General features: G+C 39.8%; 38 protein-coding genes (1 of these 38 running past the window's edge). 23 read left to right on the forward strand and 15 right to left on the reverse strand.

Annotated elements, in window-relative coordinates; translation table 11 throughout:
- Positions 1-46 precede the first annotated feature (46 nt).
- The 5 genes from ispG to DRW42_RS13820 all read right to left on the reverse strand — a co-directional run bounded on the left by ispG (position 47) and on the right by DRW42_RS13820 (position 5,418).
- On the reverse strand, positions 47-2,026 hold the full coding sequence (gene ispG, locus DRW42_RS13800; RefSeq protein WP_113949417.1) for a (E)-4-hydroxy-3-methylbut-2-enyl-diphosphate synthase: 1,980 nt from the start codon (positions 2,024-2,026) through the stop codon (positions 47-49).
- Positions 2,027-2,304: 278 nt separating this feature from the next.
- Positions 2,305-2,916, reverse strand: a complete 612-nt coding sequence (locus tag DRW42_RS13805) for an RDD family protein (protein ID WP_113949418.1) — start codon at positions 2,914-2,916, stop codon at positions 2,305-2,307.
- A gap of 93 nt (positions 2,917-3,009) precedes the next feature.
- Positions 3,010-4,005, reverse strand: a complete 996-nt coding sequence (locus DRW42_RS13810; RefSeq protein WP_113949419.1) for a LiaF transmembrane domain-containing protein — start codon at positions 4,003-4,005, stop codon at positions 3,010-3,012.
- A gap of 5 nt (positions 4,006-4,010) precedes the next feature.
- The gene (locus DRW42_RS13815) at positions 4,011-4,709 is read right to left on the reverse strand and encodes a PspC domain-containing protein (protein ID WP_158544348.1); all 699 of its coding nucleotides are present in this window, start codon (positions 4,707-4,709) and stop codon (positions 4,011-4,013) included.
- A 19-nt stretch (positions 4,710-4,728) separates the two neighbouring features.
- A complete protein-coding gene (locus DRW42_RS13820; RefSeq protein ID WP_113949421.1) occupies positions 4,729-5,418 on the reverse strand; it encodes an SDR family NAD(P)-dependent oxidoreductase in 690 nt (229 codons plus the stop codon).
- Between the two features lie 147 nt (positions 5,419-5,565).
- Between DRW42_RS13820 and DRW42_RS13825 the strand changes: the two genes are divergently transcribed.
- The 7 genes from DRW42_RS13825 (at position 5,566) to msrA (ending at position 11,677) form a co-directional block, all read left to right on the forward strand.
- The gene (locus tag DRW42_RS13825) at positions 5,566-6,300 is read left to right on the forward strand and encodes an MlaE family ABC transporter permease (RefSeq protein ID WP_113949422.1); all 735 of its coding nucleotides are present in this window, start codon (positions 5,566-5,568) and stop codon (positions 6,298-6,300) included.
- Positions 6,300-7,052: an ABC transporter ATP-binding protein gene (locus DRW42_RS13830; RefSeq protein ID WP_113949423.1), complete on the forward strand. Its 753-nt coding sequence runs from the start codon at positions 6,300-6,302 to the stop codon at positions 7,050-7,052. The genes DRW42_RS13825 and DRW42_RS13830 overlap by 1 nt, the downstream gene beginning before the upstream one ends.
- Positions 7,053-7,106: 54 nt before the next feature.
- Positions 7,107-7,304 (forward strand): DUF2281 domain-containing protein, encoded by a 198-nt coding sequence (locus DRW42_RS13835; RefSeq protein WP_208643567.1) that lies wholly within the window; start codon positions 7,107-7,109, stop codon positions 7,302-7,304.
- A 98-nt stretch (positions 7,305-7,402) separates the two neighbouring features.
- On the forward strand, positions 7,403-8,284 hold the full coding sequence (locus DRW42_RS13840; protein ID WP_113949425.1) for an RsmD family RNA methyltransferase: 882 nt from the start codon (positions 7,403-7,405) through the stop codon (positions 8,282-8,284).
- 89 nt (positions 8,285-8,373) lie between these two features.
- Entirely contained in the window at positions 8,374-9,423 is a 1,050-nt protein-coding gene (locus DRW42_RS13845) for a hypothetical protein (protein ID WP_113949426.1), read from the forward strand.
- 66 nt (positions 9,424-9,489) lie between these two features.
- Positions 9,490-10,902 carry a hypothetical protein gene (locus DRW42_RS13850; RefSeq protein ID WP_113949427.1) on the forward strand — a complete coding sequence of 471 codons (1,413 nt, stop codon included), beginning with the start codon at positions 9,490-9,492 and terminating at the stop codon, positions 10,900-10,902.
- 232 nt (positions 10,903-11,134) lie between these two features.
- Entirely contained in the window at positions 11,135-11,677 is a 543-nt protein-coding gene (msrA, locus tag DRW42_RS13855; RefSeq protein ID WP_113949428.1) for a peptide-methionine (S)-S-oxide reductase MsrA, read from the forward strand.
- On the opposite strand, the gene DRW42_RS13860 is transcribed toward msrA, so the two are convergent.
- Both DRW42_RS13860 and pnuC read right to left on the reverse strand, forming a co-directional pair.
- Entirely contained in the window at positions 11,678-12,781 is a 1,104-nt protein-coding gene (locus tag DRW42_RS13860) for an acyl-CoA dehydrogenase family protein (RefSeq protein WP_244215279.1), read from the reverse strand.
- Positions 12,781-13,407 (reverse strand): nicotinamide riboside transporter PnuC, encoded by a 627-nt coding sequence (pnuC, locus tag DRW42_RS13865; protein ID WP_113949429.1) that lies wholly within the window; start codon positions 13,405-13,407, stop codon positions 12,781-12,783. Before pnuC ends, DRW42_RS13860 begins: the two co-directional genes overlap by 1 nt.
- 458 nt (positions 13,408-13,865) lie before the next feature.
- Between pnuC and DRW42_RS13870 the strand changes: the two genes are divergently transcribed.
- The 7 genes from DRW42_RS13870 (at position 13,866) to DRW42_RS13910 (ending at position 25,418) form a co-directional block, all read left to right on the forward strand.
- On the forward strand, positions 13,866-16,844 hold the full coding sequence (locus tag DRW42_RS13870; protein ID WP_158544349.1) for a sensor histidine kinase: 2,979 nt from the start codon (positions 13,866-13,868) through the stop codon (positions 16,842-16,844).
- Positions 16,837-17,484, forward strand: a complete 648-nt coding sequence (locus DRW42_RS13875) for a response regulator (RefSeq protein ID WP_113949431.1) — start codon at positions 16,837-16,839, stop codon at positions 17,482-17,484. The genes DRW42_RS13870 and DRW42_RS13875 overlap by 8 nt, the downstream gene beginning before the upstream one ends.
- 191 nt (positions 17,485-17,675) lie before the next feature.
- Positions 17,676-18,167 (forward strand): T9SS type A sorting domain-containing protein, encoded by a 492-nt coding sequence (locus DRW42_RS13880; RefSeq protein ID WP_113949432.1) that lies wholly within the window; start codon positions 17,676-17,678, stop codon positions 18,165-18,167.
- A gap of 28 nt (positions 18,168-18,195) precedes the next feature.
- Positions 18,196-19,338, forward strand: coding sequence for a type IX secretion system outer membrane channel protein PorV (gene porV, locus DRW42_RS13885; RefSeq protein ID WP_113949433.1), 1,143 nt, complete (start codon positions 18,196-18,198; stop codon positions 19,336-19,338).
- A gap of 31 nt (positions 19,339-19,369) precedes the next feature.
- On the forward strand, positions 19,370-19,717 hold the full coding sequence (locus tag DRW42_RS13890) for a hypothetical protein (RefSeq protein WP_113949434.1): 348 nt from the start codon (positions 19,370-19,372) through the stop codon (positions 19,715-19,717).
- 38 nt (positions 19,718-19,755) lie between these two features.
- Positions 19,756-22,992 carry a collagen-like protein gene (locus tag DRW42_RS29390; RefSeq protein WP_279634136.1) on the forward strand — a complete coding sequence of 1,079 codons (3,237 nt, stop codon included), beginning with the start codon at positions 19,756-19,758 and terminating at the stop codon, positions 22,990-22,992.
- A 1,139-nt stretch (positions 22,993-24,131) separates the two neighbouring features.
- Positions 24,132-25,418, forward strand: coding sequence for a hypothetical protein (locus tag DRW42_RS13910; RefSeq protein ID WP_113949436.1), 1,287 nt, complete (start codon positions 24,132-24,134; stop codon positions 25,416-25,418).
- 341 nt (positions 25,419-25,759) lie between these two features.
- Here the strand turns inward: DRW42_RS13910 and DRW42_RS13915 are convergent, their stop codons facing one another.
- From DRW42_RS13915 to DRW42_RS13925, 3 genes are all read right to left on the reverse strand, one after another.
- Positions 25,760-28,663, reverse strand: coding sequence for a DNA gyrase/topoisomerase IV subunit A (locus tag DRW42_RS13915; protein WP_113949437.1), 2,904 nt, complete (start codon positions 28,661-28,663; stop codon positions 25,760-25,762).
- A 411-nt stretch (positions 28,664-29,074) separates the two neighbouring features.
- Positions 29,075-30,757 carry a PNGase F N-terminal domain-containing protein gene (locus tag DRW42_RS13920; protein ID WP_113949438.1) on the reverse strand — a complete coding sequence of 561 codons (1,683 nt, stop codon included), beginning with the start codon at positions 30,755-30,757 and terminating at the stop codon, positions 29,075-29,077.
- Positions 30,758-31,057: 300 nt separating this feature from the next.
- Positions 31,058-31,546 (reverse strand): cytidine deaminase, encoded by a 489-nt coding sequence (locus DRW42_RS13925; RefSeq protein ID WP_113949439.1) that lies wholly within the window; start codon positions 31,544-31,546, stop codon positions 31,058-31,060.
- A gap of 151 nt (positions 31,547-31,697) precedes the next feature.
- Here DRW42_RS13925 and DRW42_RS13930 point away from each other — a divergent pair, with 151 nt between their 5' ends.
- Genes DRW42_RS13930 through DRW42_RS13940 form a run of 3 tightly spaced genes read left to right on the forward strand, consistent with a single transcriptional unit; the run spans position 31,698 to position 40,012 of the window.
- The gene (locus DRW42_RS13930; RefSeq protein ID WP_113949440.1) at positions 31,698-36,686 is read left to right on the forward strand and encodes a translocation/assembly module TamB domain-containing protein; all 4,989 of its coding nucleotides are present in this window, start codon (positions 31,698-31,700) and stop codon (positions 36,684-36,686) included.
- Positions 36,670-38,982, forward strand: coding sequence for a translocation and assembly module lipoprotein TamL (gene tamL / locus DRW42_RS13935; RefSeq protein WP_113949572.1), 2,313 nt, complete (start codon positions 36,670-36,672; stop codon positions 38,980-38,982). The genes DRW42_RS13930 and tamL overlap by 17 nt, the downstream gene beginning before the upstream one ends.
- Before the next feature lie 7 nt (positions 38,983-38,989).
- Positions 38,990-40,012, forward strand: a complete 1,023-nt coding sequence (locus tag DRW42_RS13940; protein ID WP_113949441.1) for a YihY/virulence factor BrkB family protein — start codon at positions 38,990-38,992, stop codon at positions 40,010-40,012.
- A 521-nt stretch (positions 40,013-40,533) separates the two neighbouring features.
- Here DRW42_RS13940 and DRW42_RS13945 read toward each other — a convergent pair.
- A complete protein-coding gene (locus DRW42_RS13945; RefSeq protein WP_113949573.1) occupies positions 40,534-42,405 on the reverse strand; it encodes a DNA topoisomerase IV subunit B in 1,872 nt (623 codons plus the stop codon).
- Positions 42,406-42,871: 466 nt separating this feature from the next.
- Between DRW42_RS13945 and DRW42_RS13950 the strand changes: the two genes are divergently transcribed.
- From DRW42_RS13950 to DRW42_RS13960, 3 genes are all read left to right on the forward strand, one after another.
- Positions 42,872-44,209 (forward strand): APC family permease, encoded by a 1,338-nt coding sequence (locus DRW42_RS13950; RefSeq protein WP_113949442.1) that lies wholly within the window; start codon positions 42,872-42,874, stop codon positions 44,207-44,209.
- Between the two features lie 193 nt (positions 44,210-44,402).
- Complete coding sequence (locus DRW42_RS13955; RefSeq protein ID WP_113949443.1) at positions 44,403-45,737, forward strand: MFS transporter; 1,335 nt, start codon at positions 44,403-44,405, stop codon at positions 45,735-45,737.
- A gap of 46 nt (positions 45,738-45,783) precedes the next feature.
- A complete protein-coding gene (locus DRW42_RS13960) occupies positions 45,784-46,404 on the forward strand; it encodes a hypothetical protein (protein ID WP_113949444.1) in 621 nt (206 codons plus the stop codon).
- A 103-nt stretch (positions 46,405-46,507) separates the two neighbouring features.
- On the opposite strand, the gene DRW42_RS13965 is transcribed toward DRW42_RS13960, so the two are convergent.
- Positions 46,508-48,220, reverse strand: a complete 1,713-nt coding sequence (locus DRW42_RS13965; protein WP_113949445.1) for a RagB/SusD family nutrient uptake outer membrane protein — start codon at positions 48,218-48,220, stop codon at positions 46,508-46,510.
- 15 nt (positions 48,221-48,235) lie between these two features.
- Positions 48,236-51,466, reverse strand: a complete 3,231-nt coding sequence (locus DRW42_RS13970) for a SusC/RagA family TonB-linked outer membrane protein (RefSeq protein WP_113949446.1) — start codon at positions 51,464-51,466, stop codon at positions 48,236-48,238.
- Positions 51,467-52,013: 547 nt separating this feature from the next.
- On the opposite strand from DRW42_RS13970, the gene DRW42_RS13980 reads away from it, so the two are divergent.
- Positions 52,014-53,312 carry a DEAD/DEAH box helicase gene (locus tag DRW42_RS13980; protein ID WP_113949448.1) on the forward strand — a complete coding sequence of 433 codons (1,299 nt, stop codon included), beginning with the start codon at positions 52,014-52,016 and terminating at the stop codon, positions 53,310-53,312.
- Positions 53,313-53,673: 361 nt separating this feature from the next.
- Here DRW42_RS13980 and leuS read toward each other — a convergent pair whose 3' ends face one another.
- A complete protein-coding gene (leuS, locus tag DRW42_RS13985; RefSeq protein WP_113949449.1) occupies positions 53,674-56,460 on the reverse strand; it encodes a leucine--tRNA ligase in 2,787 nt (928 codons plus the stop codon).
- Between the two features lie 266 nt (positions 56,461-56,726).
- Between leuS and DRW42_RS28800 the strand changes: the two genes are divergently transcribed.
- Together DRW42_RS28800 and DRW42_RS13990 are read left to right on the forward strand one after the other, a co-directional pair.
- Entirely contained in the window at positions 56,727-56,897 is a 171-nt protein-coding gene (locus DRW42_RS28800; protein WP_158544350.1) for a hypothetical protein, read from the forward strand.
- Positions 56,879-57,178, forward strand: coding sequence for a type II toxin-antitoxin system RelE/ParE family toxin (locus tag DRW42_RS13990; protein WP_113949450.1), 300 nt, complete (start codon positions 56,879-56,881; stop codon positions 57,176-57,178). The genes DRW42_RS28800 and DRW42_RS13990 overlap by 19 nt, the downstream gene beginning before the upstream one ends.
- A gap of 121 nt (positions 57,179-57,299) precedes the next feature.
- Here DRW42_RS13990 and DRW42_RS13995 read toward each other — a convergent pair whose 3' ends face one another.
- Positions 57,300-57,671 carry the 3' portion of a hypothetical protein gene (locus DRW42_RS13995; protein WP_147243748.1) on the reverse strand. It continues 57 nt past the right edge of the window, so only the last 372 of its 429 coding nucleotides appear in the window; its start codon lies beyond the right edge, outside the window; its stop codon occupies positions 57,300-57,302.

Here is a 57,671-nt window from a genome sequence, read left to right on the forward strand (position 1 = left end):
ACACTAAGTTAATAGCATTGGTGGAGACACAGACCATGGCGAATGATTAAATCTTTTCCACCCAATTGCCGTCGCCTTTGATGATATCAATCAGTTCATCCAAAGCATAAGCGGTAGTTACATTTTTCTTTACCACTTCCTTACCTCGGTATAAAGTAATTTTATCAGGTCCGGTACCCACATAACCGTAATCGGCATCGGCCATTTCGCCTGGGCCGTTAACAATACAGCCCATGATACCGATTTTGATGCCTTTTAAATGGTCGGTGCGCGAGCGGATCAGTTGGGTGGTTTCCTGTAAATCGAAAAGGGTACGGCCACAGCTTGGGCACGAAATATATTCCGTTTTACTGATTCGGGTGCGTGTAGCCTGCAAAATCCCAAAACTGGTAGAATTAATCAACGAAAGATTTTGACCTTCAGCATCAATCCATACGCCATCACCAAAACCATCGGTAAGTAAGGCACCCAGATCGGTAGCCGCATAAAGCATTAAATGATCGGCATCCGCATGCTGGTATGTTCTTTTAATAATTACCGGAATTTGGATGTTTTTCTCCTGCAACGAAACAAAAAACGCTCTTTGCTCCGCCATTCCGTGGATTGAAGATGTTTTTAAGATTAAAACACTCGTATCATCCAATTGCTCAATTGCTGAATTGTTCAATTGTTCTGAGTCAATCTCAACAAAGTTTAAAAATTCGTCTTTAATATCAGCTTTGATAAGGTCTTCCAGCGAAAATAAAGGGTGACAGTTATTTTTATCTTTAAGTTTTAGCCAGGTTTGATAGTTGTACACCTGTTTTAAATTTCCGGGGAAAGAAAAAGAAGGCAAATTATCGCCCAGATAAGCTAAATCGCAGGCCTGATCGGCCAGGTTATATTTATCTAAACCCGCGCTGTAGTTATAACCAACCGAACTTAAAAAGTAAGGATCTTTTAAATTTTCTTTCGAAACATCAATCATCACTACCGGATGGTGATGCCCGCCGATATGTTGTACAGGGGTGGTAATGCGGCGGTTGTATTCGTAAGGACTGTAAGTTGGGCGATAAGCGCTGAGCGAAGAGCGTTGAGTTATTGACTCCGGACCTCCGGCTTCAGACATCGGACTCCTTAAAGCATATCGATCTGCCAAAGCCTTAGCTACGGGTGCTTCAAATTCGGGATCTTCGGTTAACGAAACGCGGATGGTATCGCCTAACCCATCTTCCAGCAAAGTACCAATACCAACAGCCGATTTAATACGGCCGTCTTCGCCGTCGCCAGCTTCGGTAACCCCCAAATGTAAAGGATAATTCATACCTTCTTTAGCCATGGTTTCTACCAGCAAACGGTAGGCTTGCACCATTACCTGGGTATTACTGGCTTTCATCGAGATGACCAGGTTATAATAGTTCTGGTCTTCGCACATACGGATAAACTCCATTGCCGATTCTACCATTCCGCGGGGGGTATCGCCATAATGGCTCATAATCCTGTCGGAAAGCGAACCATGGTTGGTACCGATACGCATGGCTGTGCCATACTCTTTACAAATTTTAACCAATGGGATAAACTTTTTGTAAATCCGGCTTAGCTCTGCATTGTAGGCATCCTGAGTATATTCTATATTTTCGAATTTCTTTTTATCAGCATAGTTGCCGGGATTTACGCGTACTTTTTCTACAATCCTCGCGGCCATTTCGGCAGCATTGGGTGTAAAATGGATATCAGCAATTAACGGAACATGATAACCACGGTAACGCAGTTCTTTTTTAATATTGGCAAGGTTTTCGGCTTCTTTAATGCTGGGTGCGGTAATACGTACATATTCGCAACCCGATTCTACCATCCGGATAGTCTGCTCCACTGTACCCAGGGTATCCATGGTATCGGTAGTGGTCATCGATTGGATCCGGATCGGGTTATGCCCTCCCAGTGCAATATCGCCGATGTTAACTTCACGTGTTAAATACCTAGAATAAGCGGTTAAACTGTTGCAATATCCGCCAGCCAGATCATGTTTTGCCAATATATTTTCCATCTGTTTGCAAAGATAAGGATTGTTGGAATTTTTGATGTTGTAATGTTGTAATTAAATCAACCGTTAGATAAATGGAAAAGCAACGTATATAATTCCCCATCTGGTTAACGTTATTTCGAAGAATAATTTATTGATAAGAATCAATATTATTGACAGAGACATTAACGCAAATAACTCCTAGAAGTCTCCGTCATTTCGAGCGAAGCCGAGAAATCTAGCTCGAGATAGATCTCTCCGCTCCACTGCGTTGCGGTCGAGATGACGATCATTTATACTACTTAAATCAATCTGTCTTTTATTACCAGCGTATTGGCCGCTATATCGTGCCAACATTGGTTTTTCTTGTTCAAGAAACTATACAGATACCCAAAAAAGACAGGAATTACCGATAATATTTTAGAAAAATTCCGGACCAAAGAAATACCAAGAGAAAGCCTGCTCCCTTCTAAATCGGTTACTTTAATGTTGAGCAGTTTTTTGCCTATTGTTGCCTGGCTCTTTGATGCTTCGGCAATACTTCCATAAATCAGTTTAACAATAAATATCGATGGAAAAGGAACCATAAAAGCCATTATCCGCTGGTCTTTCCCTTCGATAAAGATGTAACTGATTAAAATAATGATGGTGTAAAACCCAAAAATGATAAAATGATCGATTACCGAAGCGAGTAAACGCTGATCAAAAGCAGCAAAATACTGGGGAGCGGTTTTTTGATAGCTAAAACCCAAAAGCTCACGCAATTCGGGCATTGCGTGAGCTTCTTTATAATCGTCCATTCCGGGTTTGCGTATAAAAGTATTCGCACTGATGTTTAAATCCTTTAGTTCGGCTAAACTATACGGTCCCTGCGGCTTACCATTAATTACGACTACATATTGATCAGGATTCATAAGATTGTTGGATTACAGGATCAAAGTTTGATAAAAAGTTTCATCGAGCAAAACTTTAGCCTTACACCCTCCACCTTAAAACCTTCAACCTTTCTAGTATCTGCTTACCTCAAAGTTACTCAATCCGCCGTCTAAACTGATAAAGATTTTTTTGGTTGATGTTTTGTAGTTCGAAGTTTCGTAAACACCATCGCTTAATTTTTCAAATCCGTCAAAATCTTTTGCCGATAAACCTGTTTTGGTTTTAATCCGGCAACCTGCCCCATTAGGTACTTTAATTTTAACATCGGCTACTCCCGATTTTACAACTACATCCGTAATCGGCAGCAAGTCGCCAATTTTAATATCCAGCGCAGCAGCGCCACCATCAAAGCGGAAAGTGCGTACTTTGTAAGGAGAAAAATCGAAATTGGCCTCTCCGGCACCTAGTTTCATCAGTACATCCCAGGTAGCTTCTTTGTTTAATTTAAAGTTTACATCATTGCCGTTATCACCAAAATTCCATTTACCTTTTTTATCATCCATACTAAAGGTAAGTACAGTTGCAGAATCGCTAACTACTTTTTTCAACGAGAAATTGCCGCGTCTTTTTTTGATATCCGCATCAATTAATGAAGAAGTTTCGCCATCAAGGTTAAATGAAATACCGCCGCCAGAAATGTTTAATATTGTTCTTTTGGCATTGTCGGCAGCCACAAAAGGCTCTGTTAATTTTAACTGGTGATAAGAAGAATCTCTGTTGTTATCATCGTCGTCGTTATCATGGTCATCATCACCATCGTTGTGGTCGATATTAACATCGATGTCTTTTTTGAAATGATTTCCCCACCAATAGCTGTGCTCGGGCACCTGCTGACCTCTGTAAAAAAGAAAGGATAGGGCTACCACCAAAACACCAATAGAAATGATGCTGCCTGTTTGCGAATTGTTCCTGTTAAAAAGGATATTTAAACCTGCTATAATCAGGAATACAGGCCAAAAGCTCCAAACGTTGCGCCAATAAAAATCGATTACGCCAAAATTTTCGAGTAGAAGTACACCGCCGATAAAAAGCAGGATGATACCCCATATTAATCTATCTAGTTTCATGTTATTTATACTTGAGGGTTAGGGGATGTTGATTGATCGTCTTTATTAGTGGGTGCTACAGGCTCATTTTCTACCACAGTTTCAGAAAAATCGGCAGTTTTTTGTTGTTCTGCCTCCTGTTGCTGGTGCTGAAAAGCTGCCCAGTCGTTTTTTCTTTTTGATTTGGCGATAATACTGATACCTAAAGCAATAAATATCAATGGCCACATGTACCTGAATAAATTGCGGAAGCTAAACCAGTAAGGAATAAAATCCAGTTCGCGCATCAGGAAAAAACATCCTACCACCAGTAGCACTAAACCACCTATGGTGCGACCGGTATCGTTCGGTTTATTGAATTTACCAAAATCGGCCTGTGTTTCGAAAGGTGTTTTTTGAGTATTATCAACAGGCTGTGTCCAGTTTGGAGTTCCGGCTCCGGCATTTGCTGCAAACGGATCAGGATTTCCAAAGGGGTTTGCGCCAGGATTATTCTTATTAAAATAATCGTTAAATTTCGAGAACCTTGCAGCCGGATCATTATTAACCGGAACAATAATCCACATGATAATATAGGCAATTAAGCCACCTCCAGCCATAAAAATGGCCGATAATGCAAACAATAATCTGATTATGGTAACTTCAACCTGCATGTAATCTGCAAGTCCCGAAGCTACACCGGCAATCATCTTATCGTGTTCGTTTCTAAAAAGCTTCTTTTCCATAACGTTGTTCATTTTGTGTTTAAAAATCGAGCGGGGTAATTAAAACCTCATCAACGTTTACACCTTTACTTAAGTTTAAAATGGTGAACAAAGTTTCTGCAATATCTTCAGGCTGTACAAATTTTTCGTCGGGGATTGTTGTTCCTTCCCATGATGAAGTTCTGGTAGAGCCTGGTAAAAACGCTGTAACTTTAACGTTGTGAGGGGCTAACTCTTGCCGCAATACATGATTAAGACTTAGCATCGCTGCTTTTGTTACACTATAACTGCCACCATTTTTTACGGGCGCTTTACTGGCCACCGAACAAATGTTAAATATATGGCCCTGTTTTACAACGCGCATTTTTTTTCCGAAAAATTTGCTGGTATAATAACAGGCATTAGTATTTAAATGCTGCTGTTTTTCGAAAGTTTCGTCGTCTTCATCGAGCATACTACCGGGCAAAAAGATGCCCACATTGTTTACTAAAACGGTTACATCGTTAAAATCAATAGCAGTTGAATTTAAAAAGGCATATATCTCTTCTTTAACCGAAAAATCAGCGCCATGTGTTAAAACCGTATTCCCATAAGGTGTTAACTCATCTTTAAGTGCTTTTAAATCACCTTCTCCCCTTGCCACCAAAATTAAATCGTACCCTTTTTGGGCTAATTTTAGCGATATGGCCCTTCCAATTCCTTTAGTTGCACCGGTTATTACAGCTTTCATATTTTGTGGTTTAATTTTTGTTAACAAAAAACCATATTAATATTCAAAACCACGAATATTTTTGCAATTAGCAAAGAGCGACAAATTTTTATCGTTTCTTTGTAGTAGTATAAGAATGTTCATTTAAATTAAGCAAAAACATACGGAATGAATTTTACCAATTTCGGCAGATACATCCTGCTACTCAAGTCTGTATTCAGAAGGCCGGAAAAACTGAAAATATACCTTAAGGAAATCGCCAAGCAAATGGATTATGTTGGCGTAGGCTCTTTAGGTCTTATTGCCATCATATCTACTTTTATCGGTGCGGTAATGACCTTGCAGATTGCTTTCCAGCTGGTTAGTGATTTTATTCCGAAAACCATTATTGGTTCGGTAAACCGCGATTCGAGTATTCTGGAGTTAAGTCCAACCATTAGTGCAATTGTGCTTGCGGGAAAAATCGGGTCGGCCATTTCATCAGAAATTGGCTCGATGCGTGTTACCGAACAGATTGATGCACTGGAGATTATGGGCATTAACGCTCCCGGATATTTAATCCTTCCTAAAATTATTTCGGGCATAACCATGGTACCTATGTTGGTAATCATTTCGATGTTCTTAAGCATTACCGGTGGATATATCGGTGGTTCGGTATCGGGCGCAGTAACCCCTGCAGAATATATCCAGGGTATTACAACCGATTTTAACCCATATACAATTACCGTTGCTTTGGTAAAGGCATTTGTATTTGGTTTTATCATTACATCGGTTCCGGCATACGAAGGTTTTTACGTTCGTGGTGGCGCTTTAGAAGTTTCGCAGGCCAGTACGAGGGCTGTTGTAATTAGCTGTATTTCTATTTTAGCTTGCGATTATATCGTGACCCAATTGTTATTGTAATGATCGAAATTAAAGATATTTATAAATCGTTCTCCGGAAATAATGTACTAAAGGGCATTTCCGGAAAGTTTGAGGAAGGCGTAACCAATTTAATTATTGGTGGTTCGGGATCAGGAAAAACAACCCTGCTTAAATGTATGGTGGGTTTGCACCAGCCCGATTCGGGCTCGGTACTGTACGATGGCCGCGATTTTACCCCAATGAGCTACGAACAACGTATCGAAGTGCGTAAAGAAATTGGTATGCTTTTTCAGGGATCTGCCCTGTTTGACAGTATGACTGTTGAAGAAAACATTATGTTTCCTTTAAACATGTTTACCGATCAAACCCGAAGTGAAAAAATAGACCGTGTAAATTTCTGTCTGGAAAGGGTTAACCTTGCAGGTAAAAACAAATTATTTCCCGCAGAATTATCGGGCGGGATGAAAAAACGTGTGGGTATTGCGCGTGCTATTTCGATGAATCCGAAATACCTGTTCTGTGATGAGCCCAACTCCGGTCTGGATCCAAAAACATCAATTGTTATTGATGAGCTGATTCAGGAAATTACCGAAGAATATAAAACCACTACAATTGTGGTAACACACGATATGAACTCGGTAATGGGGATTGGTGATTATATTTTATTTTTGCACGAAGGGAAAAAGTTCTGGGAAGGCAGCAATAAGGAAATTGCACATACCGATATTAAAGAGTTGAACGACTTTGTGTTTGCCAGCCGCTTTATGAAGGCTGCAAAAGATAAATTCTAAGAAAAATCGTATATTTGTTTGATGACTACGGCCACAAAAAATATCATTCACAAATTGGAAACCTTACCTGATAGCATGGTAAACAAGGTAGAAGATTTTATTGATTTTTTGAAAGCCAAACATGCCAAAAGCTTTCCTAAATCGCAAATTGAGGAAAATAAAATAGTTGAAGAGCCAAAAAGCCTATACGGTGCCGCAAAAGGTCTATTTATTATTCCTAAAGATTTTAATAAACCATTAGATTTTAAATAAAATAAATCGTCATTGCGAGGCACGAAGCAATCTATTCTATACATCTACCGCATTAAGATTGCTTCGTGCCTCGCAATGACGGACTATACAAATAATAAATGATACAATTACTTGCCCCAACCCACTGGAAAGATTACGAACTGATAGATTGCGGGGATTTTGAAAAATTAGAACGTTTTGGGAACGTAATCCTGATCCGTCCTGAACCGCAGGCGGTATGGAAAAAAACATTATCAGAGCAGGACTGGAAAAAAACAGCCAACATTACATTCAGGGGCCGCTCGGCTACATCGGGCGAATGGGTAAAGAAAAACCAGTCTATCCCCGATCGCTGGCATGTAGAATATAAAAATAACGAAGTTGCCATTAAACTCCGTTTAGGCTTAACTTCTTTTAAACATGTTGGTGTTTTCCCTGAACAGGCCGTAAACTGGGATTTTATTTCATCATCGATCAAAAAATTTAAAACACCACAGCCAAAAGTTTTAAACCTCTTTGCCTATACCGGTGCAGCATCATTAATTGCAAATGCGGCTGGCGCAGATACCACACATGTTGATTCTATTAAACAAGTAGTTACCTGGGCGAATGAAAACCAGGAACTTTCTGGTTTGAAAGATACCCGCTGGATGGTTGAAGATGCTTTGAAATTTGTAAAAAAAGAGTTGAAAAGAGGCAAAAAATACAATGGCATAATCCTGGATCCGCCGGCTTATGGCCACGGACCAAACGGCGAAAAATGGAAGCTGGAAGACCATATCCAAGAAATGATGCAGGATGTTGTACAGTTACTGGATGAAAAAGAACATTTCCTCATCCTGAATACCTACTCACTTGGTTTTTCTTCGGTAATTGTCGAAAATTTAATCCGTACTTCATTCCCTGCGGTTAAAAACCTCGAAACCGGAGAGCTTTATTTACAGGCAACCTCTGGTATTAAATTGCCGTTAGGTGTTTTTGGTAAATTCTGCAATGTGTAAATGTTGATTACTTTATTTTAAACTATCAGATTTCCACCCTACTTTCATTGGATCCGGAAAAAGACTAAATTTAATTATCTAATATATCTATGAAATTCCCTCAATTAGCAGGCACCCTAATACTTGGTTTTGCCGCAATCAGCTTGTTCGCCAACTGTAATTCAGACGGTAAGGGCGGCAGCGGCGTTGGTAAAATCTTCTCTTCTGATACCACTAAAAAGAAAACCGACTCAACAGCAAATGTAATGAAACCTGTTGATCCAAAACTTTACGATTCGTTGGTTAAAAAACTGGCCAATGGCGATACCACCGGAAAATGGCCGGTAAAAAAACAACCTTATCCTTTGGCAGGCGCTATTTTACCATTTAAACGTATTGTAGTTTATTATGGAAACCTGCACTCAAAAAAAATGGGTGCTTTGGGCGAATATGCACCTAAAGAAATGTGGCAACGCCTGAACGCCGAAGTTAAACACTGGGAAAAAGCCGATCCGACTACCCCTGTACAACCAGGTTTGCACTATATTGCTGCTGTAGCTAGCGGAACACCCGGAAAAGATGGAAAATACATCAACAGAATGGGCAATAAGCAGATCGATTCTGTTCTGTCGATTGCAAAAATGCAACCGAATACAATCGTATTTTTAGATCTTCAGGTGGCTTTAAGTACCATTAAAGCAGAATTACCGCATATTGAAAAATATCTTGAATTACCTTATGTACACTTAGGCATCGACCCTGAATTTTCAATGAAAGATGGTTCGTTACCGGGTAAAAAAATCGGCACTTACGATGCTGCCGATGTAAATTATGTTACGCAATACCTTGCTGATATTGTTAAAAAACACAATTTACCTCCGAAAGTATTTGTATTACACCGTTTTACAAAGAAAATGGTAACCAACTCTGCAAGCATTAAATTACGTCCTGAGGTACAGGTAGTGGTGCACATGGATGGATGGGGCGAACCGGAACTGAAAAAAGGAACTTACCGCCACTTTGTGCAGGGAGAACCGGTGCAGTTTACAGGCTTTAAATTATTCTATAAAAATGACCTTAAAAAAGAACCAAAGCGTTTAATGACGCCTGAGGAGCTTTTAAAACTTACCCCAAAACCGATATACATTCAATATCAATAATATTCAAACGCCTCCGATATAATATCGGGGGCGTTATTTATTTAAAAACATAAACTGCTCTCAAAAATGAAAACTATTATCGCACTTGCATTCGCGTTATTAATAACGTATTCTTCTGCTCAGGCACAGGACCTAAAAACTTCAAAATCATTAAAAACTGCCCTGGAGCAATCATCATCATCTAAAAAGCCTATACTCCTTATTATTGAAGCTACCGGCATCCCCAAGGCTGCCAATATGCCTGGAAACGCAAAAATCAATTTTAAATCGGCCCTGGATGAACCCGAGGTTATAAACAGGATCAACGAAAATTTTGTTGTTTATAAAACCGTAATGACCGATACCAGTATCAGATCTATCATTCGCGAAGCAAACGTAAAATCTTTTCCAGCCTTTGTTTTTCTTCGTACAAATAAGGATATTTTCTTTAAAGATTTCGGGAACTCTACCGATCAAAGAAAATACATTTCTATGGTCGACAAGGCCTTAGCAGCCTTAAAGGAAGAATCTATTTCCGAACTGGAAACCAAATATAATGCCGATAAAGACAATAACGCAGTACTGAAAAAATTAATTGATACGAGAAAAAAGCTTGGAATTACAAACAATGCAGAACTTATCGAAAAGTATGTAAACAACCTGAAAATAGGAGATTTTAACGATTATCAAACGGTACTTTATATCCTGGAAGCTGGTCCATACAGTGATGGAAATGCCTATAAACTGGCTTATACAAACCGTAAAATCATCGACAGTTTATATAAAACCGAACCAATTCAAAAAAGAACAGGAATTAACAATGTTATTATTTCGAACACGATTTCTGATGCTGCCAAAAACAAAAATACAGCCAGGGCAATTTCTGCAGCCAATTTCGCCCGGAACACCTGGACAAGAGATTACAGAAACGGAGAAAAAGCCTATAATAACCAGATTTTATGGTATTACAGTACAGTAAAAGATACTGCAAGCTATTTAAGAACAGCGAGCTATTTTTACGATAGCTACTACATGAATATCAGTGCGGATAGTATAAAAAAGATAGAATTAAAAAATCGTGAAGCCTTAACTCAAAGGCATGTCGCTACAATGCCCTATCAAAAACAAATTTCGAAAGAGAAGCTGGATAGTTTACAAAAAGTATACGGAAAAACGATGGTTACCCAATCGGTAGTTACCGTTGGAAATGTATCTAACAGTTATGCCAACGAATTAAATAATGCAGCATGGAAGTTTTACGAGATCGGTACTAAAAACCTTAATTACCTTAGTAAGGCTATGATCTGGAGCAGGCGAGCTATCGAATTAAATCCCATTGCAGGATATTATGATACACTTGCACATATCCTCTATCGCTTAGGTTATAACGAAGAAGCAATTAAAACTCAGGAAATGGCAATAGAAAGAGCAAAAACCGAAAAAACACCAACTGCCAGTCTCGAGTCGGAACTTAAAAAAATAAAGGCAAAAGCACTTTAGCTTATAAAACAGAAGGTCCTTGATAAACATCACGGGCCTTTTCTTTATTAAATATTTATTAACAGAAAAACATTATTTGTTTGCTGTATTCCTTATAAATCTTATATTGATCCACTGTAAGTCAAACAATTACAACTTACAGGAATAACCAGTCGTTAACCCATACCTTCATTATTAAAAAAACGTTTGTTTTGATTAACAAAGTTGGTATAGATTTAATACATGTAGGATTATGCAAACAGCAACATTTGGCGGAGGCTGCTTTTGGTGCACCGAAGCCGTTTTTCAAACGTTGAATGGAGTAAGCCAGGTTACATCGGGCTATATGGGGGGAGAATTAAAACATCCAACTTATATGGAAATATGCAATGGCGATACCGGCCATGCAGAAGTGGTTCAGATTACTTTTGATGAAAATGTGATTTCTTTCCCTGAGCTTTTACTCATTTTTTTTAAAACCCATAACCCTACCACCTTAAACAGGCAGGGAAATGATATGGGCACACAATACCGCTCGGTGGTTTTCTTTGAAAATGAGGAACAAAAGGAACAGGCAAAAAAGATCGTAAACGATCTTACGCGTGAAAATGTATTCGATAAACCAATTGTGACCGAGATTTTGCCTGCAATGGAGTTTTATGAAGCCGAAGATTACCATCAGAATTATTTCAGCGATAACCAGGAAAAACCCTACTGTGCCTTTGTTATACAGCCAAAGCTGAACAAATTTGTAAAAGAATTTAAAGATAAAATCAGACCTGAGCTATTAGAATAATTAAACCAAAAAGGTTAATAATGCATGTTGGCTTGCAGTGTGAATATCACGCCAGACGCGGTTAATCTCTGACTCTTTTTTTGCGGCTTCCAAACCACAGTAAGGGTAAAGTTTAGCTACGTTTCGCCAACAGGTATGGACCAGTTTTCTACTGATTGCGCTCACCTCTGTTAAGGTATTTTCTGTAATTTCAGAATTGTTAATCAATTGATTCCAGGATCGATCAAATGCATTGTAAAATGCCTGGCGGAGGCCCTGGATCTCATCTTTACATCGATTAAGTTCTTCGGTAAAAAACAAAACCTGCTCATCAGTATACCGTTTTAAGCTGGTGCGTAAATAAAAGGCATCTTCAACCAGTTTAATAAAATGATTGGTCATCCCTAAAGTATTAACCGTTAAAGTTGTTTCGGCCAGCTGTAAAAAAGGATAATCGAAACCCTGATCTGCTATTTCGATCTGTTTGTTAATTTTAAAGGTCCGGTTTTCGGGCACAATTAAATCTTTTACTTCAAAAGCATGGCTTCCGGTGGCAATTAAGCCAAAATACGACCAGCCCGGTAAAAGATTAACTTCTTCTTTTTTCAGAATAAACGACATGATTTCGGGCTCACAGTTTTCGTCCAGAATATCATTACCATCTTCATTTTTAAGCGCACAGTTAGCAGTAAATATGGTTGCGTGCAAAGCACCACTGGCATAATTCCATTTACCGTTTATGAGATACCCATCCCCGGTTTTAACGGCTACTCCGCCTACTGCCCCACTCCCGGCGAAACAAACTTCACGATCGGTAAAGATTTCGGCAGCCAATACAGGATTTAAAAAGCCGGCAAACCAGCCTGCGCCTGCACATAGGGTAACTGTCCAGCCCAGGCTCCCGTCAGCTTCAGCCAATTCCTCTTCCAGCTTTAAAATTTCAGGAAGTTTTTTGCCCGGTCCGCCATAAACCTCGGGTACAAAAAGTTTAAACCAGTTTTCCTGATAAGCCAGTTCTAAAATTTCGGGGTGAAGTTTCCCCATTTCTTCCGAAAGTGCTGCATAGGTTTTTACCTTTTCCTGCCAGGTGATGGTTAATGAATCTTGCATACTGATATTCTCCATTACGATTGAGCCAGTTTAAAGCTGTTTTTATTGATGATCTTTTTCCAGTCGAAAAAGCCAAAAATGGCTACAGTAAATAAAAATGTAGTTAAACAGGCCATTAAAGGCAATTTTTTATGAAAGAGTAATGGAATGGCCACAATATTGGAAATGTTAAGGAATATCCAGTTTTCGATTTTACGTTTAGCTAATAGCCACATACCTGCCCAGGCCGTAGCCGAAACAAAAGCATCAAACAATGGCACATCCGAATCGGTATAATGCCTTAATACTAAATAAAGTGCACCAAAACCAATAATCGAAATTAAAACTGCTATAGTAAGCTCGATGTTATTTGACCACGATACCTGGTTTTCGCCATCCAGTTTTCTTTTTTTCCAGATGACCCAACCATACACACTCATTACCAGATAATAAATGCTCAATAGTGTTTCTGCATATAATTTTACATTCAGCAATAAAAACATCGATAACAGTATGGAAACAATGCCTGTTGGATATAGCCAGATACTGTTTTTTTTTGCCAGTAAAACTTCTGCAACTCCGAAACCAACCGCAAACCATTCTATTATTGAGGTATGTGTAATCTGCTCTTGAAAAAGCTTGAACCAGTCCTGAAAATTCATTTATAATACAAATTTGAGCACTGCTTTCGGGGCGAAACAGCAATATAAATTAACCTCTTCCTACGTCGGCATTATCCGAATCAGGTTCATTAGAAGGTATAAGGTGTGGGGTTAAAGGTATAAGGTTAAACCCTCCACCTTAAGCCTTTTACCTTAAGCCTCTAAATGGGTGTATTCTCAGCAAATTGACGGTAACAGACATTACCCGATCAAAAAGCACCCCTTTGAGCATTTACAAATATACGCTTTTTTAACATAATAGAATTTTATGTAACATAAACACATAATCTACTTATTATCAGGAGTAACAGAAGGCAGAATATTATATTTTTATATCTTTAAAACCTTAAATCATCCTATTTTAACGTCCCATGTACCATATTAACCGTTCTTTCTGCTTCAGATTGCTAAAAAGGATATGTGGTATTTTATGTTTTCTCTCTTTACATTTTTTGGTTTTGGCCCAAAGCAAACCAACTTTATTATTTAAACACCTTACACCAGAAGATGATTTAAGTGATCCAACAGTACAGGCCTTACATGTTGACAGAGACGGCTTTTTATGGATGGGTACCGAAAACGGGCTAAACCGTTTTGATGGAAAAACCTGTATTACCTACAAAAAAAATAATCGCTCCGCAGCCTTTCCGGGCAACTACATTACCAATATTATTGAAGATAAAAACGGCGATCTGATTATCGGTTCGCAGAGTAACCTGGTTAAATATAACAGGAAACAGGATAGTTTTGTGCCCTATAATTTTAAAAAGGGGATTAAACTAAATGAAAATTATTACGCTTTCCCTTTTTATATCGATAAACAGGAAGACCTTTGGGTTTACCTGGCTGGTAATGTGTATAAACACAGCATTAAGGACAGTATCACCAAATATATCACCACTTATTCTAACGGATATCAATTTACCCCTGTCCCTTTTTACCATAAATTAGATTGGTTTATCAGCAGGGGGGTAAAAGGTATCTATATCAATAAAACAGATGATGTAAAGGAAGAACATGTTCAGGAGTTTTTTATGAACAGCCGGAACGAAGCGCTTAACAGCCATATTTCCGATGTTTACATCACATCAGACAGCGTGCTTTGGCTGGCCAGTGATAAAGGACTGATTAAACTGAATACTAAAACCAAAACACACGAGCGCTTTAATAGCAGTAAAACGAGTAAAAACATCGCCGTAACCGCACTGGAAAAATATCCTGACAAACCCTGGCTTTTTGTTGGTACGAGAAATAACGGCCTGCTTTTATTTGATTTGGTGAGTAAGAAATTCTTTGCCGAATATACACACCAGGCTGATGATTCATTTAGCTTATCGGGCAATTATATCCGGAAGATTTACGTCGATAAAAAACAGAATTTATTTTTAAGCATTAATGGTTACGGACTGGATTACACCAACTTAAACAAAGTAATTTTTTCGCGTTATATAGATAAAACCGATATTCTTTCGCCCAATTTTGAAAATGATATCAGCACTATCATCAAAGCTAAAAATGGTCAGTTATGGTGCGGCACAAAAACATCCGGTTTACTCATTTATAACAAAGATTTAAACAAACCCTTAAAACATGAGTTTTTAAAACTGGGGATTTCGCAACTGATTGAACTGAATAATGGCAACATTTTAACCGGACTTTCTAACGGCACTTTTTTTATTTACGAGACTAAAAAACAAAATTTTATACCATTAAAAACGAGTTTTTCGGAGGTTGTAAACGGAAAAGTGCAGATTAACCAGATTGTAAAATTCGGGGCCGATTTACTTGCAGCTACTGAATATGGGGTAGCTAAAGTAATCTTTAAAGATAAAAACGAACTTCATTTCGAAATGGATCAGGGCATTAACCACTCAATTCCCTGGGCAAATATCCAAACCATTATACCCATTACAGCAACCAAGGCCATTATCCAGTCTTATTATACTGCGATATACCTGGCCGAATGGAAAGATGGGAAATTTATTTTAAAAAAAGAGATTGCAAAGTCTCCTTACGGTATCAACGGAAGTATTACAGCAGGCAATACACTTTATATTGCCACTACCTCGGGTCTTTTAACCTACAGTGCTAATACAAATACCATTGCAAAATCGAATTTAATCGATGCGAATTGTAGTAGTATACTGCTTGATGGAAATAAAAATCTTTGGCTGGGTACCAATAACGGCTTATATTTTTATCATATTAAAAACGGCACCCAAACCCGGTATAGCATTGGCGATGGTTTACAAAGCATGGTTTTTAATCAAAATGCTGCTGTAGCGCTTAATAACCGTTATCTGGCGTTTGGTGGCATAAACGGCATTAATATAATCGATCCTGTAAAATCAAGTGTTTACACCAGTCATTCAAAACCACAAATCACTGAAATACTCATCAACGACCAGCCTCTGCCTGGTATTGGCAATTCGCTTACCACTACCGGTTTAAAACTCCGTCACGATGAAAACACCATAACAATTGCTTTTAGTACAATGGATTTTATCGATCCTGCACAAAGGAAAATTGTTTACCAGATGATTGGTTACGACAATAAAAAAGTAAGTGTTTTTGGCAGCAACAGCATCCGTTTTCCCAATATGCCATCAGGAAAATTTAAACTGGTGTTAATGGATGTTTACAGTAACGAAAAAACAGTTTTATCCATCACCATCAATGCACCGTTCTGGCAAAAAACCTGGTTTATCATTCTTGGTGTTATCGCGTTGATTATCATTTCGCTGCTGGCTTTATTTATTTACCTCCGATGGGTAAAATACAGGCAGGTATTACAGCTGCGGCAGATTATAAACTTTCAAAAAGCTGAAAGAAAAAGAATTGCCGACGACCTGCATGATGAACTGGGTTTAAAACTATCTACACTAAAGCATTATCTTCTGGCAGGCGATATCAACAAAATGATTGATGGCGGAGAACTGCGGATATTATCTACTGAATATATTGATTCATCGATTGATGTGCTAAGAAACACCCTGATTAACCTTAGCCCCCAAACACTTGATGAAAATGGCCTGGTAACCGCGATGGAAGATCTCATAAACAGCATAAACAAACTGGGGATTATTAAGATCCATTTCGATCATTCGGGTTTTACGGTTGCACTTAAAAGTACGCCCGAATATGCCATTTACCGGATCTGTCAGGAACTGATCAATAATACCATTAAACACGCCCGGGCAAAAAATATCTATATCGTGATTATTAACCGAAATGAAAGACTGATTTTACTTTATGAAGACGATGGCGAGGGTTACGATTATAATACGGTGAAACGGGGTTATGGCCTGTTTAATATTGAAGCACTTGTTAAGGCCATAAGGGCCGAATTAGATATGGATTCGGAAAAGGGAAAAGGTGTTGCGGTTACCATTTCAATAAGTCTAAAAAGGATTTTAAAACCAAAAGCTCATGATTAAGATATTAATTGCAGATGATCATAATGTATTAATTAACGGATTAAAACTGATTTTTGCCGTTAGAGGTGATTTTAAAATAATTTCTGTAGCTAATAATGGGCAGGAGGTTATAGATCTGGTTAAAAGTGAATGCCCCGATGTAATTCTGCTGGATATTAACATGCCGGTTTTAAATGGCTATCAAACCCTTGAAATTCTGAAATCAGACTATCCTGAGATTAAGGTAATCGTACTTTCGATGCTGAATGACAAAAGAAATGTACTGAATATGCTCGAAGCCGGTGCAAAAGGTTATTTGTTTAAGGATACAGACGACAAACACCTGTTTAAAGCTATAGATCTGATTAACCAGGGTGGGTATTATGTATCGGAAGACCTGCAGCATATTCTGGATGAATTTTTGGCCAGCGGTAAATACGCCGACAAAAAAAACAAACAACTGCTTTCTTCCCGCGAACTGGAAATTGTAAGCCTGATTGTGAATGGCAATACCAATGCAGAAATTGCTGAACTCCTTTTTTTAAGTACCCGAACGGTAGATACTCACCGTAAAAATATTTTTCACAAGTTAAACCTAAATAATACGGCCTTACTGGTTAAATATGCTTTAGAAAATAAAGCGTTCCTCGGCTTGCAGTAAGCGCTGTTCATTCATGTTCATTTACAAAATACCGTAAAAAGCGTATTGAAATAATAGTTTCCTTTCAGTCAATTTGTAATGGTCATCCATTAACACTCGTCTTTTAAAACCGGCAGAAGGTGATGCTTGTGGTTGCGCCAATAGAACATTGTTCTAAAATAAACCATAACTAATCAAATTTCTGGCGCTCTATGAAGAAGGTATTTTTACTATTATCAATCTCTTTTCTTTTTTTATTTAAATCTTATGGCCAGGCTACGCTTACCCGAAGTGTAGTGGCCAGTACCGGTTCGAGCGCACAGGTTGGAGCAACTTTAGTGCAGTTTACCGTTGGAGAGGTTGCCACTTTAACCCTCCAGAGTGCAGGCGTAATGCTAACCCAGGGTTTCCAGCAGCCCGAAATTATAGCTTCTAACTTCGTCCCAAATGCAGTGGGCAATATGCGGGTTTACCCTAACCCTGCCGTTGGAAAAACGAAAGTAGATTTCGATTTACTGACTGATGGCAAAGTGATTATTAACCTGGTTAATAACGCTGGCCAGATTGTTCATTCGAGTTCGGTTACCAGCCTGGCCGGTAAAATAGAATATGTAATACCATTAAACGGACTTGCTTCCGGAATGTACCATGTGGTACTGTACGTTAACTACCGTACATTTTCCGAAAAGCTTGTTATTCAATAAAATACTGTTAACCATCTAAACAACGTTTATGAAAACGCTTACCAAAATTGCATATGCTGCACTGATTTTGTTCTGTTCGGTCAGTTATGCAAAGGCTCAGCTTCAAAATCAATATAGTACGGTAACTACTGGCGCATCATTTTTATTAATCAGTCCTGATGCGCGCAACTCGGGTGTTGCAGAGGCCGGAACCGGATTAACAAGCGATGCAAATTCTAATTTTGTTAACGGGGCAAAACTTTCCTTCGCAAATAAAACAGGCATAAGTGTTTCTTATGTGCCGTGGATGAAGGAAATTGATAAAAACATGCACCTTGGCAACTTAAATGCTTACCACCAGTTAAATGAAAAGGAGGTCTTAGCTGTTTCTTTAAGATATTTTGACCAGGGTAGCATTAATTTCCGCGATGAAAATGGTACATTTTTACAGCAATACAATGCGAACGAATTTTCGATAGACGGAACTTATTCAAGGAAGTTCGGGAATAATTTAGCCATTGCCTTAACCGGCCGTTTTATCAGGAGCGATTTAGGCAACGGAACGTTTAATGGCCTGCAGGTAAATGCCGTTAATGCCTATTCGGCTGATATTAGTGTGTATTCGGAAAATACATTAAACAACTCTCGTTATGCCTGGGGGGTGAGTTTAACCAATGTAGGTACCAAATTAAAATATTCTTCATCTCCGGGTGGTGAATCTTTTTTACCCATGAACCTGCGCATTGGAGGTGGTTATACCTTGTTAAAAAACCCAAATAACAGCCTCACTTTTCTGGTGGATGTAAACAAGCTAATGGTACCTTCCCCACCCAGATACAAACTGGATGCAAACGGAATTGCTACCAATGAAATCGAAAAAGGCAAAGATCCTTACAGAAGTGTGCCAAGTGCTTTATTTACCTCTCTTTTTGATGCACCGGGCGGTTTTAGAGAAGAAATATCAGAGTTTACCATAGCCGGAGGGATGGAATTTGCCTACATGAACCAGTTTTTTCTCCGCACCGGGTATTTTTATGAAGACCCTGAAAAAGGTAACAGACAACATGTTTCGGTTGGGCTGGGTTTAAAATTAAAGCCCTTCCAGTTTGATATGAGTTATGTTGCTCCAACCGCCAGGCGTTATGTACTCCGGAACGGCGTTAAATTTACCTTAAGTTATGCCATTGATTAATTGTTAAACCGTACTAAACAAGCTATAAAAAATGAAAAAGTTATTTTTCCTGCTGATACTGACCGTTATCGGTATCGCAAATGCAAAAGCCCAAAAATCTACCATTAACACTTTGTTCCCCAATAAAGCTGCAGAAATTGAAAAACTGAACGCTAAGGATAACACATCAAAAAAGGATGTTTCTACACCTACAAAACAGAGGTTGTTCCAGAATTATACCCAGGGTACACAGCGGTCTTCTTTTTCTGCGGCAAAAAGCAAAGCAGCAGTAAGTAATATCAAAACAGCTTCAGAAGCAGAAATCAAAGTTGATAAAAATGAACCAAAAGCAGAGGTTAAACAGCCTCCTATGCAGCAGGAAACCAGCACAAAACAGTAAAATATACATCTAATACCTCTTTACTTAAATTATTCAACATGAAAAAGTTTACGCTCATAGTTGCGGTTACCCTCATCTTTTTTGGGAAAATATTTGCCCAAAGCGGATTAACAGGAATAAACTATCAGGCAGTTGCCCGCAATAACGATGGAACCGTACTTGCCAAACAAAATGTAAAGGTTAGGATTTCTATACTTGGGGCAAGTGCCAGTGGCCCTGTACAATATCAGGAAACTCACGACCTTACCACAAATACATTAGGTCTTTTTACCTTACAGATTGGAAAAGGAAGCCCATCAACAGGAACTTTAACAGGCGTGCCCTGGCAAAATGCAAATCAGTATTTAAAAGTAGAACTCGCTATCGGTGGCGGTGCTTTTACCGATCTGGGGGCAACTCAATTAATGAGTGTACCTTTTGCTTTATATGCAGCTTCAGGTAACCCTGGTCCTGCTGGTGCAACAGGTCCGGCCGGACCAACGGGTGCAGCCGGACCAACCGGTGCTACTGGCGCTATTGGTCCTGTAGGCCCTGCCGGCGCAACCGGACCAGCGGGACCAATTGGCGCTACGGGTGCCACGGGTGCTATCGGACCAGTAGGTCCTGCAGGTGCAACAGGCCCGATTGGATTAACAGGAGCTGCAGGCCCGATTGGTCCCCAGGGTTTAGTTGGCCCGGCTGGAGCAACTGGTCCAGTAGGTCCGATAGGTCCGGCTGGTCCTGTAGGTGCAACAGGTGCTATCGGCCCGGTAGGTCCTGCAGGAGCTACAGGGCCGATTGGTCCCATTGGAGCAACGGGTGCTACTGGAGCTACCGGCGCTCAAGGTCCCGCTGGCCCTGTAGGTCCGATAGGTCCCATCGGAGCAACCGGTGCAACAGGCGCAATTGGTCCGGTAGGTCCTGCGGGTGTTCAAGGTACTCAGGGACCTGTTGGAGCAACCGGCCCGGCTGGCCCCATAGGCCCTGTTGGTCCCGCAGGTTCATTAACAGGAGCTGCAGGTGGCGACTTGAGTGGAAACTATCCTAATCCGGTTGTAAAAGGCTTACAGAATGTTGCTGTTGCAGCTACCGCGCCAACCAATGGTCAGGTTTTAAGGTATAACGGAACAAACTGGGCTCCGGCTAATGCTTCGGGTGGAGGTTTTGCTCTTCCATATATCGCAACCGAGAACAATGCTTCAACTTTATTTTCCATCACCAACGATGGCGACGGAACATCTGTTGAGGGCATTAACAATACCACTACGGCAAGTATTGCAGCAGTGAGGGGCATTGTTAATTCTACTGCCCCTGGAGGTTTTTCTGCAGGCATAAAGGGTATCAATAACGGCTCAGGAGGCTTAGGTATCGGCGTTTGGGGCAGTCAAGCAGGAAGCGGCTGGGGTGTTTACGGGGTAACGCCAAATGGCTTAGGAGTTTATGGAAACTCTACCGCAGCAGGTTATGGCGTATATGGTAATAGTAATTCGGGTACAGGTTTGTATGGAACATCAACCAATGGTCCTGCTGCCAACGTTTCTATTTTAAATAATTCTAATGCAAATACGGCATTAACCGTTAATACATTAGGTAATGGAACGGTAATCAACGCTACAACAAGTGGAAGTGGTATTGGAATAAAAAGTTCAACTGGCAGCGGTTTGGCTATTAACGGAATTACCAGCGCACAAACTTCGGCAGGTGTACTTGGTCAGAATACAGGCGGAGGTGAAGCTGTTGTTGGTTTAACCACCAGTGATATTGCCGGAGCAGTTGTTGGGCGTAATGATGGTGGCGGATTTGGTGTGCGCGGTTTTATAGCTACGAATACCACAGGTACCGGTGTAGCTGTTCAGGGAGAGGTTGGAAATTCCGGAAGTAAAGGCAGGGCCGGTAGATTTATCAATACCAATGCAGCCAATACTGATGTAAATATATTAGAAGTTACATCAAATAGTAATGGTAATATACCTGATAATACACTCGGCAATGCTGCTTCATTTAAGATAGATAATACCAATAGTGTTGGTGCAGCTGTTCGTGGAGAGGTAAATACCATATTCGGTAATTTTGGTGCAGCAGGTATTTTCGGATTGTCATCTGGTACTGGTGGAAGGGCAGGTTTATTTTATGCCTCTAACCCGGCGGGTAATGGTGCAGCACTTATTGCTTTAACCGACGGTAATGGCAATGCAATTACAGCCAACGCAGGCAAAAATGGTAATGCTGTAGAAGCCAATGTAGATGGAACAGGTACAGCCGTTTATGGTTGGGTACCTTCATTTAGTGGAGGAAGGGCTGGCCGCTTCGAAAACTACAATTTAGATAATGAAACGGAAGCCCTAACCGTCAAAACAGTTGGAAACGGAATAGCGGGTAATTTTAAAGTAGACCGTACTACGGGCACTTCTCCCGCGGTGAAAGGTGAGGTAAATTCTATTTTTGCAAATTTCGGTACAGCCGGGGTTTATGGTTTGTCATCAGGCACAGGTGGTTATGGTGGATTATTTTACTCCTCAAATGCTGGTGGAAACGGACCTGCACTCCTTGCACTTACCGAAGGTAACGGAAACGGAATTACCGCAAATGCTGGTAAAAACGGTGATGGTGTTGAAGCAACTGCGGATGGAACCGGAAACGCTATTTATGGATGGACACCTAATTTTGGGGTTGGAAGAGCTGGCCGTTTTGCAAATTTTAATGCTGCCAATGGACAGCCAACTGTTCATGTATCTACCAACGGTACCGGATCGGCATTGCTGATCAATCACACCGGTCCATCAGGAAATGTCTTCATCGGCCAAAGCGGAGGCTCAAATGTTGTCAGGATCAATAAAGCTGGTAAAGGCTTTTTTAATGATGGTACCCAAAACAGTGGAGCCGACATAGCCGAGGCATTTGATGTAAACGGCGCAACAGCAGATTTCGAACCTGGAGATATACTAATTATTTCTACTGACAAAGACAGAGCGGTAGAAAAATCAAACGGCGCTTATTCTAACCTGGTAGCAGGAGTTTATGCTACCAAACCAGGTGTTTTATTAACCGAAGAGAATATTGATTCGGAACTTGTTGGTAAAGTGCCAATGGGCGTTATCGGCGTAATCCCGACTAAAGTTTGTTTAGAAGGTGGTGCCATTAAAAGAGGCGATATGCTCGTAACTTCATCGCAAAGTGGTATAGCCATGAAAGCCGATTTAGATAAGGTTAAAGTAGGTCAGGTTTTAGGAAAAGCCCTGCAGGATTTTAACCAGCAAACTGTTGGAAAAATCCAGGTATTGGTAAGTATTAAATAATGTTCTATATTTTTTAAGGGAAAAGGCTCCGGATGTACATCCGGGGCCTTTTGTATTTTATTAAAAATCGTCATTGCTAGGAGGTACGACGAAGCAATCTTTCCGGTTATCAATCCTACAAGAAAGATTGCTTCGTCGGCTGAAAAAGCCTTCTAGCAATGACGACTCTTTTTTAAGCACAATAAAGGCGGTCGTCACCCTGAATTCATTTCAGGGTCTTACATCTGAGATTTTCCATCCAATAGGAGATATCGGATCAGGATGACGATCTTCAGAAGAATAGTCGTCATTTCGACTGGAACGCAGTGGAACGGAGAAATCTATCTCGGGATAGATTTCTCGGCTACGTTGCACCGAGCCAACGGGTCCGCTCGAAATGACGACTCTTTTTGAATAACAACAAAGAGGGGTCGTCACCCTGAATTTATTTCAGGGTCTTATAGCAAGAAAGATTCTGAAACAAGTTCAGGATGACGATCTTCAGAAAAATAGTCGTCATTTCGACTGTAACGCAGTGAAACGGAGAAATCTATCTCGGGATAGATTTCTCGGCTATCTTTCACTACGCTCGAAATGACGACTCTTTTTGAATAACAACAAAGAGGAGTCGTCACCCTGAATTCATTTCAGGGTCTTACATCTGAGGTTTTCCATCCAATAGGAGCTATCGGATCAGAATGACGAACTTCAGAAGAAAAGTCGTCATTTCGACTGGAACGCAGTGGAACGGAGAAATCTATCTCGGGATAGATTTCTCGGCTACCTTTCACTCCGCTCGAAATGACGACTATTTTTTAAGCACAATAAAGGCGGTCGTCACCCTGAATTCATTTCAGGGTCTTACATCTGAGATTTTCCATCCAATAGGAGCTATCGGATCAGGATGACGATCTGTAGAAGAAAAGTCGTCATTTCGACTGAAACGCAGTGGAACGGAGAAATCTATCTCGGTATAGATTTCTCGGCTACGTTGCACTCCGCTCGAAATGACAATTATCTAGTATTAAAACAATCCCAACTGCCCTTTATCATCTATATTGGTGATTTCCAAATCAATCTTTTGGCGAGCTTTTCTAATCATCAGGCAGCACTCTTCTTTTTTCAATTGGTTTGCTCTATATTTATAAAAAGCTACTATCATGAAAATTTCACTCTCATTCTTTCTTTTATTTTTCTGTCCCTCAATCTTATTTGCTCAAAAATTAAATTACAGCACTTCTTTGCAAAAAGCTTTGCTATCAGCACATTATTTAAAAAAGGATGTTTTGATAATCCTGAATTCAGAAAACACAAATAATGAAAAAGAAAATCCACTTTTTAGCGATCAGGAAATCATTAATAAAATAAATCTTCATTTTATCACTTATAAAACAAATTATGGTGATACCACTTTAAAAGCAATAAAAGAGTATTATAATATCGAAAACTGTCCAAACTATCTTTTTTTACATAGTAATATGGAGCTGTTTTACAGAAACCTAGAAGTAGATGCTCCCAAAGAACGATTTGAACAGATATTGAATTATGCAAAAGAAGCCTCACAACAAATAACCATTAAGAAAGCGAAAAAAGATTATCTAAAAGATACTTCAGATGTAACTAAATTAAAACAGTTAATAGATGTACTTAAAAAACAGGGCGTAACAAATAACGCATATTATATAGAACAATATGCAAAAAAACTAAGCCCGGCTTCTTTTGATGATTATCAAACCGTATTATATATTCTTGAGGCAGGTCCAACAATTAACAGAATCGCTTACAATAAAGCCTTTACAAATAGAACTATTATTGATAGCATTTTTAAAAAGGAATCATCGCAAAAAAGAGGTTTTATCTTAAATGTTATCGCCAACAATACAATGACCAATGCAATAAAAACAATTTGTTTGGCCGATGCTCAGAACACAGCTAATTTTTATAAAAACCAATGGAAAAATAACGAATATAACGGGCAAAAAATTTACAATGAAAAAATGCTTTTTTATTATAATGCCATTAAGGACACCGCTAACTATTTTGAAATAGCTACCAATCACTACGATAAATATTACATGAGTATTGAAATGGATAGTGTTAAACGATTAAAATTATTAGAAAAATCAGACAGTACATTACGTTTTAATCCGGGATGGAAAGCCAAATCTTTTCCAAACGGATTAAATGAGGCAGCCTGGAACTTTTATTCATCTGGGACCAGAAATCAGAAACGCCTTTTAAAAGCTGTAAAATGGAGTAAAAGAGCTGTTCAGTTAGATCCAAATGCAAATAACTACGATACGCTGGCACATTTATTTTACTCATTAAAAAGTTTTAGGAGAGCTATTAAAGCTCAGGAAATTGCAATAAATATTGCAAAAACCAATGGGCTTTCAACAAAGGATTATTTTGAAAGCTTAATGAAAATGAAGTCAAAAACTCTCTAGTTAAGAAATACCATTACATAGATCTCTCCACTGCGGTCGAGATGACGATTATCCTCTTTTTCAAATCTGCGCTTCTTTTCTGCGGCATCTGCCCACATCAATAGTTTCCCGCAGATCTAACAAATTCAAAATACCATACTGCGCTTATTTCAGCATCTATCCTGCAATTAAGATCCTGAAACAAGTTCAGAATGACGAACTTTAGAAGAAAAGTCGTCATTTCGACTGGAACGCAGTGGAACGGAGAAATCTATCTCGGGATAGATTTCTCGGCTACGTTTCATTACGCTCGAAATGACGACTATTTATTTAAAGCAAAATAAGACAGTCGTCTTTAAAATCTAAAACAACCCCAGCTGCCCTTTATCATCCATATCTATATCATCCGGATTGGTGATTTCGAAATCTACTTTTTTAGCCGTTTTTTCTTCTGTTTCAGGTTTTTCTTCTGCTTTGGCTTCTTCCTTTTTAACCGGTTCCGGCTTCGGCTTCACGGTAACAGGTTTTTCGGTTGCCTCAGGCTTTTCGGTTTTGGCAACAGGTTCCGTACGTTCGAATTTTGGTTTTGGTTTTTCGGCTACAGGTTTTTCTGTTATTTCGGCATCCGTTACTTCGGTCTCTGTTTCGGCATCAACTGGTGTTTCCTCTTCCAGTGTGTTTTCTTCAGATGCATTTTCTTCATCAACCAGTCCATCGTCCTCACCCCCGTCTGCAACTGGTTCCTCAACTTCTTCTTCTACTATTTCCGGTTCTTCAAGTGTTACCTTCTGAATATCATGTGGCGATAAGCGGTTTCCATTAGCCTTTAAACCTTTAACATCAATCAACTCTGCGAGGGTTAAATCTAAAGTTTCCGGAATCTGTGTTTTTCCTTTCAGCACATCAACAATAACTTTTGCCCCAGGGTTAGAGGTTAGGTATAATAGTTTCGATTTCTGCTCTTCACTGATAAAAATGGTTTTCCGGCCGTTGGCCTGAAGTTCGAATACAAAACGTTTGATAAAATAATTCTGCGCCTTGCCTTCAAAATGTACCGCAGCAAAAGTTTTCTCCGGATTAAACTTCTCAATCAGGAGCAAACCATCATCAAAGTGATTGCTCAGCTCGAATGAACTTAACTCGTAATAACCATCTTTGTGTACCTGTAAAATACGATCATCGCCATCAAATTCGCCAAGATATTTTCCACGTCCGTCAACATTTAGACGTTTCAGCAGGTCGTCATACCAGATCTTCAGTCCTGATAAGGTAGAAACCCCTTTACTTTTAAGTACAATTTTCTTTACCGGGTATTTCGAAACGATATTCCCCTGCGAACCACGGCCTTTAATGGCCACCTCTGCAAAATCGAGATCGAACTGAAGTTTACGCAGTTTAGAATGCGGTTTCAGTGCCACATTTACTACCTCAGCTTCACCGTTAGGATTTGGCGTAAAATATAATACCTTCGAGCCTTTCGATCCCTTGGTTAAATCATATTCCTTATCGCGGGTAACCCCTACCACAGCAAACCTTTTTATATAGGCTGTACCACTAGCACCATCTTTGTAGATCATGTTGTAAATGGTACGTTCATCATTTTTCTTAAATACCTGCGCGTGGATGATATTTTTACCCACAAAAGTTTTGTCGGCCACTTTGGTAATAATACATTTTCCATCCTCGCGGAAAACAATTACCTCATCAATATCCGAACAATCGGCAACATGAATATCTTTCTTTAATCCTGATCCGGTTCCGATAAAACCATCCTCTTTGTTCATGTATAGCTTAACGTTGGCCAATGCCACTTTCGAAGCTTCTACACGATCAAACAAACGGATTTCGGTTTTACGTTCCCTGCCTTTTCCGTATTTATCTTTCAGTTTCTGGTACCAGGCAATCGCATAATCGGTAAGGTGTTTTAAATGGTTTTTAACCACTTTAATTTCATCTTCCAGGTTTTTCATCTGCTCATCTGCCTTTTTCACATCAAAACGGGTGATGCTACTCATCGGCTTATCGATCAGCTTTTTGAAATCCTCGGGCAATATTTCGCGGTAAAGTGAGGGTTTAAAAGGGTCGAACAAAATATGTAAAACCTCTACTACCGTCTCGAAATTACTCGAATTTTCGTATTCAGGATTTTTATACATCCCCTCCTGAATAAATATTTTCAGTAAAGAGCTAAAAAAAATCTTTTCCTGCAACTCATGCAGACGGATTTCAAGCTCCTTTTTAAGTAAACTTTTAGTGTGTTTTGTATTCTCGATCAGGATGTCGTTTACACTTAAAAAGTGTGGCTTATCACCCTGAATGATACAGGTATTCGGCGAGATAGATACTTCGCAGGCCGTAAAAGCATACAGTGCATCTATGGTTACATCTGGCGAAATACCCGGCGCCAGGTGCACCACAATTTCTACATTGGCCGCGGTATTATCCTCGATCTTTTTAATCTTGATTTTGCCCTTATCGTTGGCCGATAAAATACTATCAATTACCGAACCCGTAGTGGTACTGAAAGGTACTTCGGTAATGACAAGTGTCTTTTTATCCTTCTCGGTAATTTTTGCACGAACACGGATTTTACCTCCACGCTGACCTTCATTATAGTTTGAAAAATCGGCCATACCACCCGTAAAAAAATCGGGCAATATATTAGGGCGAACCCCCTGTAATGCTTCAATTGAGGCATCTAACAGCTCGATAAAGTTGTGCGGCATTACTTTGGTAGCCAAACCAACAGCAATACCTTCGGCGCCCTGCGCAAGCAATAAAGGAAACTTAACCGGTAAGGTAATCGGTTCATTGTTACGTCCATCATAACTCAGCTGCCACTCTGTAGTATCCGGATTAAACACTACTTCGTTGGCAAATTTTGATAAACGTGCCTCAATATAACGCGGTGCCGCAGCACTATCGCCCGTAACCGGATCGCCCCAGTTACCCTGCATATCGATCAACAGGTCTTTTTGCCCGATTTGCACCATCGCATCGCCAATAGAAGCATCGCCATGCGGGTGATACTTCATTGTATTACCGATTACGTTGGCCGCTTTATTAAAACGCCCGTCATCCATCTCCTTTAGCGAGTGCATAATGCGGCGCTGTACGGGTTTTAAACCATCGTGGATGTGCGGAACCGCCCTATCGAGAATTACATAAGACGCATAATCGAGAAACCAGTTTTCGTATAAACCGTTAATTGGGGTTATGGTATGTTTGTGCTCTTCGTTTACGTTTTGATCTAATTCTTCACTCATTTATTTACAAAAATTGGCAGCCGTAAATATAATAAAAATGATTGCACAGAATGAAGTGAGGTTATTCACATTTCGATCCTTCAAAAGGTTAAACATAAGTCGCATCATCTCGACCGGAACGAAGTGAAGCGGAGAGATCTATCTCGAGACAGATTTAGCTTCGCTGAGCACTTCGTGGTTCTCGACTGCGCTGCACTTCGCTCGAAATGACGATAACTTATAAAGTATGGTAAAAGAAAAGATCCTTCATTAAAAAAACGTCATCTCGACTGGAGCCTCGGCGGAACGGAGAGATCTATCCCAATAGTAGTTCCAAGATAGATTTCTCCGCTACGGTCGAAATGACGATGCTTATGAAGTTTCGTAAAAGAAAAAGATCCTTCGTTGCACTCAGGATGACAGACCGATTAGTTATTCCGTTCCCAACAATACCCCCGAAACATTCCATGCGCTTGAGCTGCCGCCTTCAGACTTACCCATTGGTATAGTTACCTTTATAGTATGCACACCGGCTTTTAAATCGCCCAGGCTGATCCAGTTCGGATTGGTAACCGTACCCGGGCACCAGTTAGAACGACTTAAGTCAGATGAAGATAGCCCGCTTTCGAAATTACCTGAAGCCGGGTTTGATAAACGGTACGATCCGCAGTCCTGCCGCCATGGTGTAAAAGCAAAAGCTTCTTTTTCGTCTAACCAGATCGTATTTTTCTTCGGTACAAACTCATCACCATTTCCCCAGCCGCCATGTCCGGTGGTAATGTAGCGCAGTTTTGCATCCTTTAAATCTTTTGCTAAAGTGAAAGAGACTTCCAATCCTTTTTCACTGCTAAACATGGTTGCATATTCCTGTCCGGCCATTTCCATTACATTCGTCGAATTGAATAGCGGTAAAATGACTTCTTTGGCTTCTTTTGGCCTCCCGCCGTTATGTAATGTGATGTTTAACGAAACTTTGTGACCGCCTTTATCATAGTTACCGATAAAAACAGCTACCCAAACTTCCTTTCCGTTTACCAAGGGAAATAATTCCGAAACATCCTGACGGTAATATACTTTTTCAGCCCAGTTTTTATCCTTCAACTTTAAAGTATTGTATTTACCTACACCAAATGGCGTAAAAAAGCGCATCAGCTCAATTACCGGATTATAATTTGCAGTGGCTACAACGCCCTGGTATTTCTTTCCATTCCCATTATCATAAACCGGCAGTTCTTTAACCGAATTTTTAAGTGCATCCATTAAACTGATCTGATTATCCGTTGGGATGATAAATACAGAACCCGTCCTGTCGTAGGCGTCGCCGTTTGATTGTTCTGTTAAATCAACAAATACATTTGGGTTGGCCAATGCCGGGAATTTAACTTTCCGGGCGATAACCGTTCCGCCGGCATAACGAAAAATAGAATCGTTCGATTGTGGTTTATCAATAAAATTTATCTGTTCGTTGTTAAAAACATTTAAAGTGGTAAATCTACTTTTCCATAGCAGATCTTTATAGGTAAGTCCATCAGTTAATTTAGAACTTATTTTTTCCAAATCAATAGGCTGTACCTTCTTTACCTCTTCAATTTTGGTAGCGGTTACATAACTGTTTCCATTACGTACCTGTTCCAAAACCAAGCCAAGTGTTTGACCTAAACTGGTTGGCGCAGCTTTAATACCTGCATCTGTAGTATACCACAAATCGATCTGGTTTGAATTAACCACCGTTGAAGCTTTTTTACAGGTATAGCCTAAAATCACTTTAGTTTCTGCACCAAATTCGAAAACCTGTTTAGCAATCGAAGCACTATCAGTAGTGGCAATCTGGTTATTTACATCCAGATCGGCCACCTGAAATAATATATTTTCGGGTTTGGTTACGATGCTTTGCTCAAAAGGATACTTTGCTTTCCGGTCTAAAATACTGGCGTTACTGATTAAATTCTGCTTTGCGGAAACAATTGTGATGGCAGGATTACGGTCTTCCTTAGGTTTTCCATCGGCCGAACGGAAGTAGGTTATCTTATAAACAGCGTTACTTTTAAGTACGCCCTGCGCCTGCAGGTTACAAGAAATAAAAATAGTAAAAATGAGGATGTAGAGGTGCTTCATTATGGTTAAAAAACCAAATATAACTAAAAGTCGGATGTCTGGGGTCGGAGGTCGGAAGAAATAGTTGCTTAGTCAATTGGTAAAAGCATTGCTTTTTTTTGCCATATAAGGCATACGAGAGCCATATAAGTTTACTTGTTCTAAATTTATATGGTGATCAAATAGCAGAGCTACCGTTAACAGACTCAATTAAAAAGGGTCGTCACCCTGAATTTATTTCAGGGTCTTCCATACTAAAAAGATGCTGAAATAAATTCAGCATGACGAATTGCGTTATTCCGCTCAAAATAACAGCCTGTTCTACCGCTCCAACCTATCCTCAACAAAAGCAAAAGGCAGTAAACTCTGCACACTGGGTACTTTTAAGACTTCGCCGTTTAAACAATAAAAAATCACCTCAATTGGTGCTTTCTGTTTACGTTCGAACTCTGCCATTACCTGTAAACAGCCACCACATGAAGTAATCGGTTTTAAAATTTCAAAATTATCAGTCTGTGCAGTAATCGCCATGCTTTCTATCACGGCATCCGGATAGGTAGAACCGATACTGAAAAGTGCAACACGTTCGGCACAAAGTCCTGACGGATACGCCAGGTTTTCCTGATTGCTGCCCAGTATGGTTTCGCCCGATGCCAAACGGATGGCCGTACCTACCCTAAACTTCGAATATGGTGAATAAGAAGTACTTAAAGCCTTTTCCGAAAGTTCGCAAAGCGTTCTATCTGCCAATGTTAATTCTGTGATACCATTATATTGCTCAAAGGTTATATTTAGATTTATTGATTTCATTTTTAACTGTTTACATCACCGCCTGTGTTAAATTTTTATAGCGGGCGAACAATTTAAGTTATTTTTTGTATTATTTAGTAAAAAGTGCCTTAAATTTAATTTTAAATGGCATGCTTTTGGCATTTAAGTGACTCACCAAACACCCGTAGCTTTGAATAAATACGTACGTAAAAGTCTAAAAATCTTATTGTGGGTAATTGCCTCCATCATCATCCTGGTTGTGGGTGTTGCCCTTTCTTTAAATATCCCAGCCGTTCAGAATTTTGTTAAGGGTAAGGCCATTAACTACCTTAAAAGCAAAACCAAGACAGAAGTAAGCCTCGAAAGCATTAAAATCGCTTTGCCCAAAGATGTGGTTTTAAACAAATTTTATATCGAAGACCGCAAAGGCGATACCTTATTATATGCAGAAAAACTTGCGGTTGATATCAGCTTATTTAAGCTGTTAAAAAACACGGTCGAGGTGAATAATATTGAACTAAAAAACGTACGCGCAAACGTAAAACGTATTAGCCCCGATACAACATTCAATTTTTCTTTTCTGGTAGATGCCTTTGCAAGCGATCAGAAAAAGCCTGAAGAAAAGGTAAAGAAAGACACCACTTCTACCTTAAAATTTTCTGTTGATAAAGTTTCGTTCGAAGATATCGGCATCAACTACCGCGACGATGTTGCCGGTAATGATGTTAAATTGTATTTAGGTGCCTTTAAAACCAAAATCAAAGATTTCGATCTTGCCAACCAGCATTATGTGATTAAAGAATTAAGCCTGGTTAACACTTCATTACGTTATTTACAGCAGAAACCACTCGTAAAACTAGTTCAGCACATTACCAATAGCGTAGACAGCACACAGAAAGAACAGGGAAAATTACCGCTGATAGAAGTGCAGAACTTTGTTTTCAGTAATGTGAAGGTTAATTACGACGACCAAATCTCGACTACAAAAGCGATAGCCGATGTGAACGATCTTGGTTTGGCAAACCTGAAAGTAGATTTAACCAACAGTAAATATGCGGTTGATGATGCGCATTTAAATAAATCAAATATCCTTTTTGCCTTTAAACCTGCGCCAAGCAACGATTTAAAGAAAGTTAAAGATACTGTTGTACCCGAGCAATCGCCATTGGGACTAATCATCAAGAATATCAGTTTAGCTGATAACAATGTACAATTTGATAACCTGGGTGCAAAACCTGCACCTAAAGGTATGGATTTTAACCACCTCAAAATCAACAACCTTAATCTGGGTGCCAGCAATGTAAGTTATAGTGCAGCAGGAATTAAAGCCAATGTTAAAAATGGATCGTTGAAAGAAAAAAGCGGTTTTGTACTCGATGAGTTGCGTGGTGATGCGGTGTATAATGATAAGCAGATTAAGCTCACAAATTTCATCCTGAAAACGCCTAATACCTCGATAGAAAATGCCACGGAGTTAAATTTCACCTCGATGGAAGATTTAACCAAACATCCTGAGCGCGTAAAACTAAATATTGCCCTAAAAAATACCACCATTGGCTTAAAAGATGCCGGCTACTTTAGCAATGCCGTACCTGCAAATTACCGCAACGAAAAAATAAAAATAAATGCAGATGTGAACGGCTACTTAAATAACCTGAACATCCCGAAATTACAGATTAGCGGACTAAAAAACACGCAGATCGACATCAGTGGAAAAGCCAGGGGCCTGCCTGATATCAAAAAAACCTTTCTCGATTTAAACATCAAAAAACTCCATGTAACCAAAGGCGATATTCTGGTGGCTGTACCTAAAAAATCGTTGCCCCCATCAATAGATTTGCCTAATGTAATCGACGCCAAAGGAAACTTCAAAGGTTCGATGACGGATTTTAACACCAACCTGAATATTAATACAGATATGGGTGGTGCTGTGGTTGTTGCAGGTATGAACGGACCAAAAGGTAAAGAAAGTTACAAAGCAAACATCAGCCTGAACAACTTTAACGTGGGCAGGTTATTAAAAATGCAGCCCAAACTTGGCCGTGTTTCGGTAAAAGCCGATGTGGCAGGTACCGGTCTCGATCCTAAAAAAATCAATGCTAAATTTAATGCAAGGGTATTAAGTGCCTATTATAATAAATACACCTACCGCAATTTAACGCTTGCCGGAAATTACAGTAACCAGAATATCAGCATTAAAAGCAGCATGCCTGATAGCAATGCAAACTTTAATTTAGATGCCAAAGTAAATCTTGCAGGTAAATATCCGGCAGTAAAAGCCGATTTAAATTTAAAACAGGTTAATCTTCAGGCTTTAAATTTTAGCCCAACCGTTTTAAGTGCTGCCGGTGTAGTTAAAGTAGATCTGGCCACTGCCGATGCCGATTATTTAAACGGATCGGTTGATGTTACAGGTCTTCAGCTCGTAAAAGACAAACAAAAAATCAATGTTGATACCATTTCAATTCGTGCCAAATCAACCGCTACCGAAAACGAACTGACCTTAAAATCCGAAATATTATCCGCCAAAATTGATGGTAAATACCAGTTAACCAAAGTGGGCAGTGCGGTAATCAACGAAATCAATAAATATTATGCTTTTGGTACCGTTACTAAAGTTCCCGATCAGCGTTTAAGGTTCAATGTACAGATTTACGATTCTAAACTGCTTAAAAACTTTGTTCCGCAGCTCACTGTATTCAAACAATCGCAGTTTTATGGTTTGATTGATACCCAAAAAGACAGCCTGCAGATTAAAGGAAATTTCCCGCAGGTGGTTTATGGCGATTTTAAGGTAGATACTACTGTTTTAAACATCAATAACGACAATAACAAATTAGATTATAGCTTAACGGTTAAAAGCTTGCAAAGCCCTTCCATTGCACTTTTCAATACAGAAGTAAGCGGCGATGCGGCGAACAACAATTTAGGTGTTAATATCTTCCTGCGCGACAGGCAGCTTAAAAACAAATATGTAATCGGTGGTACTTTCCAGTCAATCAACAAAGATTTTAAATTCACTTTAGATCCACAGAAACTATTGCTCGATTATCAGAAATGGGTGGTTTCGCAGGATAATTATATCCAGTTTGGGGCTTCGGGCATTTTGGTTAACCAATTCCAGATCAGCAACAGTGGTCAGTCGCTTTCCATCAACAGCAATCCAACACAACCAAATGCACCATTAGCAGTAGAGTTTAAGGATTTTCAGTTAGAAACCCTGACCAAATTTGCCGAAACGGATACTACACTGGTAGGTGGCCGCTTAAACGGAACAGCAAATGTGAAAGATTTAGCATCAACTCCAAAATTTGAAGCCAACTTAACCATCGATCAGTTGCGTTACCAGAAAGACCAGTTGGGAACCCTGCGTTTAGCGGTAAACAACAATACCGAAAATGCTTTCGAGGTAAACGTGGCCTTATCAGGTGTGCACGAGTTGAGGGTAAATGGATTTTATTATACCGCACCTCAAAGCGCACTTGATCTTACGGTGAATATTGATAAGATCGAGATGAAAAACATTGAAAGTTTATCGGCAGGTCAGCTTAAAAATGGCACCGGAACTTTAACCGGAGCACTTACCGTTAAAGGTTCACTTACTGCGCCTAAAATCCTGGGCGATTTAACATTCAACAACGCAGGCTTTAAAGTAGCTTATGTAAATTCATATTTCCGCATGCCAAACGAAAAAATTTCGTTTACAAATGAAGGAATTGGTTTTAACAACTTTACCCTGATCGATTCTTTAAACCAAAAGGCTACCATTAACGGAAATGTTTATACTACTGATTTCAAGAATTACCGCTTTGGTTTAGATATCAGAATGAACAATTTCAGGGCGATTAATTCTACTTCGGCAGATAACGATATGATTTACGGAACGGTTTTCCTTACCAGCGATATTAAAGTACGCGGAGACCTGAACCAGCCTGATGTGAACATGAACATTAATGTAAACAAAGGCACTAAATTTTTCTTTGCACTGCCAAATAGTGATCCTTCCATTATCGATCAGGAAGGTATCGTACAGTTTATCGATGCTGATGCACCGCCATTTAACGGACAAAAAGCATTAAAGGTTGATAGCATAAGCAAATCTCCTGTAAAAGGCATAAACCTGGTGGCAGCAGTAAAAATAGATCCCGAAGCCGAACTTAATGTGGTAGTTGATCCTTCAAACGGCGATGCGCTGAACATTAAAGGGGAGGCTGATCTTAATGCAACAATGGATCCGAGCGGTAAAATCAGTTTAACCGGTCGTTACGAGATTATTGATGGTTCTTACAACTTATCTGTTGGTCCGCTGGGTAAAAAAGCTTTTAAACTGGTAAAAGGAAGTACCATTGTTTGGACAGGTGAGCCAACTTCGGCAAATGTTAATTTAACCGCACTGTACGAAGTAAATGCTGCTCCTATCGATCTGATTAACGAACCCGATAATATCCAGGCCAAAACGAAATTACCTTTCCAGGTTTACCTCATGATGAAAGGCGAATTGTTGAAACCGATCATTTCTTTCAAACTCGATCTGCCTGAAAATGAACGTGGCGCCTTAAACGGAACTGTTTATACTAAACTGATTAATGTAAACCGCGATGAAAGCGAACTGAACAAACAGGTTTTTGCCTTATTGGCGTTAAACAGGTTTATCGCCAACAATCCGTTCGAAAGTTTGGCCGGTGGCGGCGGTGGTGTTTCTACCTTAGCAAGATCGAGTGTAAGTAAATTGCTTACCGAGCAGTTAAATAACCTTGCGTCTGATCTGATACAGGGTGTAGAACTTAACTTTGGCGTAAACTCATCAGAAGATTATTCTACCGGATCGTTGCAACAGAAAACGGATCTCGAAGTAGGTTTATCTAAAAAATTACTAAACGACAGGTTAACTGTAACCGTTGGAAGTTCTTTCGCTTTAGAAGGACCTCAGGCACCGGGCGAAAAATCGACAGATATTGGCGGTAACGTAAACGTAGAATATGCTTTATCGGCGGATGGAAGATATAGATTGCGGGCTTACAGGCGCAACCAGAACGATGTAATTGTACAGGGACAGATTATTGAAACAGGATTAGGTTTCACACTCGTTGTAGATTATAATAAATTCAGAGAGATTTTCCAGAAAAAACGAAACAGAAGAAACATTGAACAAAAACCTAAAAATGAAACAACTAACTAGACCAATTTTATTTATACTGGCCTGCTTAGTTTGGGCTGCATGTAGCTCTACGAAATCGTTAAAGCCGGGACAATATTTATATACAGGTGCCGAAGTAAAGATCAATCCGGATTCATCAGGCAAGATTGATGATGAAAAACAGGTAAAAAGTGATTTAGAAAGCAAAACAAGACCCCGTCCCAACAAATCTATTTTGGGTATTAAATATAAGTTGGGCATTTATAACCTGGCCGGCGAACCTAAAAAACCAAAAGGGCTCAGAAACTGGATCCGCAGGCAAGGTGAAGCCCCTGTGCTTTTAAATGAAGTTAAACTGAAATACAATAATGATGTATTAACCAGTTACCTGATTAGTGAGGGTTATTTACAGGCGGCTGTTACCGGAGATACCGTTATTACAGGAAAAAAAGGTAAGGCTGTTTACACTGCAGAAACCGGGAACCGTTACAAAATAAATAAAGTTACTTTCCCACCGGATAGTGGCATCTTAACCAAAATCATCAACCAGAACAAGGATAAAACCCTGCTAAAAGTAGGTGACTATTATGACCTGGATACCTATAAAAATGAACGCATCAGGATAGATAACGACCTGAAAGAACAGGGTTATTTCTATTTTAGTCCTGATTACCTGATCCTCCAGATTGACAGTACCATTGGCAAAAACCTGGTAAACGTTACTGTTAAGGTTAAAGATATTGCACCTGATGCCGGTTTAAAGCCTTATAGCATACGTAATATTAATATTTACCCAAGCTATAGCCTGCGGAGAGATACCATATTAAGAAAGCTAAAACCGATTGAATATCACGATTTCAGCATTTACGATGACCGCAATACCTTTAAACCAAAACTATTCGACCGTTTAGTTTTCTTTCAGAAGGGTGAACCTTATAACCGTAAAGACCACAATCAATCGTTAAACAGGATGGTAAATGTGGGTGCTTTCAGGGATGTTAGGGCGGAGTTTTTACCAATCGACAGTTTCAAAAACAACCAACTGGATCTGAATATTTACCTTACCCCACTCAAGAAAAATTCTTTGAGCTTTTCGGTTACCGGAACCAGTAAATCGAACAATTTTGTAGGTTCGGAGGTAAAAGTTACCCAAACCACCAGAAACCTCTTCAGAAATGCAGAACAACTGGATGTGAGTGTGAGTGGTGGTTTCGAAACGCAAACCAGAGGAACTTCCTTAGGCCGCAATTCGCTATCGTTAACAGCTGAAGCAAAACTGACTTTCCCAAGATTTATCGTTCCTTTTTATAAACCAAACAGTACAACTGCTTTTATCCCGAAAACCATTACTTCGCTCTCTTACCAGATGCTTAACCGTGGTTCTGAATACACCTTACATGCCATAAAAGGAGAATATGGTTATAATTTTAAAGAGAACCAGTATAAGGAGCATAATTTTAATCCTATTTCGATCAGTTATATTTCGACAAGTTTTCCTACTAATAGAAAAGATAGTTTATTCGAAGCAAACCCATTATTAAGAACAACACTTGAAAATCAATTTATCATAGGTAGTAATTACAACTTTACCTATACCAACCAGATGGAAACCAACCGCCGTAATAATGTTTATTTCTACGGTGGTTTAGAAACAGGAGGTAATGTTTGGGGCTTATTTACATCTAAAAACGACCAGGGACAAAAAACTTTATTCAATACACCACTTACCCAGTTCATCAGGGCCGAAGCTGATTTGAGGGATTATTATAAAATTAACCGCAACCTGATCTGGGCCAACCGCTTAAACTTAGGTTATGGTTATGCTTATGGAAACAGTACCTCATTGCCATTTGTAAGGCAGTTTTTTGCAGGCGGAAGTAACGATATCAGGGCATTTCCGGCGCGTACTTTAGGTCCGGGTACCTATAAGGTACCGGATGATGCAATTTTTGCAGATCAGGGTGGTGATATCAAACTCATGCTTAACTCAGAGTTGCGTTTTAAACTGGTGAGTGTACTTTATGGCGCATTGTTTGTTGATGCAGGTAATATCTGGTTAAGGAAAGAAGATCTTGGTGAACCCGGCAAACCAGAGACTGCGAGACTTGGATCAGGCTTTAAATTAAAAAACACATTTAACGAGTTAGCCGTTGGTACCGGTGCAGGTTTACGTGTTGATGCTACTATTTTTGTGGTACGTTTAGATGTGGCTTTCCCTGTGCGCAAACCTTACCTGCCCGAAGGACAGCGATGGGTATTTGATGATATAGCTTTTGGAAATAAAGACTGGCGCAGACAAAATTTAATTTTTAACATTGGGATAGGTTATCCGTTTTAATTTTTCGATGAAAGTAATTACCAGGATCAAAAACTTCTTTATCGCACTTTACCATTTGTTTGTAGCCGCCGGAAAGGGTTTTGTAGAGGATCGCGTAACCAAATTAAGCGCTTCGCTTGCCTATTACACCATTTTTTCGCTTACACCGCTAATCATTATCCTCCTCTCTGCAGCTACCCTATTTTTAGGAGATAAAAAAAATGAAGAAACAAGGGGTAAATTTTTCGGACAGGTTACCGAACTTGTAGGAAAAGATGCTGCAGGCCAGATACAGGGCTTTGTAGAACATGCCAATAAAACCGGTCAATCTACTTTTAGCCTAATTGTAGGTATTGTGGTACTGATTATTGGTTCTACAGCCATTTTTATCGAAATACAGGATAGCATCAATATGATCTGGAAAGTAAAAGCCGTGCCTAAAAAAGGCTGGATAAAAATGCTCACCAACCGGCTCCTCTCCTTCTCGCTGATTGTTTCTATGGGCTTTTTATTACTGGTATCCTTGGTGGTAAACAGTGTGGTAGTAGGTTTGGGTTCTAAACTGGCCAGTTTGCTTTCGCAAAGCAAGATAGATGAGGTAATTCCGGTAGCAAATGATACGATGGCCCTGATTATTTATATCCTGAACAATGTAATTACCCTAGCCGCTGTTACAGCTGTATTTGCTGTTATTTTTAAAGTATTACCCGATGTAATTATCCGGTGGAAATCAGCCATTATCGGGGCATTATTTACAGCCGTTCTTTTCAGTTTGGGTAAATACCTGATTGGGATATATATTGAAAAAGGTAATCCGGGCTCTGCCTTTGGTGCTGCCAGTTCGATCATTGTGATACTGCTGTGGATTTATTATACCTCAATTATTTTATATTTCGGAGCCGAATTTACCCAGGCTTATGCTGAAAAATACGATAATGGCATCTCCCCCAGTAAATATGCCGTGTTTACTAAAATCACTATTGTAGAGAAAAAGGTTGATGTATTGCCGCCGCAACATCCTGAAGATACGGTGGATGTGAGTAAGGCCTAACTTTGCAGGTATTCCCACGCAAATCGTCATGCTGAATTTAATTCAGCATCTTTCTTGCAAAACAGACACTGAAATAAATCCGATAGCTATCTGATCAGGGTGATTTGATAGTCGCGATGCACTAAACCAAAGAAGTCAAGTTTTAAAAACTTGACTTCTTTGTTATATACCTTTTTTAGAAAAGCAGGTGTAATGGTAGTTAGGATTGTTCGGTCCTGCTTTACGCTGCTGCCGATAAAAAATCGGCATTCGCGCCAATCTGGTTTATGTGGCAGGGATAAGGATGCTATTAACGTTTTTAATACCAAACGTTCCTACGGAACGTTGCGCAAATAACAAAATGTTATTTGCTACCCACGAAACGTCCCTACGGGACGATTTAGGATTATTTTTCCTGGCTGTCTCATCGGGACGATTCATGGGTAAAAAAGAAGTCAAGTTTTAAAAACTTGACTTCTTTATGAAAATACTATAACAAACTACTCCCCGGTTCGTGTCTCCACGAAACGGAATAATCTTCTTTACGCTACCTCTTCTGTAATTACTTTAGCCTCTTCTGTTACCTCATCTTTCTCTATACGCAGGTTCCGGATAATGTGCTGTTGCCTGTCGGGTGTATTTTTACCCATATAATATTCGAGCAGACTTTTAATGGTCTGGTCTTTCAGGATAACAGGGTCAAGCCTGATGTCTTTTCCTATAAATAAGCCAAACTCATCTGGTGAGATCTCTCCCAAACCTTTAAATCGTGTAATTTCAGGCTTGTTGCCAAGCTTTTCGATGGCATTTTTACGTTCCTCGTCACTATAGCAATAAATCGTTTCCTTTTTGTTCCTCACCCTGAAAAGTGGTGTTTGTAATATATAAACATGCCCGGCTTTTACCAGGTCAGGGAAAAACTGCAAAAAGAATGTCATCATCAGCAAACGGATGTGCATACCATCTACGTCGGCATCAGTTGCAATGACAATGTTGTTATAATGAAGCCCTTCTAAGCCATCCTCAATATTTAAAGCATGCTGTAAAAGGTTAAATTCTTCGTTTTCGTAAACCACTTTTTTGGTCAATTCGTAACAGTTTAACGGTTTACCTTTTAAACTAAATACGGCCTGGCAATCTACATCACGCGATTTGGTAATCGAACCCGATGCCGAATCTCCCTCGGTAATAAATAAAGTAGTTTCGTAACGTTTCTCGTGCGTGGTATTAAAATGCACCTTACAATCGCGGAGCTTTTTATTGTGTAACGATGCTTTTTTAGCCCTGTCGTTAGCCAGTTTTTTAATCCCGGCAATATCTTTACGTTCACGCTCAGATTGTAGAATTCTTTTCTCTAATGCATCCGCAACCTCTTTGTTTTTATGCAGGTAATCATCCAGTTCTTTCTTAACAAAATCGTTGATGAAAGTAGCTACTGATGGCCCCTCTGGTCCCATATTCTGCGAACCTAATTTAGTTTTAGTCTGCGATTCGAAAACCGGCTCCTGTACGCGAACAGAAATCGCTGCAATAATTGATGAGCGCACATCGGCTGCATCAAACTCTTTTTTGTAAAACTCACGAACGGTTTTCACTACCGCAGCCCTAAACGCTGCCTGGTGTGTTCCGCCCTGTGTAGTATGCTGTCCGTTAACAAACGAGTGGTAATCTTCGCCATATTGCTGTCCGTGGGTCATGGCAATTTCGATATCCGGACCAATCATGTGGATAATCGGGTAGCGGATTTCTTCAGGCTTATTAAATTTAGAAAGCAGATCATATAATCCTCTTTCCGAAAAATATTTCTGGTTATTAAAATTTACGGTTAAACCGGTATTTAAGAAAACATAATTCCAAACCATGCTCTCCACAAAATCAGGAATGTAATGGTAGTTTCTGAAAATGGTTTCGTCAGGGTAAAAAGTAATTGCCGTACCATTTCGCTGGGTGGTATCGATAACGGGCTGCTCATTTACAATCTCACCTTTAGAAAACTCTACTTTTTTGGTTTTTCCATCGCGGTACGATTGTACAGTGAAACTTGTAGAAAGGGCATTTACGGCTTTGGTACCCACCCCATTTAAACCTACTGATTTTTGAAAGGCATTGCTATCGTATTTACCACCGGTATTGATCTTGCTCACACAATCGATTACCTTACCCAGTGGAATACCCCGACCATAATCCCGAACATTTACTTTCTGCTCTGAAAGGGTAATTTCAATGGTTTTTCCGGTACCCATTACAAATTCATCGATAGAATTATCTACAATTTCCTTTAATAAAACGTAAATACCATCATCCTGGGCAGAGCCATCGCCAAGTTTACCAATGTACATCCCCGGACGAAGCCTGATGTGCTCTTTCCAATCTAATGAACGGATACTGTCGTCGTTATAAATTACTTCTGCCATACTGTGTTTTATCTGCTCTTCATTTGAAAACCCTGCATTTTTGATTTGCAAAGCGATGAAGATTTTGTAGAAATAATCCTGATGACTGAAACTAAAAATATTTTCAAATATGCCCGTCAGAATTATCTTACAATAATAAATTTATTATGCGAGGCTGGCAAATGAAAATTTCCACATGTGAACAATGATGGAAAGTGATGGATGATGGAAGAGGTAAAATGGATGATGGGCTAAGCGCTAAACGAACAAATACACAATTGACCAGTGAACTAATAACCAGTAAACAAATCACAACATCCAAAATAGTTCCACTTTCCAACATATTTAACAATGAACAAATGACCAGTGAACTAATGAACAAAACATTTCAACATATCGAACAGAGTAGCTCTTCTACCCTTCAAACATTCTCTCATTCAATCATTCAATTTTCCCTATCTTCATCCCATAATTAATTCCCTTATCAATGCAACAAAAAAAGCAGCTTTCGCTATTCGATTTATCCATGATTGTGGTGAGTTTGGTTATTGGAATGGGCGTTTTCCGTACACCGGTAAATGTTGCCGCCAAAGCGCAGATTCCGGAGCTGTTTTATCTTGCCTGGTTTATCGGTGGTTTTGTAGCTTTTTGTGGCGCATTAACCTACGCCGAAATCGGGTCGCGTTTTCCGGTTACGGGCGGTTATTATAAAATATTTTCTTCTGCTTATCATCCCTCTATTGCCTTTGCCATTAATTGTATTGTAATTATTTCGAGTGCAGCTTCGGTAGCGGCCATTTCGATCATTGGTGCAGAGTACCTGAGTAAAATTATTTTGCCAGCAGCCAATCAGACCGAAACTTACCGGGTAGCCATAGCCATCACCACCATTCTGGTATTCTATATTATTAATCTTTTAGGTTTAAAAGCGAGTTCTAAAACGCAAAATGTATTAACGGTAATTAAGATCGGAATGATTTTAATGTTGATTTGTGCGGTATTTTTCGGCGGACAAACAGAAACAGTTACTCCAGTTTTTAAAACGGCAACAGGAGCTTCACCTACCTGGAGCGATTACGGAAAAGCGCTGGGTTTATGCCTGATTGCCGTTTCGTTCTCCTATGCGGGTTATGCCCAAACCATCAATTTTGGTGGTGAGGTTAAAGAGGCTAAAAAGGTAATTCCACGTTCTATCATTATCGGTTTAACCATTATTGTTGCCTTGTACCTGGCCATCAACTATGTTTATGTAAAAGTAATCGGTTTCGAAGAATTAAAATCGGCCGAAAGCATTGCGGCAATTTTAGCTTCAAAAATATTTGGTCCGGCGGGTTTTAGCGCACTTTCAGTAATCATCTTTTTCTCGGTAATGGGTTATGTAAATGTAAATTTATTGAGCAACCCACGGGCCATGTTTGCCATGGGCGAAGAAGGTGCCCTGCCTAAAATATTCAGCCGGATGAATAAAAAAACCGAAGTAATTACAGTGAGTTTAACCGTTTTTACGGTAATTGCGGTGGTCATTATCTTTTATGCCAAAACCTTCGACAAGATTTTAAATTATACCATCTTTTTAGAAAGCATCAGTATGGCCAGTTCGGCAGCCACAATTTTTATCCTGAGGAAAAGAACGGCACATCTTGATAAAAAAACCATCTATACTGTTCCATTATATCCTATATTGCCTATCATATTTATTGCTGCTTATACATTTGTGGCCTTCAGTATTTATGCTGATGACCAAAATGCGGCACTAAATGGTTTATATATTTTTGTTGGCTTTCTGGCAATCTATTTTGTGAGCAGGTGGTTTAATAAGAAATAGTTTTATTCCCGGTTCAAACCTCGCAGGTTTTAAAAACCTGCGAGGTTTAGTTAGGCAGACCTAAGTAAAATAAACCTGATTGGAATGAACATCCCGATTTTTCATCGGGATAAAATGGAAAGCAGGACTGATTTAACCTATAAACACAGAAACCTGCTTTTCGAAAAATAAAGAATTAATTTTAGCATTTTTAATGAACAAAACACTCTCTTTAAAACAGGAAATTGCTTATGCTGCCGGTATGATCGGTTGGAGTACAATGACAAACATTATCATTGTAATGCTCCCCTATTTTTACCTGCCACCAAGCAACGCAGGCTTACCACCTTTGGTGCCACAACTTGTTTTACTGGGTGCTTTCAATATCCTTTCTATCATTGCCGCATCGGGCAGGCTGGTTGATGCCATTTACGATCCTTTTATAGCCTCGAGGAGCGATGCCAGCACAAATAAAAACGGCCGCAGGATGCCTTTTATGAAATGGGCCATTGTTCCGGCCATGCTTTTCTGCGGACTGGTTTTTTATCCTATCCAAAAAACAGAAAGCCTGCATAATGCCTGGTGGTTAACCCTTACACTTTGTTTGTTTTTTATATCGGTTACCACTTATATTATCCCGTATAATGCTTTACTGGCCGAAGTAACCAATACACCGAGGCAAAAAGTTAAACTATCCAGCTACCAGCAGGTTGGTTTCGTGATCGGGATTATTTTATCGGCCTGTACCAACAACTTTGCCGATCTGGTTGAAGCCAATTTCCACGTGGCTAACCGCAGCGAGGCCATTCAAACGGCAATTTGGGGTTTATGTATTTTATCGGGAATTGTCATGTTATTACCGATCTTTTTCATTAACGAAAAAGAATTTTCTGTCGCCAAGCCCACGCATATTCCCTTATGGCCAGCTATAAAAAGCACCTTTAAAAACAGTAATTTCAAATATTACCTGATTTCCGATTTTGCTTTTTATACCGCGTTGAGCATTATTTCGAGTGGTTTGTTATTTTTCTGTACCGTATTGTTGGGTTTACCCGAATCGGAAGGCGGCAAGTTTATGGGCGCTATGGTAATGGCCTCCTTATTGTTTTACCCCATTGTAAACTTTGGCTCGGCAAAAATTGGCAAAAAACCATTTGTATTACTCGCTTTTGCAGTACTTTGCCTGATATTTGTAACCATTTTCTTTTTAGGCAAATTGCCTTTCGGGCCGCATACACAGATTTACATACTGGTATTATCAGCATCTTTTCCTTTAGCGGCTTTGGGAATTTTACCAACGGCAATCCTCGCCGATATTGCGCAAAAGGATACGCTGGAGACCGGCGAAAACCACGAAGGTATGTTTTTTGCCGTTAAATATCTTTTTGTTAAACTTGGACAAACATTGGGTATTGCTATTTTCGCCATGCTCACCATTTATGGTAAAGATCCGGGAAATGATTTCGGGCTGCGCCTAAACGGTATTGTAGGTTTTGGGCTTTGTTTAATTGCCCTGCTGTTTTTTAGTAGATTTAAAGAAGAGAGGTAGCTGAGCGCTAAGGTTTAAGCATTCGGCGGATATATTTTTTTGAGAAATGAACGAATCACTCATACAAAAAGACTTTAGATTAAGATATAAATCATTTCTAATTACCGAAAACGGACTTGAGGTAAAGCAAAAAAGCCTGCTTTCATCGAGTGAATACCTGATCACGTACGAAAATGTTGGCACGAGAACTTATACAGATAACAGGGGTATTTATGGTCTCTTATATTCGTCAGCAATACTGGGTATGATTTCGGTATTAATGTATGTACTCAGAAATGAAGGAGAAGATGTGGAAAGTTCGGCCAGTTTATTCTATTCAGGATTATCAGCGATACTCTTTATTTTATTTTTAGTTACCTATAAAAGGAATTTTTATCTGGTAAAATACGGAAATGTGGATCCCATTGAGTTTTTACAGCATCAACCATCAAAAGCAGAGGTTAATGCGTTTATCGAAACGCTTAAAACCACCAGAAATGAATTCTTGCTCAATAAATACGGTAAAACAAATTTTAGTCTTAGTTATCAGCAAAACCATCAAAATCTTGCATGGTTATCAAATAATGAAGTAATCAATAACCAGGAGTTTAATAATATGGTTAATAAGCTAAATCTGGAAATGCAGCAGCAGCCAAATAAAATAAGCTTCGATTTTAGCCTAAATTAAAAACTTCTGCAATCAATCATCAACTTAGCATAAAATACATGGACAGAATAATGGCACTACACCACTTCACCCTGCCCATGTACAGCATTCTTATTAAGTATTTTTAGTAGCCCGGGCTTTGTTTAAGTGTACCCTTACTCCGGTCGATCTGATCCTGAGGTAAAGGAAAATACTCGTCCCTGCTTTCTATACTAATGCCTTTTAAATAGTCGAAATATCCGCCTTCAAAAGAAAAATAGCTTTCAAGTGTTTGTTTGGCTATGCCCCAGCGTACCAGATCGAAAAACCGGTGTCCTTCCATCGCCAGCTCAAGCCTGCGCTCAAACCGAACTGCGTTCCGGGCATAGGTATCATTTGGAAATGAAGTGTACGGACTTACTTTATATGCTGCTGCCGGTGCACCATTTACCTGTTGCGGGGTGATTTTTGCTGCCCTGGCCCTTACTATATTTACGAGGGTTAAAGCTCTTGGCAGATCGCCTTTTTCTACCGCACATTCGGCAGCCATGAGGTAAACATCGCCCAAACGGATCAGGTTTACATTTAAGCCGGTAACGTTAGTGGTTCCCGGTGCTGTTCCGCTGGTAATCTGTGCTGCCTCAATGGTATTTTTAACGGCAACAAAAGGCCCTCCATTAGAAGCATCACGGATCCAGGTATCGCCGGCCATTATTCCCCAATCGCGGTAAGGAACACCACGCCTGCCTATGGTAGATTCGATACGCGGATCAAAAGGCAGGGTTTTATCTACCACATAATTGTCTTTTGCGCTTCCGGTTAATCCAAAATCCGATTTATAGGGATTGGTTCGATAGCTGCCATCCAATAGCGGCAAACCAGCTATATCTACCTTAAAAGAATTGGCCAGATCAATAGAAGGCTGGAAGAAACCACAGCAGTTGATCGGTGTATTGCCATAAGGAAAATTCAGGATATCGCCTACATTTCCATTGTCTCCACCCGTACCATCGGTACCAACCGAATGCTGTACAGACATGATCGTTTCAGGCCCGTCTTCCTTTGTAATGTCGAAATTATCTGCATAAGGCATGGTGGTTAAATCAGGTTTAGCCAAAATTACAGCGTTCAGCAGGTCATAGGCTTCCGGATATTTTTTCTGGTACAGAAACACTTTACCAAGGTAAGCCTGTGCAGCATATTTATCCACTCTCCCTTTCTGGTTTTTAGGTTTGATGGTGCTCAGGTTAGCTACAGCGAACTGAAGATCATCTACAATATTTGGGTAAATGTCTTTATCGTTTGGAACAAAGGTACCGCTGCTGGCCTCGGTAACATAAGGCACCACTTTAAATACCCTCACTAAAAAGAAATAATAATGTGCACGCAACAATCGGGCTTCGCCCTGTATTTCTTTAGCGCGGGCATCAGCAAATTTGGCTGAGCCATTACCTGACTGTAAATTCGCCAGTATTTTGAGGGTGTTGTTACAGCGTTGGATCCCCTCGAAACACCTGTCCCAAAGGTTGGATAAATTATCATTGGTACTGGTTGGCGAATGTTGTTCAATGGCATTCATCGGGGGCTGATCGCCAACACTACTGCCTTTATGAGCATTATCTGAAGCCACTTCTCCAAACAGCCATTGACTGGGTGCGGCGCCATAATTGCCATAAGTACCATTTACATTACCGTTAAGCAATGAATAAGCACCTACCAGTAAACCTTCTACACCATCCTGTGTGGTTAATTGCTCTTCGGTAAGTTCGCCCTGTGGCTGCAGGTTCAAAAATTCCTTTTTACATGAGAAAGTAGAAAAGATCAGAAAAGAGAGCAGGATATATTTTATATGTTTCATCTTTGTTTCTTTTAATTAAAATCCAACATTAATACCAATTAAAAACTGACGGGGAGAAGGGTAAACACCCTGATCTACGCCCGGCGCAGAGAAGGTATCCGTAATCTGGCTCACCTCCGGATCCATGCCGGTATATTTGGTGATTGTAAATAAATTGGTTGCACTTACATATACCCTCAATTTGCTGATGGGCGAATTTGCACCAAATGCTTTAGCAGTAGGGATCGAATAACCAAGCTGTATGTTCTTTAACCTTAAAAAACTTCCATCCTGAATATAATAGCTCGATGAGGCAAACTCCAGATCCGAAGCACCGGCATAAGCAGAAGGTATTAAACTGCTTGGGTTTGAAGGGCTCCAGGCATTTAATAACCTGGTACTTTTGGCACCATCAAAAGATGGGAAATCGGTAAAATAGCGTGTGGCCTGAAAAATATCATTGCCCTGAACGCCATAAATAAATGCGGCAATATCAAAGTTTTTATAAGATGCATTTAAATTTATCCCAGCGGTAAAATTAGGATTCGGATCGCCGATAATGGTCCGGTCTTTCGGATCAATTACCCCATCGCCATTAATATCCTGGTAGCGTAAACCACCAACCCTGGCGCCTGAATAGGATGCATTGTTCTGGATATCAGCAGTGCTCTGGTAAATCCCTGCAGTTTTATATCCAAAAAACGATCCAAAGGGTGCACCTTCCTGCAATACACTGGTTTGCAAACTTCTGTAATTACCATAAATCTGATTAAAAATACCCGGGGCCAATCTTACGATTTCATTTTTGTTTTTAGAGAAATTCAGCCCAACATCAAATTTAAATGGGCTATCATCCTTGATTCCATAATGATAAGCAACATTAAATTCGATCCCTTTATTGCTCATGTCGCCGATATTTACAAATGGCGAACTGCCCAAACCAACCACGCTGGATGGTAAAGGAAGATTATAAAGCATATCTGATGTTTTTTTATTGTACCAGTCAACCGATCCATCAACAGCTCCGCCCAGTAAACTAAAATCAAGTCCGATGTTGAGCGCTTTTAACGATTCCCATTTTACGTCGGCATTTTGATAAGCATTTTGCCATACCCCGGTGGTTAGTCCATTTCCCCCTCCAACAGCATAGGCCGAATTGATGATCGAACTCTGGAAACGGTTAATATACTGATAGGGAGGTATCCGTTGATTTCCAGTTTGGCCATAACCTACACGAAGTTTCAGGTCGCTTATCCATTTAACACTTTTCATAAATTCCTCTTCCGATAATCTCCAGGCCACACTTCCTGCCGGGTAATTACCGTATTTATTGTTAGGTCCAAAATTCGAAGATCCATCACGTCTGAAGGTAATACTCGCCAGATAACGGTCGTGATACGAATAATCTACTTTTCCGAATAAAGAGAACAGCGAACCGATAGAGCCAAAACTCGTATTGCTGATGTTGGAAGAACCGGTACTGAGGTAATAATAATCCTGATTACCGATAATAAAAAAGTCATTTCTACCTGCGTTTAACTGTCGCGACCGTGATCTGATTGCTTCTGTACCGATAAGTATATTTACACGATGTAATTCGTTAAAAACCTTACTGTAATTTAAAGTATTTGTCCAGGTCCATTCCGTATTGTAGCCCTGATATTCGTTCAGGTTGTTGGAATTGTTACCTTCTGAAAATTCCAGATTTGGATAACGCATAGACAGGCCGTTAAAATTTTCGTACCGCAAACCAAAGTTGGTTCTTAAAACTAAGCCCGGAAGGATATCGCCTTCGGCAAAAACGTTTCCGAAGAAAAAGTTGCTTTTGTTTTTATTGTCCTTGGCCCTGAAAAGAAAGGCAAGCGGATTTTCGGCATTTCCTAACTGACTTCCACGACTACCGGCAAAATTTCCGGCAATATCATAAACCGGGATAATGGTTGGAATACGGTATGCCCAGCCCAATGCACTGCCCTGGTCCTGGTAACTTCCGGGAGTGTTGGGATTAACACCAAAGCCATAGCCCTCCGAATAGCTATACTGCGCATTTTCGCCAAAACGGACATGTTTGTTAAAAGCAGAAATGCTGGTATTCGACCTGAAATTATATCTTTTAAAACCAGTATATTTTATGGTTCCTTGCTGATCAAGATAGCCGCCCGAAAAACTATAGGTAGCGTTTTCGCCACCCCCAGTGGCACTGATCTGATAGTTCTGGATGGGGGCAGATTCTGTAATCTCATCAAACCAGTTGGTTCCTTCCTTATTTGCCCTTGTAATCTGGTAAAACAGATTGGGATCGCGGCTATAGTTATATTTAGACGGATCGGCATCAGCAGCCGTAACATCCTGCCCCAGTTTTGAGCCTGCCACCAGGTAATCGGGCAGTACAGGTGTGGGTCCCGATCCATAATTTTTTCCTGCTGCAATGGCTTTTCCCGCATTTTTATAGCCATCAAACACATATTGGGCATATTGCTGAGGGTTCATCATTTCAGGAAAACTTCCTTTCCGTGGCGCCTGCGTGCCATAATAAGAATCGAGTGTAATTTTTGGCGGTCCGGCTACCCCTTTTTTGGTGGTGATGATTACTACACCATTATTGGCCCGCGATCCGTAAATAGATGCGGAAGAAGCATCCTTCAAAACCTGCATGCTTTCGATATCGTTCTGATTAAGCCAGGATAACTTACCTTCAAAAGGCACTCCATCAATTACGTATAGTGGTTCGTTGTTATTGATGGTACTGATACCCCTGATACGGATTTGCGGGGTAGAACCCGGTGCTCCATCATTTATAATCTGTACCCCGGTTGCCTTACCCTGCAAAGCTTCAACCGCACTGGCTGCCGGCTGGGCTTTTAACAGCCCCATACTCACTACAGCTACCGCACCGGTAAGATCTTTTTTCCGCTGACTCGAATAACCGGTTACCACTACTTCAGATAATTTGTTGTTTTCGGCCAATAAAACGATAGTTATATTGCTCTGACTGCCTACAGTAACTTCTTTTGATCCGTAACCGATAAACGATATTACCAGCACATCGGCTGGTTTTGCCGCAATAGAAAATGCACCGGTTGCATCAGTTGTGGTACCCCCAGCTCCGTTTTTGATTTTTATTGTGGCCCCAACTATAGGAAGTTTATCGTCGCTTGCGGTAACTTTCCCTGTTACTTTAGATTGGGCACCTGCCTCAATTGCAAACAGCATACCGAGGCACAAGAGAAGATAACTCCTCCTGAAGAAAGATAGGTTTTGTTTCATAGGTTATAATGATAGTTAATGATTATTATGGGCTTTGCACTTAAAAAATTGCCAATACATGGCCATGCCGCTATAATATTTGCAGCTTTTTTCACTAATAAAGTTGAATGCTTAAATCTGCTAAATGCGGAGCAGATGTTTCAAAATCGACTTTTTACAATTGGGATGTACTGTTTTTTTCATAGTGTAGTAATTGGTTAGATAGAAGTGGGATAATTATATTATCTACATAGTTAATTTATAATACAATGTAATAAAATTAAAAAATACACATATAACAAAATAAATATACAAAAATAAAATTATCAGATACATTAAATTACTACAAATTCAGTTTTAAGTGGCAATAGGCTACGCATTCAAATCGATAGAACGCGAAAAAGAGCAATGCTTTGTATATGTTCACGTTTTCCACATTTAATTTGTACCTTTGCCGCCGAAGCAGGAATAAGGGCTTGTCATTCTGAATGACATATTCTCTCCGCAAGTTAGTCCTTCAATAAATGATCGTTCTAGCTTCTTCGATAAATATTACATAGAAACATACATGTTATTCAAAGAATTAAACCTCATTGAGCCGATTTTAAAGGCCCTTGAGACCGAAGGTTATACACAACCTACACCTATACAGGAGCAATCTATCCCAACCATATTAAAAGGAAAAGATTTATTGGGCTGCGCACAAACCGGTACCGGAAAAACCGCTGCCTTTGCCATTCCGATGTTGCAGTTACTGCACGAAAAACACATCAATACCAAAGCTACCAAAAACATTAAGGCCCTGGTTTTAACGCCTACACGCGAACTGGCCATCCAGATTGAAGAAAGTTTTAAAGCTTACGGACGCCATTTAAACCTGCGTCACTTAGTGATTTTTGGAGGTGTAAACCAGCACTCGCAAGTAGAAGCACTGAGAAAAGGTGTTGATATTTTAGTAGCAACACCTGGTCGTTTATTGGATTTAATGAACCAGGGATTTATCAGTTTGAATACCATCGAACTATTCGTTTTGGATGAAGCCGATCGTATGCTCGATATGGGTTTTATCCACGATGTGAAAAAAGTGGTGGCCAAATTACCTGCAAAACGCCAGACTTTGTTTTTCTCCGCAACCATGCCTGATGAAATTCAGAAACTGGCCAACACCATTTTATCAAGCCCCACGAAAGTAGAAGTTACCCCTATTTCTTCAACAGCCGAAACGATTGTTCAATCGGTTTACTTTGTTGATAAGCCTGATAAGAAAAAATTACTGATCCATCTTTTGGAAGATAAAAATATCCAGACGGCACTGGTATTTACCCGTACCAAACATGGCGCCGATCGGATTGTGAAAGATTTGGCCCATGCAGGGATTAAAGCAGCTGCCATACATGGAAATAAATCGCAAAATGCCCGTCAAAGAGCTTTAACCGATTTTAAAGACCGCAAAATCCGTGTGCTGGTAGCTACCGATATTGCTGCGCGTGGTATTGATATTGATCAGTTATCTCACGTTTTCAACTTCGAATTACCGAATATCCCTGAATCTTATGTACACAGGATTGGCCGTACAGGTAGAGCGGGTGCAAACGGAATAGCCATTTCATTCTGCGATGCCGAAGAAAACGAATACCTGTTGGATATTCAGAAACTGATTAAAATTACCCTTCCGGTTGTTGATGATCATCCTTATCCCTTAAGCTGGGAAAACATGCTGGCCAAAAACCAGGTTAAACGCAAACCACAAGCGCAATCAAAAGGTGGTGGCGGCGCCAAAAAGAGCGGCGATGGCAACATGAGCGGCAAACCGCGCAACGCCAGTAATAACAGGAGATTTGGCGGAAACAGAAGGAAAAGAGATTAGTTTTTAAGCTTAAAGACTAAGGCGGAAAGACTAAAGATTTCCCACATATATATTAAAACCCAAGTTGTAAAATACAGCTTGGGTTTGTTTTTTTAACACATGCGAACATGATAATTATTTGTTGAAAATAATGTTTTATAAATGCCTAGTCCAGATCGATCGTCATGCTGAATTTATTTCAGCATCTTTCGCAAAATAGACCCTGAAATAAATTCAGGGTGACGAGCTCTGTATTCTAAAAAACTGATTAAAATATCATAAAATGAGAACAAAAATCCCCGAATTAATAACTCAACTCGGGGATTCTCTTTATAAAAATTGCAGGAAGCTTTCTGCTTTGGTCTATAAGCTTTCAGCTCACCTAAACCACCACATTAATAATCTTTCCTTTAACGAAAATGATTTTTTTAGGCGCTTTTCCATCTAAAAACTTCTGGAAGTTTTCATCAGCCAATAAAATGCTTTCTACCTCTGGCTGAGCTAAAGTTAAACCGAGGTTCAGGTTCATTTTCATTTTGCCGTTGATCGAAACCGGATAAGCAAACTCATCTTCTACCAGATATTCGGGTTTAAATGTCGGATACGCGGTGTATGATAAAGTTCCGGCTTCATTACCCAATAATACCCAAAGCTCCTCACAGATGTGTGGCGCATAAGGTGAAAGAATAACCACCATATCTTCTAAAACCTGACGGTTTTTGCATTTCAGATCGGTTAATTCGTTTACCGCAATCATAAAGCTCGATACAGAAGTATTGAACGAGAAACGCTCGATATCATCCTGCACTTTTTTTATGATTTTATGTAATGCTTTTAATTCTGCTTTGTTAGGTACCGCATCGTTTACATGGAAAGTCCAGTCTTCGTTGTGGAACAAACGCCAGAATTTGCGCAGGAATTTAAATACACCTTCAATACCATTGGTATTCCACGGTTTGCTCTGCTCCAACGGACCTAAGAACATTTCATACATCCGTAAAGTATCGGCACCATAACGCTCAATCAGGTCATCCGGATTAACCACATTGAATTTTGATTTCGACATTTTTTCTACCTCAACACCACAGATGTATTTTCCACCTTCAAGAATAAATTCTGCGTTGGCATACTCTTCTCTCCAGGCTTTAAATTTATTCAGGTCTAAAATATCGTTTTCAACAATGTTTACATCAACGTGCAGTGCAGAGGTTTTATAATCTTTTCTTAAACCGGCAGAAACATAAGTATTGGTTGGTTTTCCGTTTTCATCATTAATACGGTAAACAAAATTACTTCTGCCCTGGATCATGCCCTGATTGATCAGTTTTTTGAAGGGTTCTTCCTCTTTGGTATAACCTAAATCTTTCAAAAATTTGTTCCAGAAACGGCTGTATAATAAGTGACCGGTAGCATGTTCAGAACCACCGATATACAAATCCACATCTTTCCAATATTCAACTGCTTCTTTCGAAGCGAAATCGTTATTGTTATTGGCATCCATGTAACGGTACCAGTACCAGCTACTTCCGGCCCAGCCCGGCATGGTGCTCAGTTCGTAATGACCGCCATCTTCTGGCAACCAGTTTTCGGCCCTCGCCAAAGGTGGTTCACCTGTTTCGGTCGGTAAATATTTATCAATTTCTGGAAGCAATAATGGCAATTCTTCTTCTTTTACCAGATAAGGCAATCCATCTTTAAAGTAAACCGGAATTGGCTCTCCCCAATAGCGCTGGCGACCAAAAATCGCATCACGCTGGCGGAAATTCACTTTTGCCTTGCCTGCTCCTTTTTCTTCTAACCAGTTGTTTAAAAACGCAACGGCTTCTTTATAGCTTAATCCGTTAATGAAACCAGAATTGATGTATGTGCCTTCTTTAGTTGGGTCGGCCTGAACATCTATATCTTTTTGTGCATCTAAAATCTGTACAATCGGTAGGTTAAAGTGTGTGGCAAATAACCAATCGCGCTGGTCGCCACTTGGCACGCCCATTACCGCACCTGTTCCGTAACCTGCTAACACGTAATCGGCAATCCACAACTGTACACGTTCTCCGCTAACCGGATTGATCACATAAGTACCCGTAAAAGCACCCGAAACTGTTTTGGTATCGGCCATACGGTCTAACTCTGATTTCTTTTTGGTTAGCGAGATATAATTTTCTACATCCTGTTTTTGTTCAGCAGTAGTTAGTTCGGCAACCCATTCGTGTTCCGGAGCCAGTACAAGATAGGAGACCCCGAAAATAGTATCCACACGGGTAGTGAAAACTTCAATCTGCTTATCGTTTCCTTCTACCTGAAATTTCACTGATGCACCCACACTCTTACCAATCCAGTTGCGTTGCATCTCTTTAATCGGCTCTGGCCAATCGATAGTATCTAAACCTTGCAATAAGCGGTCGGAGTAAGCAGTAATCCTCATGCTCCACTGCATCATTTTCTTTTGCTCAACCGGGAAACCACCACGTTCAGAGAAACCATCTTTCACTTCATCGTTGGCTAAAACCGTTCCTAAGGCAGCGCACCAGTTTACGGTGCTTTCGCGAAGATAGGTTAAGCGGTATTTTAGCAATTCGATCTGTTTTTCCTCATCCGTAAAGGTTGCCCAATCGCTCGGCATAAAAGATTTGGTATCATCATCGCAAACCGCTTTGACATCGGCGGTGCCGGATGCATTAAATTTTTCGATTAGCGTGGTGATATCTTCTGCCCTATCATTCTCGATATTATACCAGGAGTTGAATAGTTGCATAAAAATCCACTGCGTCCATTTATAATAAGATGGCTCACTGGTACGCACTTCCCTGCTCCAATCAAAAGAAAAACCGATCTGATCTAACTGGCGGCGGTAAGTTGCAATGTTTGCTTCAGTGGTAATGGCAGGGTGTTGCCCTGTTTGTATCGCATATTGCTCTGCAGGTAATCCGAATGAATCGTATCCCATTGGGTGCAATACGTTAAAGCCTTTAAGGCGTTTGTATCTCGAAAAAATATCAGATGCAATGTAACCCAGTGGGTGGCCAACGTGCAAACCTGCCCCTGATGGATAAGGAAACATATCTAACACATAATATTTTGGCTTTTCAGAATTACTTTCGGCTTTAAATGTTTGATGATCTGCCCAGAATTTCTGCCACTTTTGCTCTATTTCTTTGAATTGATAATCCATTGCAAGTTTTAAATTTTTAAAGGGGCGAAAATACGGAAATTAAGGGGCTTAAAAAAGCAGATAAACGATATTATTTTGCCAAGAAAAATGCAGAATTAGGTGTGCTGTCAGATGTTACCATCTGATCCTTCTAGGCTAAAAAGTTTATTTAAGGTCAGCTATCAAAAATCGACACCATAGCCAGCAACAGCCTGTAAAAGAAACTAAATCGAAATAAATGGGTTAATTTATTATTTAGTATCTTCGTATATCAAAAATGAGCGGCCATGACACATCTTACAATTGAAAATAAGAAATACGTACTCATCCCTGAAGAAAGTTATCAAGAGCTACAAAAAACAGCAGCCTTAAAACATCATCCCGAAAAAACATTTTCTATTAATGAGGCGAGAGCCCATAGTAAAAAGTTAATCGGAAAATGGGCTACAGAAAAATAACGATTAAAGAATCTGTCGCAGAGAGTATTGCCGAAATCTCCTGGTTTCTAGAATCTGAAGGGCTTCCCGCCACAGCAGAAAAATTTGCCGAAGAAATCTACGATTTCATTGAAACATTAGGTGACAATAGAAAAAAATATAGAGCCTGTAGAGAGCCGCAAAGAATTTTGATGGGCTATAAATGCATCTCGTACAAGAAAAAATATACTATAGTTTTCATCGAACTAGATAGCGAAATCATTTTTTGCGAATTTATTTCGTCAAAAATGATTTATTGGTAACTCAGCGAGGCAGGTGTAAAATTTGCTTCACAGTTAACAACTAACACCATATTACATAAAAAAATGCCCCATTGATCTAAAAAAACCAATGGGGCAGCTATATAACCTGTTGATTAATATCTTATCTCGATAAATAGTATACTTTGGTAACGTTTGTTTTATCAATTTTAGCTGTAAACTGCAATTGACCTGCAGAAATGCTGTTTATTTGACAATAATTTAAACCATCATTGATAGACATCGTAAACTGATCAGAATAAATGATCGAATAACTGCCGATTGTCCTGTTTCCTGATAAACTTAACTCAATAGTATCATCGTTATCGGGTTTATAATCAACATAATCACTGGTAGTGCCATACTTAACATCCCCATTAACTTTTTTAGGGTCTTTTAAGGTATCTTCTGCAGTATAACCAGTAGTTACAACCCGGTTTAAAGTCCACCTGCCCAACAACTGGGCTTTTAAAGAAGTAGTATCTTTCTTACATGA

This window comes from Pedobacter miscanthi, assembly GCF_003315595.1.
Classification (GTDB): Bacteria; Bacteroidota; Bacteroidia; order Sphingobacteriales; family Sphingobacteriaceae; genus Pedobacter; species Pedobacter miscanthi.

Excerpts from the sequence above, each read along its gene's own strand:
- DRW42_RS13940 (WP_113949441.1), top strand. The coding sequence starts at position 38,990 with ATGAAAGTAATTACCAGGATCAAAAACTTCTTTATCGCACTTTACCAT.
- DRW42_RS13810 (WP_113949419.1), bottom strand. The coding sequence starts at position 4,005 with ATGAAACTAGATAGATTAATATGGGGTATCATCCTGCTTTTTATCGGC.
- DRW42_RS13820 (WP_113949421.1), bottom strand. The coding sequence starts at position 5,418 with ATGAAAGCTGTAATAACCGGTGCAACTAAAGGAATTGGAAGGGCCATA.
- DRW42_RS29390 (WP_279634136.1), top strand. The coding sequence starts at position 19,756 with ATGAAAAAGTTTACGCTCATAGTTGCGGTTACCCTCATCTTTTTTGGG.
- ispG (WP_113949417.1), bottom strand. The coding sequence starts at position 2,026 with ATGGAAAATATATTGGCAAAACATGATCTGGCTGGCGGATATTGCAAC.
- leuS (WP_113949449.1), bottom strand. The coding sequence starts at position 56,460 with ATGGATTATCAATTCAAAGAAATAGAGCAAAAGTGGCAGAAATTCTGG.
- DRW42_RS13890 (WP_113949434.1), top strand. The coding sequence starts at position 19,370 with ATGAAAAAGTTATTTTTCCTGCTGATACTGACCGTTATCGGTATCGCA.
- DRW42_RS13850 (WP_113949427.1), top strand. The coding sequence starts at position 9,490 with ATGAAAACTATTATCGCACTTGCATTCGCGTTATTAATAACGTATTCT.
- DRW42_RS13840 (WP_113949425.1), top strand. The coding sequence starts at position 7,403 with ATGATACAATTACTTGCCCCAACCCACTGGAAAGATTACGAACTGATA.
- DRW42_RS13830 (WP_113949423.1), top strand. The coding sequence starts at position 6,300 with ATGATCGAAATTAAAGATATTTATAAATCGTTCTCCGGAAATAATGTA.
- DRW42_RS13920 (WP_113949438.1), bottom strand. The coding sequence starts at position 30,757 with ATGAAGCACCTCTACATCCTCATTTTTACTATTTTTATTTCTTGTAAC.
- DRW42_RS13970 (WP_113949446.1), bottom strand. The coding sequence starts at position 51,466 with ATGAAACAAAACCTATCTTTCTTCAGGAGGAGTTATCTTCTCTTGTGC.
- DRW42_RS13845 (WP_113949426.1), top strand. The coding sequence starts at position 8,374 with ATGAAATTCCCTCAATTAGCAGGCACCCTAATACTTGGTTTTGCCGCA.
- DRW42_RS13805 (WP_113949418.1), bottom strand. The coding sequence starts at position 2,916 with ATGAATCCTGATCAATATGTAGTCGTAATTAATGGTAAGCCGCAGGGA.
- DRW42_RS13980 (WP_113949448.1), top strand. The coding sequence starts at position 52,014 with ATGTTATTCAAAGAATTAAACCTCATTGAGCCGATTTTAAAGGCCCTT.
- DRW42_RS13990 (WP_113949450.1), top strand. The coding sequence starts at position 56,879 with ATGGGCTACAGAAAAATAACGATTAAAGAATCTGTCGCAGAGAGTATT.
- DRW42_RS13955 (WP_113949443.1), top strand. The coding sequence starts at position 44,403 with ATGAACAAAACACTCTCTTTAAAACAGGAAATTGCTTATGCTGCCGGT.
- DRW42_RS13875 (WP_113949431.1), top strand. The coding sequence starts at position 16,837 with ATGATTAAGATATTAATTGCAGATGATCATAATGTATTAATTAACGGA.
- DRW42_RS13815 (WP_158544348.1), bottom strand. The coding sequence starts at position 4,709 with ATGGAAAAGAAGCTTTTTAGAAACGAACACGATAAGATGATTGCCGGT.
- DRW42_RS13910 (WP_113949436.1), top strand. The coding sequence starts at position 24,132 with ATGAAAATTTCACTCTCATTCTTTCTTTTATTTTTCTGTCCCTCAATC.
- porV (WP_113949433.1), top strand. The coding sequence starts at position 18,196 with ATGAAAACGCTTACCAAAATTGCATATGCTGCACTGATTTTGTTCTGT.
- DRW42_RS13960 (WP_113949444.1), top strand. The coding sequence starts at position 45,784 with ATGAACGAATCACTCATACAAAAAGACTTTAGATTAAGATATAAATCA.
- DRW42_RS13880 (WP_113949432.1), top strand. The coding sequence starts at position 17,676 with ATGAAGAAGGTATTTTTACTATTATCAATCTCTTTTCTTTTTTTATTT.
- DRW42_RS13860 (WP_244215279.1), bottom strand. The coding sequence starts at position 12,781 with ATGGAGAATATCAGTATGCAAGATTCATTAACCATCACCTGGCAGGAA.
- DRW42_RS13825 (WP_113949422.1), top strand. The coding sequence starts at position 5,566 with ATGAATTTTACCAATTTCGGCAGATACATCCTGCTACTCAAGTCTGTA.
- DRW42_RS13925 (WP_113949439.1), bottom strand. The coding sequence starts at position 31,546 with ATGAAATCAATAAATCTAAATATAACCTTTGAGCAATATAATGGTATC.
- pnuC (WP_113949429.1), bottom strand. The coding sequence starts at position 13,407 with ATGAATTTTCAGGACTGGTTCAAGCTTTTTCAAGAGCAGATTACACAT.
- DRW42_RS28800 (WP_158544350.1), top strand. The coding sequence starts at position 56,727 with ATGACACATCTTACAATTGAAAATAAGAAATACGTACTCATCCCTGAA.
- DRW42_RS13915 (WP_113949437.1), bottom strand. The coding sequence starts at position 28,663 with ATGAGTGAAGAATTAGATCAAAACGTAAACGAAGAGCACAAACATACC.
- msrA (WP_113949428.1), top strand. The coding sequence starts at position 11,135 with ATGCAAACAGCAACATTTGGCGGAGGCTGCTTTTGGTGCACCGAAGCC.
- DRW42_RS13965 (WP_113949445.1), bottom strand. The coding sequence starts at position 48,220 with ATGAAACATATAAAATATATCCTGCTCTCTTTTCTGATCTTTTCTACT.
- DRW42_RS13945 (WP_113949573.1), bottom strand. The coding sequence starts at position 42,405 with ATGGCAGAAGTAATTTATAACGACGACAGTATCCGTTCATTAGATTGG.
- tamL (WP_113949572.1), top strand. The coding sequence starts at position 36,670 with ATGAAACAACTAACTAGACCAATTTTATTTATACTGGCCTGCTTAGTT.
- DRW42_RS13950 (WP_113949442.1), top strand. The coding sequence starts at position 42,872 with ATGCAACAAAAAAAGCAGCTTTCGCTATTCGATTTATCCATGATTGTG.